At 63.3% G+C, this 57,286-nt stretch carries 51 protein-coding genes (2 of these 51 only partly in view); 31 read left to right on the top strand and 20 right to left on the bottom strand.

Going from position 1 to position 57,286, the window contains the following annotated elements; genetic code table 11:
• A protein-coding gene (locus V1286_RS18165; RefSeq protein WP_334481451.1) for an energy transducer TonB crosses the window boundary here: on the top strand, positions 1–753 show its 3' portion. Its footprint begins 39 nt before the window's first position; only the last 753 of its 792 coding nucleotides appear in the window; its start codon lies off the left edge, out of view; it ends in the stop codon at positions 751–753.
• A gap of 227 nt (positions 754–980) precedes the next feature.
• Here the strand turns inward: V1286_RS18165 and V1286_RS18160 are convergent, their stop codons facing one another.
• From V1286_RS18160 to V1286_RS18150, 3 genes are read right to left on the bottom strand one after another with little or no spacing between them, the layout of a single operon-like run.
• Positions 981–1,412, bottom strand: coding sequence for a hypothetical protein (locus V1286_RS18160; protein ID WP_334481449.1), 432 nt, complete (start codon positions 1,410–1,412; stop codon positions 981–983).
• Positions 1,413–1,456: 44 nt separating this feature from the next.
• Positions 1,457–2,137: a site-2 protease family protein gene (locus V1286_RS18155; RefSeq protein ID WP_334481448.1), complete on the bottom strand. Its 681-nt coding sequence runs from the start codon at positions 2,135–2,137 to the stop codon at positions 1,457–1,459.
• Positions 2,138–2,147: 10 nt separating this feature from the next.
• Positions 2,148–3,059, bottom strand: a complete 912-nt coding sequence (locus V1286_RS18150; RefSeq protein ID WP_108513670.1) for a LysR family transcriptional regulator — start codon at positions 3,057–3,059, stop codon at positions 2,148–2,150.
• Positions 3,060–3,149: 90 nt separating this feature from the next.
• Here V1286_RS18150 and V1286_RS18145 point away from each other — a divergent pair, with 90 nt between their 5' ends.
• Positions 3,150–4,043 carry a DMT family transporter gene (locus V1286_RS18145; RefSeq protein WP_334481445.1) on the top strand — a complete coding sequence of 298 codons (894 nt, stop codon included), beginning with the start codon at positions 3,150–3,152 and terminating at the stop codon, positions 4,041–4,043.
• A gap of 103 nt (positions 4,044–4,146) precedes the next feature.
• On the opposite strand, the gene V1286_RS18140 is transcribed toward V1286_RS18145, so the two are convergent.
• The 4 genes from V1286_RS18140 to gntR form a co-directional block, all read right to left on the bottom strand.
• Positions 4,147–4,893, bottom strand: a complete 747-nt coding sequence (locus tag V1286_RS18140) for an SDR family NAD(P)-dependent oxidoreductase (protein WP_334481443.1) — start codon at positions 4,891–4,893, stop codon at positions 4,147–4,149.
• A 16-nt stretch (positions 4,894–4,909) separates the two neighbouring features.
• The gene (locus tag V1286_RS18135) at positions 4,910–5,644 is read right to left on the bottom strand and encodes an SDR family oxidoreductase (RefSeq protein ID WP_334481441.1); all 735 of its coding nucleotides are present in this window, start codon (positions 5,642–5,644) and stop codon (positions 4,910–4,912) included.
• A 146-nt stretch (positions 5,645–5,790) separates the two neighbouring features.
• On the bottom strand, positions 5,791–7,611 hold the full coding sequence (locus V1286_RS18130; protein WP_334481439.1) for an IlvD/Edd family dehydratase: 1,821 nt from the start codon (positions 7,609–7,611) through the stop codon (positions 5,791–5,793).
• 181 nt (positions 7,612–7,792) lie between these two features.
• Positions 7,793–8,824 (bottom strand): HTH-type transcriptional regulator GntR, encoded by a 1,032-nt coding sequence (gene gntR / locus V1286_RS18125; protein ID WP_334481437.1) that lies wholly within the window; start codon positions 8,822–8,824, stop codon positions 7,793–7,795.
• A gap of 192 nt (positions 8,825–9,016) precedes the next feature.
• Between gntR and V1286_RS18120 the strand changes: the two genes are divergently transcribed.
• The 14 genes from V1286_RS18120 (at position 9,017) to V1286_RS18055 (ending at position 22,723) form a co-directional block, all read left to right on the top strand.
• Complete coding sequence (locus V1286_RS18120) at positions 9,017–10,084, top strand: ABC transporter ATP-binding protein (protein ID WP_334481436.1); 1,068 nt, start codon at positions 9,017–9,019, stop codon at positions 10,082–10,084.
• Between the two features lie 40 nt (positions 10,085–10,124).
• Complete coding sequence (locus tag V1286_RS18115; RefSeq protein WP_334481435.1) at positions 10,125–11,444, top strand: ABC transporter substrate-binding protein; 1,320 nt, start codon at positions 10,125–10,127, stop codon at positions 11,442–11,444.
• A 66-nt stretch (positions 11,445–11,510) separates the two neighbouring features.
• Complete coding sequence (locus V1286_RS18110; RefSeq protein ID WP_334481433.1) at positions 11,511–12,470, top strand: carbohydrate ABC transporter permease; 960 nt, start codon at positions 11,511–11,513, stop codon at positions 12,468–12,470.
• Complete coding sequence (locus tag V1286_RS18105; protein ID WP_108513661.1) at positions 12,463–13,398, top strand: carbohydrate ABC transporter permease; 936 nt, start codon at positions 12,463–12,465, stop codon at positions 13,396–13,398. The genes V1286_RS18110 and V1286_RS18105 overlap by 8 nt, the downstream gene beginning before the upstream one ends.
• Positions 13,399–13,446: 48 nt before the next feature.
• Positions 13,447–14,433 (top strand): D-erythronate dehydrogenase, encoded by a 987-nt coding sequence (gene denD, locus V1286_RS18100; protein ID WP_334481428.1) that lies wholly within the window; start codon positions 13,447–13,449, stop codon positions 14,431–14,433.
• Between the two features lie 33 nt (positions 14,434–14,466).
• Positions 14,467–15,411 (top strand): sugar kinase, encoded by a 945-nt coding sequence (locus tag V1286_RS18095; protein ID WP_334481426.1) that lies wholly within the window; start codon positions 14,467–14,469, stop codon positions 15,409–15,411.
• Positions 15,408–16,058, top strand: coding sequence for a bifunctional 4-hydroxy-2-oxoglutarate aldolase/2-dehydro-3-deoxy-phosphogluconate aldolase (gene eda / locus V1286_RS18090; RefSeq protein WP_334481424.1), 651 nt, complete (start codon positions 15,408–15,410; stop codon positions 16,056–16,058). Before V1286_RS18095 ends, eda begins: the two co-directional genes overlap by 4 nt.
• Before the next feature lie 55 nt (positions 16,059–16,113).
• A complete protein-coding gene (locus V1286_RS18085) occupies positions 16,114–17,283 on the top strand; it encodes an acetyl-CoA acetyltransferase (protein ID WP_334481423.1) in 1,170 nt (389 codons plus the stop codon).
• A gap of 124 nt (positions 17,284–17,407) precedes the next feature.
• A complete protein-coding gene (locus V1286_RS18080) occupies positions 17,408–17,608 on the top strand; it encodes a hypothetical protein (protein WP_334481421.1) in 201 nt (66 codons plus the stop codon).
• A 176-nt stretch (positions 17,609–17,784) separates the two neighbouring features.
• Positions 17,785–18,987, top strand: coding sequence for a CaiB/BaiF CoA transferase family protein (locus V1286_RS18075; RefSeq protein ID WP_334481419.1), 1,203 nt, complete (start codon positions 17,785–17,787; stop codon positions 18,985–18,987).
• 10 nt (positions 18,988–18,997) lie between these two features.
• Positions 18,998–20,164: an acyl-CoA dehydrogenase family protein gene (locus V1286_RS18070; RefSeq protein WP_334481417.1), complete on the top strand. Its 1,167-nt coding sequence runs from the start codon at positions 18,998–19,000 to the stop codon at positions 20,162–20,164.
• A gap of 12 nt (positions 20,165–20,176) precedes the next feature.
• On the top strand, positions 20,177–21,313 hold the full coding sequence (locus tag V1286_RS18065) for a thiolase family protein (protein WP_334481416.1): 1,137 nt from the start codon (positions 20,177–20,179) through the stop codon (positions 21,311–21,313).
• A complete protein-coding gene (locus V1286_RS18060; RefSeq protein WP_334481415.1) occupies positions 21,310–21,669 on the top strand; it encodes a Zn-ribbon domain-containing OB-fold protein in 360 nt (119 codons plus the stop codon). Before V1286_RS18065 ends, V1286_RS18060 begins: the two co-directional genes overlap by 4 nt.
• 526 nt (positions 21,670–22,195) lie before the next feature.
• The gene (locus V1286_RS18055) at positions 22,196–22,723 is read left to right on the top strand and encodes a carboxymuconolactone decarboxylase family protein (protein ID WP_334481413.1); all 528 of its coding nucleotides are present in this window, start codon (positions 22,196–22,198) and stop codon (positions 22,721–22,723) included.
• A 28-nt stretch (positions 22,724–22,751) separates the two neighbouring features.
• On the opposite strand, the gene V1286_RS18050 is transcribed toward V1286_RS18055, so the two are convergent.
• Positions 22,752–24,008 carry an Hsp70 family protein gene (locus tag V1286_RS18050; protein WP_334481411.1) on the bottom strand — a complete coding sequence of 419 codons (1,257 nt, stop codon included), beginning with the start codon at positions 24,006–24,008 and terminating at the stop codon, positions 22,752–22,754.
• Positions 24,009–24,238: 230 nt separating this feature from the next.
• On the opposite strand from V1286_RS18050, the gene V1286_RS18045 reads away from it, so the two are divergent.
• A complete protein-coding gene (locus V1286_RS18045; protein ID WP_334481410.1) occupies positions 24,239–26,572 on the top strand; it encodes a Tex family protein in 2,334 nt (777 codons plus the stop codon).
• A gap of 170 nt (positions 26,573–26,742) precedes the next feature.
• Here the strand turns inward: V1286_RS18045 and glsA are convergent, their stop codons facing one another.
• The 4 genes from glsA to V1286_RS18025 all read right to left on the bottom strand — a co-directional run bounded on the left by glsA (position 26,743) and on the right by V1286_RS18025 (position 32,275).
• Positions 26,743–28,602, bottom strand: coding sequence for a glutaminase A (gene glsA / locus V1286_RS18040; protein WP_334481409.1), 1,860 nt, complete (start codon positions 28,600–28,602; stop codon positions 26,743–26,745).
• 22 nt (positions 28,603–28,624) lie between these two features.
• On the bottom strand, positions 28,625–30,688 hold the full coding sequence (locus V1286_RS18035) for a TRAP transporter permease (RefSeq protein WP_334481407.1): 2,064 nt from the start codon (positions 30,686–30,688) through the stop codon (positions 28,625–28,627).
• Positions 30,689–30,738: 50 nt separating this feature from the next.
• The gene (locus V1286_RS18030; RefSeq protein ID WP_334481406.1) at positions 30,739–31,899 is read right to left on the bottom strand and encodes a TAXI family TRAP transporter solute-binding subunit; all 1,161 of its coding nucleotides are present in this window, start codon (positions 31,897–31,899) and stop codon (positions 30,739–30,741) included.
• Between the two features lie 154 nt (positions 31,900–32,053).
• Positions 32,054–32,275: an acyl-CoA carboxylase biotin carboxyl carrier protein subunit gene (locus V1286_RS18025; protein WP_334481405.1), complete on the bottom strand. Its 222-nt coding sequence runs from the start codon at positions 32,273–32,275 to the stop codon at positions 32,054–32,056.
• A 132-nt stretch (positions 32,276–32,407) separates the two neighbouring features.
• On the opposite strand from V1286_RS18025, the gene V1286_RS18020 reads away from it, so the two are divergent.
• Both V1286_RS18020 and V1286_RS18015 read left to right on the top strand, forming a co-directional pair.
• On the top strand, positions 32,408–33,382 hold the full coding sequence (locus tag V1286_RS18020) for an IclR family transcriptional regulator (RefSeq protein ID WP_334481404.1): 975 nt from the start codon (positions 32,408–32,410) through the stop codon (positions 33,380–33,382).
• Positions 33,312–34,871, top strand: a complete 1,560-nt coding sequence (locus tag V1286_RS18015) for an acyl-CoA carboxylase subunit beta (RefSeq protein ID WP_334481403.1) — start codon at positions 33,312–33,314, stop codon at positions 34,869–34,871. The genes V1286_RS18020 and V1286_RS18015 overlap by 71 nt, the downstream gene beginning before the upstream one ends.
• A gap of 98 nt (positions 34,872–34,969) precedes the next feature.
• On the opposite strand, the gene V1286_RS18010 is transcribed toward V1286_RS18015, so the two are convergent.
• Both V1286_RS18010 and V1286_RS18005 read right to left on the bottom strand, forming a co-directional pair.
• Positions 34,970–36,250 carry an MFS transporter gene (locus V1286_RS18010; protein WP_334481402.1) on the bottom strand — a complete coding sequence of 427 codons (1,281 nt, stop codon included), beginning with the start codon at positions 36,248–36,250 and terminating at the stop codon, positions 34,970–34,972.
• A gap of 303 nt (positions 36,251–36,553) precedes the next feature.
• Positions 36,554–37,324: an enoyl-CoA hydratase gene (locus V1286_RS18005; RefSeq protein WP_334481400.1), complete on the bottom strand. Its 771-nt coding sequence runs from the start codon at positions 37,322–37,324 to the stop codon at positions 36,554–36,556.
• Between the two features lie 139 nt (positions 37,325–37,463).
• Here V1286_RS18005 and V1286_RS18000 point away from each other — a divergent pair, with 139 nt between their 5' ends.
• Positions 37,464–38,000 carry a PaaI family thioesterase gene (locus V1286_RS18000; RefSeq protein ID WP_334481399.1) on the top strand — a complete coding sequence of 179 codons (537 nt, stop codon included), beginning with the start codon at positions 37,464–37,466 and terminating at the stop codon, positions 37,998–38,000.
• A 62-nt stretch (positions 38,001–38,062) separates the two neighbouring features.
• Positions 38,063–38,683, top strand: coding sequence for a TetR/AcrR family transcriptional regulator (locus V1286_RS17995; protein ID WP_334481397.1), 621 nt, complete (start codon positions 38,063–38,065; stop codon positions 38,681–38,683).
• 38 nt (positions 38,684–38,721) lie between these two features.
• Here the strand turns inward: V1286_RS17995 and V1286_RS17990 are convergent, their stop codons facing one another.
• On the bottom strand, positions 38,722–39,636 hold the full coding sequence (locus V1286_RS17990; protein WP_334481395.1) for a LysR family transcriptional regulator: 915 nt from the start codon (positions 39,634–39,636) through the stop codon (positions 38,722–38,724).
• Between the two features lie 101 nt (positions 39,637–39,737).
• On the opposite strand from V1286_RS17990, the gene V1286_RS17985 reads away from it, so the two are divergent.
• The 8 genes from V1286_RS17985 to V1286_RS17950 all read left to right on the top strand — a co-directional run bounded on the left by V1286_RS17985 (position 39,738) and on the right by V1286_RS17950 (position 49,158).
• Complete coding sequence (locus V1286_RS17985) at positions 39,738–41,234, top strand: CoA-acylating methylmalonate-semialdehyde dehydrogenase (protein ID WP_334481394.1); 1,497 nt, start codon at positions 39,738–39,740, stop codon at positions 41,232–41,234.
• Between the two features lie 155 nt (positions 41,235–41,389).
• Positions 41,390–42,535, top strand: coding sequence for an isobutyryl-CoA dehydrogenase (locus tag V1286_RS17980; protein WP_334481392.1), 1,146 nt, complete (start codon positions 41,390–41,392; stop codon positions 42,533–42,535).
• Positions 42,532–43,605 (top strand): enoyl-CoA hydratase/isomerase family protein, encoded by a 1,074-nt coding sequence (locus tag V1286_RS17975; protein ID WP_334481390.1) that lies wholly within the window; start codon positions 42,532–42,534, stop codon positions 43,603–43,605. Before V1286_RS17980 ends, V1286_RS17975 begins: the two co-directional genes overlap by 4 nt.
• A gap of 33 nt (positions 43,606–43,638) precedes the next feature.
• Positions 43,639–44,526, top strand: coding sequence for a 3-hydroxyisobutyrate dehydrogenase (mmsB, locus tag V1286_RS17970; RefSeq protein ID WP_334481389.1), 888 nt, complete (start codon positions 43,639–43,641; stop codon positions 44,524–44,526).
• A gap of 10 nt (positions 44,527–44,536) precedes the next feature.
• Positions 44,537–46,267, top strand: coding sequence for an AMP-binding protein (locus V1286_RS17965; RefSeq protein WP_334481387.1), 1,731 nt, complete (start codon positions 44,537–44,539; stop codon positions 46,265–46,267).
• 3 nt (positions 46,268–46,270) lie between these two features.
• On the top strand, positions 46,271–46,750 hold the full coding sequence (locus V1286_RS17960; protein ID WP_334481385.1) for a MaoC family dehydratase: 480 nt from the start codon (positions 46,271–46,273) through the stop codon (positions 46,748–46,750).
• A 122-nt stretch (positions 46,751–46,872) separates the two neighbouring features.
• Positions 46,873–47,790 carry an SDR family NAD(P)-dependent oxidoreductase gene (locus V1286_RS17955; RefSeq protein WP_334481384.1) on the top strand — a complete coding sequence of 306 codons (918 nt, stop codon included), beginning with the start codon at positions 46,873–46,875 and terminating at the stop codon, positions 47,788–47,790.
• Positions 47,791–47,928: 138 nt separating this feature from the next.
• Positions 47,929–49,158 (top strand): BaiN/RdsA family NAD(P)/FAD-dependent oxidoreductase, encoded by a 1,230-nt coding sequence (locus V1286_RS17950; protein WP_334481382.1) that lies wholly within the window; start codon positions 47,929–47,931, stop codon positions 49,156–49,158.
• 88 nt (positions 49,159–49,246) lie between these two features.
• Here the strand turns inward: V1286_RS17950 and V1286_RS17945 are convergent, their stop codons facing one another.
• The 3 genes from V1286_RS17945 to V1286_RS17935 form a co-directional block, all read right to left on the bottom strand.
• Complete coding sequence (locus tag V1286_RS17945) at positions 49,247–50,329, bottom strand: D-TA family PLP-dependent enzyme (protein ID WP_334481381.1); 1,083 nt, start codon at positions 50,327–50,329, stop codon at positions 49,247–49,249.
• Between the two features lie 120 nt (positions 50,330–50,449).
• Positions 50,450–52,261: an ABC-F family ATP-binding cassette domain-containing protein gene (locus tag V1286_RS17940; protein WP_334481380.1), complete on the bottom strand. Its 1,812-nt coding sequence runs from the start codon at positions 52,259–52,261 to the stop codon at positions 50,450–50,452.
• Positions 52,262–52,269: 8 nt separating this feature from the next.
• Positions 52,270–52,764, bottom strand: coding sequence for a YaiI/YqxD family protein (locus tag V1286_RS17935; RefSeq protein ID WP_334481379.1), 495 nt, complete (start codon positions 52,762–52,764; stop codon positions 52,270–52,272).
• A gap of 139 nt (positions 52,765–52,903) precedes the next feature.
• Between V1286_RS17935 and V1286_RS17930 the strand changes: the two genes are divergently transcribed.
• Positions 52,904–53,704 (top strand): hypothetical protein, encoded by an 801-nt coding sequence (locus V1286_RS17930; protein ID WP_334481377.1) that lies wholly within the window; start codon positions 52,904–52,906, stop codon positions 53,702–53,704.
• A 9-nt stretch (positions 53,705–53,713) separates the two neighbouring features.
• Here V1286_RS17930 and V1286_RS17925 read toward each other — a convergent pair whose 3' ends face one another.
• The gene (locus tag V1286_RS17925) at positions 53,714–54,775 is read right to left on the bottom strand and encodes an AraC family transcriptional regulator (protein ID WP_334481376.1); all 1,062 of its coding nucleotides are present in this window, start codon (positions 54,773–54,775) and stop codon (positions 53,714–53,716) included.
• Between the two features lie 192 nt (positions 54,776–54,967).
• On the opposite strand from V1286_RS17925, the gene V1286_RS17920 reads away from it, so the two are divergent.
• Positions 54,968–55,348 (top strand): rhodanese-like domain-containing protein, encoded by a 381-nt coding sequence (locus tag V1286_RS17920; RefSeq protein ID WP_334481375.1) that lies wholly within the window; start codon positions 54,968–54,970, stop codon positions 55,346–55,348.
• Positions 55,349–55,468: 120 nt separating this feature from the next.
• Here the strand turns inward: V1286_RS17920 and V1286_RS17915 are convergent, their stop codons facing one another.
• Positions 55,469–57,286: the 3' portion of a xanthine dehydrogenase family protein molybdopterin-binding subunit gene (locus V1286_RS17915; RefSeq protein ID WP_334481374.1), read on the bottom strand. Its footprint extends 555 nt past the window's final position; only the last 1,818 of its 2,373 coding nucleotides appear in the window; its start codon lies off the right edge, out of view; it ends in the stop codon at positions 55,469–55,471.

Below are 57,286 nucleotides of genomic sequence, written 5' to 3'. Positions count from 1 at the left end.
TGGATTACAGCCGCGGTGATCGCGCTCGCGCTCCACGTCGGCGGCGCGGCGCTGGCAATCGCCCATTTGCAGACCGAAGAAGCCGATGACGCCCTGGGCGCGACGGCGATCGAGATCGGGCTGGAAATGGCCGCCGTACGCCGCGAAGTGACTGACTTGCCGCCAGGGCCGGATACCGATGCTTCCGCGGCATCGCCCCAGCTCGCCGAGCAGAAGGCGGAAGTGAAAGAGACCGATCTGCCGCAGGACAAGCCGACCGAGCCCGAAGAGGCCGACCGGGTCGTGACCGAGAACGAGTCCAAGAAGCCGAAAGAGGACGACCCGAAGATCGCGGCGGTGCAGACCCAAGCTTCCACCGAGTCGATCGCTTCCGAAGCCACCGCAACTCCGAGTTCAGAGGAAATGCCGGAAGGACAGCGTTCTGCCGCGCCGGTGATCGGCACCGGCGAGAGCGCGCGGCGTGCACGCGCGACCTGGCAGAAGGAGCTGGTCGCGCATCTCGACAAGCACAAGCGGTATCCGAAGGAACGGCAGCAAAAATCCGCCGAGATCCAGATTCGCTTCACGCTCGACCGCATGGGCCACGTGCTCTCGACCGATATCGAAAAGGGCTCGGGCGATACGGCCTTCGACGAGGCCGCGCTGGCGATGGTGCGGCGCTCCGATCCGGTGCCGATGCCTCCGCCTGTCATCGCCGACGAAGGCCTGACTTTCACCCTGCCGGTGATCTTCCGCGTCAAGACCAAGAGCTGACACTACGCTTCTGACTCAATCAGAGACGAAGTTCTAGACCGGATAATGCTGTGGTCCGGTCTGGGTTTCCGCGATCCGGCCTATTTCAATCGCTTCTTCCGTAAGTACCGCGGCGCGTCACCGGGAAGTTATCGCCGACAGATCCGATTGGAGCATGCGCGTAGCGGCCCTTCCTACGCGGCATGGCCATAAAGCGACGATATCGCGCCGCCGGAAGACGCCCGGCGTCAGCGCCAGTAATAGCGGATACTGACATAGACCACGGCGAGGCACGCAAAGATCAGCGCCACTGGAAGCCTTGGTTTTGTCGCCGGGCCGGATGCCGCAGTCTTGGGCCGTGGGGGCGGCCGTCGGAACGCGGTGACATTGCCGGTATCGGTGGCCGGCTCGCTCGCGCGCGAGGGAATTTCAGGTGGCGTTCCGGAGCCGCCCATCTCGGCATAATAGCTCTTGTATATGAGCTGGACGGTGGCCTCGGATGCGTCCGCCTCGGTCATCCTCGCCAGTAGCTGCCTGTAGCCTTCCAGAAAGCTCTGCGCCTCAGCGGGCAGGGCGGAGAATCCGTTGAGCTTGGCCATCATTAGCCAGGTTGCAAAATCTGCCCTGGCGCGCGTATCGGCGCGGCGTGCAATCAACATATCGGCAGCTTTTGTCGCCATGGCCCGAGCGGTTCTTCCCTGTCCTTTGCCTTTCTATCGGAAGTTTAGGCGTTGCCGGTGATGAAGAGAAGCGCGCTGATCACATAACCGGTCAGTGTCCGCAGTATCGCCGAAATAACATCAAGATTTAGGCCGAGCTGCGCGCCGATGATGGGAAGCAGGATCAAAAGGCCGATCAGGATCAGCATCCCGTACGGTTCCAGTCGCGACAGCGGGTATGCCAGCACCCGCGGCAGCAGCCCGACGGCGACTCGGCCGCCGTCCAGCGGCGGGATCGGCAGCATGTTGAAGATCGCCAGCACGATATTGATCAGGAAAGCATTTTTGAGGTTGTCCGCCGTCCATTTGGCGGCGTCTGCCGGCACCAAAGGCAGGGCATGGAAGGCAAACGCCACGATCGTCGCCAGGATGATGTTAGTGGCCGGGCCGGCCAGGGCCACCCAGACCATGTCGAGTCGGGGATGGTTAAGGTTCCGGAAATTCACCGGGACCGGCTTGGCGTAGCCGAACAGGAACGGAGAGTGCGCCAGCAGCAGCACGCCCGGCAGAATCACGGTCCCGAAGGGATCGATATGCTTGAAAGGATTGAAGCTGACCCGGCCGAGCTGCCAGGCGGTATTGTCGCCGAGCTTGTACGCCACAAAGGCGTGCGCGGCCTCGTGGAAGGTGATGGCGATGAGGAGCGGGAGCACCCAGACCGAGATGGCGTACAATGAAATATTCACGTGGTCTCACTCAGTTGAAGGCAATCGGGATGGCGTCGCGGGTTGCGCGCCTCACCGAGATTTCATCAAGATGGTTTGAGATGGTTGAGCGCAGGTGATCCGCGAGTAGCGCGCCCGCTCGTGACAGATTCGCGGTGCGATGCAGGCAAATGTCCGCAGCCGGTAATCGCGGCATGCCGTCGCGCTCCGACAAAGGGCGCAGCTTCGGCGGAAATGTACCTGCCTTCACGACGGTCACCGCAAGTCCCTGCGCCGCAACCGACTCAACGGCTGCCAGGCTTTGGCTGACGAAAGCCAAGCGCCACGGTCGCTTGACCGCATCGAGCGCCTCGATTGCCCATTTTCGGAACAGGCAACCTTGCGGATAAAGCGCAAGCGGCAGCGGGTTCTGCTGCTCGACAGGGTGAAATGCGCCGGTTGCCCAGGCAGCCTGTTCGCGCCGCAGGAATTCACCCTCGCCACTTCCCTCCGGGTGCATCGCAATCACGAGGTCATAGGCATTGCCGAGGCGCGAGGGCATGGAAGAGGTGAGTCCTGTCTCCATCTCGACATGGACCAGCGGATAACAGGCGACGAAGCTCGCCAGCAAGGGCGGGACGATCAAGGTGCCGTAGTCGTCCATCACACCCAGGCGCACGACGCCTTCAATCTTGCGCTCCCGCAGCTTGCCGACGGCCTCGTCGTTCAGCGTCAGGATGCGCCGCGCGTATCCGAGCAGCCCTTCGCCAGCGGAACTCAAGTCGACATTGGCCTTGGTGCGGTTGAACAGCTCCACGCCAAGGCGCTCCTCCAGGCGCTTGATCTGCATGCTTACGGCTGACTGGGTCCGGTTAAGCTGGCTCGCGGCGCGGGTGAAGGAGCGGCTGTCGGCCACCGCCACAAAAGCCTTCAACAGATCCGGATCGAGGAGGGGCGCACTCATAAGTAAACGTTATTTCCTCTATCATGGAAATGCCATTCCTTGATTACTAGTCCTTCCCTACCTTGCCTGCAAGCTGCAAGGGGGAAATACATGAACGAGGCGTGGGGTGTGCTGGCGGCGGTCCTGTCGAGCGGTCTGGGCGGAACTTCGGTTGCGGCAACCCGCTATCTGGTGAATGCGATCGATCCGCTGGCGATCGGTTCGTTCCGGTTCGGAATCGGGTTTCTGCTGTTGTTGCCGGCGGCGCTTCTGCAGGGCGGCCGGTGGCCACCGCGCCGCGACTGGTCGGGCGTCGCCGGATTGGGTGTACTGTACTTCGCGCTGTTCCCGATCCTGTTCAATGCGTCTCTGATTTTCACGACGGCGGCGCGGGGGGCGCTCGCCTTGTCGACGCTTCCGCTGCTGACGATGGTCGTGGGGGCGCTGCTCGGCAGCGAGGCCCTTACGGCGCGCAAATCGATCGGTGTCGTGATCGCAACGCTTGGAGTTGCCCTGGCTCTTCTGTCGGGTCTTGCTTCCGCGCCGCCGGCAGCCTGGCGCGGCGATCTCCTGATGATCGCGGCAGCCCTCTGCATGGCGCTCTACAGCATCTGGTCCAAGCCGTTCATCGCCCGCTCCGGGCCTATTCCCTTCACGACGGTGTCCATGGGAGTCGGGGCTTTGTGCCTTGTCCTGATCTCGCACTCGCGCGGCAGCTTTACGCCCGTTGCGGCTTTCGAGATCCCGCATTGGCTCACGGCCCTCTATCTCGGCGCCTTCGGCAGCGCGCTGACGTTTTATCTATGGGCATTCGCGCTGGCGCGCACCACGCCGACCCGCGTCGCGATCTCGGTCACCGTCAATCCGATCACCGCGTCGCTCGTGGGCGCGGCATTGCTGGACGAACCGCTTCGCTGGAATTTGGTTGGCGGCATCGTGACCGTCTTCGCCGGCATCTGGATCGCGACCACCGCAGGCCGGCGCCCTGCGCCGGCCGGTCCATGATCGCGAGCGCCGAATGTCCGGAGCCCGTTCTACTTTGCATGGGGTTGTTTTGCGATTTTTTGTCTGGCCATGCGGGGTGCCGCTCCACCGCATCCCGCTCCAGCTAGTAGGTCGCCCGGCCGCCGGAAATGTCGAATACGGCCCCGGTGGAGAAGGCGCAGTCTTCCGACGCGAGCCACGCGACCATCGCCGCGAGCTCTTCGACGAGGACGAAACGCCCCTTCGGAATTTTCGACAGCATGAAATCGATGTGCTGCTGCGTGAGCTGGTCGAAGATCGCGGTTTTCGCCGCAGCGGGTGTCACCGCGTTGACCAGGATGTCGTGCTGCGCGAGTTCCTTGCCGAGCGACTTGGTCAGCGCGATCAGGCCGGCCTTCGAGGCCGAATAATGCGCGGCGTTGGGGTTGCCCTCCTTGCCGGCGATGGAGGCGATGTTGACGATGCGGCCGTATTTTTGCGCGAGCATCGCCGGCACCACCGCCTTGCAGCAGATGAAGGGGCCGTCGAGATTGATACGTAGCACCTTGCGCCATTCGTCGAGGTCGGTCTCCCACACCGTCTTGTTGATGCCGGCGATGCCGGCATTGTTGACGAGGACGTCGATCTTGCCGAGCGCCTTCAACGTTTCGTCGCGGGCCTTCTCGACCGCGGCGACGTCGGAGACGTCGACCTTGAAGGCCGAGACGGCCGCGCCGATTTCCCTGGCGGTCTTTTCCGCAAACGGCAGGTCGTGATCCCAGATCGCGACCTTCGCGCCGGATGCGACGAAGCGCTCGGTGATCGCGCGGCCAAAACCCTGCGCCCCGCCGGTAACGACGGCGCAACGGCCGTTGAGGTCGATCTTGTTCATGGGGATTTCTCCTGCGTTACAGCGTCCAGCCGCCGTCGATGACGTGCGCGACGCCAGTCGTGAACGCGCTTTCGTCGCTGGCGAGATAGACGGCAAGCGAAGCGATTTCCTCGGCCGTGCCGAGCCGTCCCATCGGCTGCCGCGAGATGAACATCTCGCGGCCGTTGGGGCCTGCGGCGGCGGCGCGGTCCAGCATCGAGGGCGTCTCGATGGTGCCGGGGCAGATGCAATTACATCGTACGCCCTTGCCGACGAAGTCGACGGCAACCGAACGCGTCAACGCGGCGACGGCGGCCTTGGTCGCGCCGTAGACGTAGCGGTTCGGCGCGGCCTTGAACACGCCGGCGGCGGAGGAGATGTTCACGATCGCGCCGCAGCCTTGTTCCAGCATCCCCGGCAGGAATGCGCGGATCGTGCGGTGCATCGACTTGACGTTGAGGTCGAACGAAAAATCCCAGTCTTCGTCGGAGCAATCCAGCACAGTACCGTGATGCACGAAGCCGGCGGCGTTGAGCAGGATGTCGGTGTTGCCGGCGCGCCTGGCCATGGCGGCGACCGCTGCGCTGTCGCGGGCATCGAGCCTGGCCACTTCCGCGATTCCTTCGCCCTTGAGCGCTTCGAGCTTGGCCTCGTCGATGTCGGTGGCGAACACCGTCGCCCCTTCACGCGCAAAAGCCAGCGCACAGGCGCGGCCGATCCCGACGGCGGCGGCGGTGACGAAGGCGCGCTTGCCCTTCAGGCGGTCTGACATTTTTTCTTCTCCTTATCCTTTGGTCATTGCGAGGAGCGAAGCGACGAAGCAATCCATCTATCCCCGCGTGGAGAGGTGGATTGCTTCCGCCTTCGTTCGTTGAGCTACGGCGGACAAGTCGCTGCGCTCGCAATGACGGCGATCAGCTAATGATTATCCCGCGCCACGCCGACCGTGCCCGCAATATTTTGATAGCGCGTGGCGAGCTCCATGCAGGCGCCGGTGGCCTGCTGGCCGACGGTCGAGCGATACACCTCCTGCCACGGCGTCTGGTTGGCTGGGTAGGGGAAGCCGCCCTTGTCCTTCAGCTCGGCGCGACGTTTCTTCAATTCATCGCTCGTGATCAGGATGTTGGCGTCGCCCTTATTGAGGTCGATGCGAACCTTGTCGCCGGTCCGCAAGATCGCGAGCCCGCCATCGGCGGCAGCCTCCGGCGAAGCGTTGAGGATCGACGGTGAACCCGAAGTGCCGGACTGCCTTCCGTCGCCGATGCACGGCAGCGAGAGGATACCGCGTTTGATCAGCGCCGCCGGCGGCTGCATGTTCACCACCTCGGCGCCGCCGGGATAGCCGATCGGCCCGGCGCCGCGGATGAACAGCACGCAGTGCTCGTCGATGTTGAGCGAGGGATCGTCGATCCGGTCGTGATAATCCTCAGGCCCCTCGAACACGATGGCGCGGCCTTCGAATGCATTCGGGTCTTTGGGATTGATCAAATAGCGGTCGCGGAATTCCTTCGAGATCACGCTGGTCTTCATGATCGCGGAATCGAACAGATTGCCGCGCAACACCAGGAAGCCGGCGTCCTTCACCAGCGGCTTGTCATAGCTCCAGATCACGTCGCCATCGGGCTTGGCCGCCTCGCGGCAGTTCTCGCCCATGGTGCGGCCGTTGACCGTCACCGCGTCTTCATGGATGCGCTTGTGCGCCATCAATTCGCGCACCACCGCCGGCACGCCGCCGGCGCGATGATATTCCTCGCCGAGATAGAAGCCGGCCGGCTGCATGTTCACCAAGAGCGGGATGTCGTGGCCGTGCTTCTGCCAGTCGTCGATCGAGAGCTCGACGCCGATGTGCCGCGCCAGCGCGTTGATGTGGATCGGAGCATTGGTCGAACCGCCGATCGCCGAATTCACCACGATGCAGTTCTCGAACGCCTTGCGCGTCAGGATGTCGGAGGGTTTGAGATCCTCCCAGACCATTTCGACGATCCGTTTTCCCGTCTCATAGGCGATCTGGCCGCGCTCGCGATAGGGCGCGGGGATCGCCGCGCAGCCCGGCAGCGACATGCCGAGCGCTTCGGCGAGCGAGTTCATGGTCGAGGCGGTGCCCATCGTGTTGCAGTGGCCGACCGAGGGGGCCGAGGACGCCACGATTTCGATGAACTCGTTGTAGTCGATCTCGCCGGCGGCGAGCCGTTCGCGTTGCTTCCAGACGATGGTGCCGGATCCGGTGCGCTCACCGTTGAACCAGCCGTTCAGCATCGGTCCACCGGAAAGCACGATCGCGGGCAGATTGACAGTCGCCGCTGCCATCAGGCAGGCCGGCGTCGTCTTGTCGCAACCGGTGGTCAGTACAACGCCATCGAGCGGATAGCCGAACAGGATTTCAACCAGGCCGAGATAGGCGAGGTTGCGGTCGAGCGCCGCGGTCGGGCGCTTTCCGGTTTCCTGGATCGGATGCATCGGGAATTCCATCGCGATGCCGCCGGCGGCGCGAATGCCTTCGCGTACCCGGTGCGCTAGTTCGAGATGATGCCGATTGCATGGCGACAGGTCGTTGCCGGTCTGAGCGATGCCGATGATCGGCTTGCCGGATTGCAATTCCTCTCGGGTCAGGCCGTAGTTCAGGTACCGCTCGAGATAGAGCGCGGTCATGCCCGGATTATGCGGATTGTCGAACCATTCGAGGGAACGTAGCCTCCGGCCTTTGCCATTGGTGGCAGTTTTGTCGTCTTTGCTTTTCACTGGTTCCTCCCGCACTGCAAACTCGTGGACGGCTTAAGTCACGGCAGCGATGCACCATGCCAAGAATTTCATCCGCTGCAACGCGCATGCCTTCTCCCGCCTGAGCCACCCGATCCTAGTTCGGTCCAAAAGATAGCGCTACCATTTTCTGTTTGCGCTCGACCCACGCCGGAGACGGCGATCAAGCACTTTGCGGTGTCGAACTCTCGCGGACCATCAATTGAAAACCAAGGTCGATAACCGGCTCCCGCGGGCGACGGCCCTCGATCGCGTCGATTACCATCGTGACGGCGTGCCGGCCCATTTCGTAGCGGTTGGTGCGCACGCTGGTAAGCGAGGGGACCGCAGACGCCGTGAATTCCAGATCGTTGAAGCCGACAATGGCCAAATCGCCGGGAACCGACATTTGCCGGCGCCGGCATTCGAACAGGACGCCGAGCGCGAGGTCGTCGTTGACGCAGAAGACCGCGTCGATGTCGGACGTCCGGGCAAGGAGATCGGCGAACAAAGTTCCGCCGAGCGTGACGGTGGTTGGTACCGACGTGGTGACGATGAGGTTCGGATCGAACAGCGAGGCCCCCTTCATGGCATCACGATACCCTTCGAACCGCCGCTGCACGCGAGGGTCCATTCGCGCGCCGAGAAATCCGATACGGCGGTATCCTTGCTCGAGCATGTGCGAAATTGCCGCAAAAGCCGCGTCGTAATGCGAGAAGCCGACCATCATGTCCACAGGACTGTCGCCGATCTCCATGATCTGCGTGACCGGGCAATTCATGGACTCCAGGATCGTGCGCGATTCCGCAGTCTGGTTGATGCCGGTGACGATCAATCCCGCGGGCTTCTGCGCCCGGAACAGGCGCAGCAGCTTTTCCTCCTGCAGAATGCTGTAGCGGGTATTGGCGAGCTGGATGGTGTAGCGGCTGCCTTCGGAAGAATCGTAGATGCCGCGCAATACGTCGGCGAACACGTTGTTGGTGAGGGAAGGGATGACGACGCCGATGACTTCGGTGCGGTGCGAGGCCAGCGCACGCGCGGCGAGATTGGGCACGTAACCCAGTTCCTTCACGGCGCTATCGACGCGTTCCCGCTTGCTTAATGACAGCGCTTCTGGATTCCTGAAAAAACGCGATGCCGTGATTGGGCTGACGCCAGCGAGCTTGGCGACCTCGGTGAGGCGGATTTTACCAGACTTTGTCTGTTTTCGTCCCATCTTGCGCTCATATCACATCAGATTGGACGTTTGAACAATTATTGACAGCGCTACCATCGGATTGCTAAAAACCGCCAAACTGCGGATGATGATGCCCGTTTAATTCGGCTTCCGGCATTAGAGTCGAAAAGACAGCATGGCGCCGCCGCCAACCTGTGGCGCCAGAAAACAGAACATGAGGGAGAGAGTTCGATGTCGTCGGTACAGATTCGCGACGTGCGGAAGTCGTTCGGTAACTTTGAGGTTTTGCACGGCGTATCGATTCCGATCGATGATGGCGAGTTCGTCGTGCTCGTCGGTCCCTCCGGCTGTGGCAAGTCGACCTTGTTGCGGATGCTCGCCGGCCTCGAAAACATCACCTCGGGAACCATTTCGATCGGCGATCGCGTCGTCAACAATGTCCAGCCGAAAGAGCGCGACATTGCGATGGTGTTCCAGAACTACGCGCTCTATCCGCACATGACCGTCGCCGACAACATGGGCTTCTCGCTCAAGCTGCGCGGCGCGAGTGCCGATGAGATCTCGAACGGCGTCAAGCGCGCCGCGGAAATCCTGGCGCTGACGCCGCTGCTCGAGCGCTATCCCCGGCAATTGTCGGGCGGTCAGCGCCAGCGCGTCGCCATGGGCCGCGCCATCGTGCGCGATCCGCAGGTGTTTTTGTTCGATGAGCCGCTTTCCAACCTCGACGCCAAGCTCCGCGTCGCGATGCGCACCGAAATCAAGGAACTGCACCAACGGCTGAAGACCACGACCGTCTATGTCACCCATGACCAGATCGAGGCCATGACCATGGCCGACAAGATCGTGGTGATGCATGACGGCGTCGTCGAACAGATGGGCACCCCGCTTGAGCTCTACGACACCCCGGCCAACCAGTTCGTGGCGGGCTTCATCGGCTCGCCGGCGATGAACTTCCTCAAGGGCCAGGTGAAGTCGAACGGCAGCGCCGGCTTTGAGGGGCCGAACGGCGTCAAGCTGCCGCTGGCGTCGGCACCGGCCAATTCGGAAGGGCGGCCCGCCGTTTATGGCGTCCGTCCCGAACATTTCACCATCGCCGATGACGGCGCCGAAGCCGAGATCGTCGTGGTCGAGCCGACTGGCTCGGAAACGCAAGTGTTCGCCAAGCTCGGCGGCGAGCAGGTCGTCGCCGTATTCCGCGAACGTCACCAATTCAACCCGGGCGACAAGGTCCGGCTGAAGCCAGACCCGGCACTCGTGCATCTGTTCGACGAGCAGACCGGGAAACGACTGAACGCCTAAAAATAAAAGTCAAAATTATAAATCAACGGGAGGATGGACCATGCAGGATTTTACCCGCCGCTCTCTGCTTCAGGGCGGCACCGCGCTGGCGGCGGCCGGCGCGCTGACCGGACCGGCATTGCTCGATTTTGCGAAGGCGTGGGCGCAAGCCTCGCCCTGGAAGGCAGAGCCCGGCGCCAAGCTCACTGTGATGCGCTGGAAGCGCTTCGTGCCGGCGGAGGACGACGCGTTCAACGCCATGGTCGCCGCGTTCAAGACCGCGACCGGCACCGAAATGAACGTGTTCTCGGAGTCGTTCGAGGACGTGCAGCCGAAGGCCTCCGTTGCCGCCAACACCGGCTCGGGTCTCGACCTTGCCTGGGGCCTGCACACGCTGCCGCAACTGTTCCCGGCGCAGGTGCTGCAGCTGAACGATGTCGCCGACTATCTCGGCAAGAAATACGGCGGCTGGACCGAAGCTGCGGCGGTCACCTGCAAGCAGGGCAACAACTGGCTCGGTATCCCGGTGGCGACCATCGGCGGCTACATGACCTACCGCAAATCGTCGGTGGAAAAAGCCGGTTTCAAGGATTTCCCGAAGGACTTCCCGGGCTTCCTCGAAATGTGCAAGGCGCTGAAGAAGAACAACACGCCGGCCGGTTTCCCGCTGGGCCACGCCTCGGGCGACGCCAACGCCTGGCTGCACTGGATCCTGTGGGGCCATGGAGCCTACACCGTCGACAAGGACAACAAGGTCATCATCAACTCGCCCGAGACGGTAAAGGCGCTCGAATACTGCAAAGCACTGTCCGAGACCTTCATTCCCGGCGTCGCGTCGTGGAACGATTCGTCGAACAACAAGGCGTTTCTGTCGGGCGAACTGCATTGCACCGCCAACGGCATCTCGATCTATGTCGCGGCCAAGGACGATCCGACCAAGAAGGAACTCACCGAAGACACGTATCATGCGCTGTGGCCGGTCGGCCCGATCGGGAAGCCGACCGAACTGCAGCTCTGCGTTCCGATCCTGGCGTTCAAGTTCACCAAATATCCGAACGCCGCGAAGGCCTTCATCGCCTTCATGCTCGAGAAGGAAAATTACGACAAGTGGCTGATGGGCGCGCGCGGGTATCTTACCCACACGCTCAATGCCTACGATAACTCGCCGGTCTGGACCGCGGATCCGAAGAACCAGGTGTTCAGCCAAGCCAGCAAGCGCGCGTTGCCTGCGTCCGGCATCGGTACGCCAGGCGAGAAGGCGGCAACCGCGATCGCCGACTTCCTGGTGGTCGACATGTTCGCCAACTACGCCACCGGCGCCAAGGATGCCAAGACGGCGATCGCGGAAACCGAGCGTCAGTTGAAGCGCATCTATCGCTAATAAGAACTGGAGCGGATGGCGGGTGACCGCCGTCCGCTCCATTCATTTTCAATCGGGACATCGCCCATGGCTGACATCGCAATCGCGCCACGACGCGCCAAGACGGAGATCCGCGAGGCCAACGCGTGGGACCAGCTCAAGCACAACCGCAACTGGCTGGGCTTCTGGTTCATGGTGCCGGCGCTGGCGTTCCTGATCTTCTTCCTGGCCTATCCGCTGGGCCTCGGCATCTGGCTTTCGTTCACCGACACCCGCATCGGTCGCGTCGGGGCATATGTCGGGACCGAAAACTACGAGTGGCTGTGGGATGACGCCATCTTCTGGCTGTCGGTGTTCAACACGCTTTTGTACACGTTCGTCGCAAGCGCCATCAAATTCGGCATCGGACTCTATCTGGCGCTGCTGCTAAACGAGAACATGCCATTCAAGGCGATGCTGCGCGCGCTGGTGCTGATCCCCTTCATCGTACCGACCGTGCTGTCGGCGCTGGCGTTCTGGTGGATATTCGATTCGCAATTCTCGATCATCTCGTGGTCCTTGAAGCAGATGGGCCTGATCACGCAGAACATCAATTTTCTCGGCGATACCACCTGGGCCCGGATCTGCGTGATCTTCGCCAATATCTGGCGCGGCGTTCCCTTTGTCGCGATCACGCTGCTGGCGGGCCTGCAGACGGTGTCGCCATCGCTTTACGAGGCGGCGATCCTCGATGGCGCGACCAGCTGGCAACGATTCCGGTTCATCACCTATCCGCTGCTGACTCCGATCATCGCTGTCGTGATGACCTTCTCGGTGCTGTTCACCTTCACCGACTTCCAGCTGATCTGGGCGATGACGCGGGGCGGCCCGGTCAATGCCACCCATCTGATGGCGACCTTGTCGTACCAGCGCGCGATCATCGCCGGTCAGTTGGGCGAGGGAGCGGCGATCTCGAGCGCAATGATCCCGTTCCTGCTCGCCGCGATCATGGTCTCCTGGTTCGGGCTGCAACGCCGCAAGTGGCAGCAAGGAGAAAGCAATGACTGATCTCCCCACCTCGCGGATCGATCTCAAGGCCGTGCTGCATAGCTCGGCGCCGACAGTTGCGATGGACGACCACAGCGAGGGCATGAGCTATTTGCAGTCGGTGCCGCGCCGGCTGGTGACGCTCTATCTGCCGCTGTCGATTATCGTGATCGTCCTGCTGTTCCCGTTCTACTGGATGGGGCTGACGGCGATCAAACCGGACGAGCAACTGCTCGACCTCGACAAGTTCAACCCGTTCTGGACCTGGAATCCGACCCTCAAGCACTTTTACAAGCTCCTGTTCGAAAGCCACTATCCGATGTGGCTCTGGAACACGATGTATGTCGCGGTTTGCGCCACCATCCTCTCGATTATCGCCAGCGTGCTTGCGGCCTATGCCATCGTGCGCCTGCGCTACAAGGGCGCCAATCTGGTCGGCGGTCTGATCTTCCTGGCCTATCTGGTGCCGCCGTCGATCCTGTTTATTCCGCTCGCCACCGTCGTGTTCCAGTATGGGCTGTTCGACTCGCCGATGGCGCTGATCCTGACTTATCCGACCATCCTGATCCCGTTCTCGACCTGGCTGTTGATGGGTTACTTCAAGACCATCCCGTTCGAGCTGGAAGAATGCGCGCTGATCGACGGCGCCAGCCGCTGGCAGATCCTGATCAAGATCGTGCTGCCGCTGGCGATCCCCGGCCTGATTTCGGCGTTCATCTTCTGCTTCACGCTGTGCTGGAACGAGTTCATCTATGCGCTCACCTTCCTGCAATCGACCTCCAACAAGACGGTGCCGGTCGCGATCGTCAACGAATTCGTCGACGGTGATATCTATCGATGGGGCTCGCTGATGGCGGGCGCGCTGGCCGGCTCGCTGCCGCTGGTCATCCTTTACGCGTTCTTCGTCGAGCATTATGTGTCGGCCATGACGGGAGCCGTGAAAGAGTGAGCGCTTGAGGCCCGTATCTGATAACAGGGTTCAAAAAGGAGACGGGTCTTGCACATTCTAATTCTTGGTGCCGCCGGCATGGTGGGCCGCAAGCTGACCGAGCGGCTGCTGCGTGACGGCCGCCTCGGCACGCACGACATCACCCGCATGACGTTGCAGGACGTGGTGGCGCCCGCCAAGCCCGCCAACGCCTCGATCCCGATTCAAGTCGTCGCTTCCGATTTTGCCGATCCCGGCGCGGCGGAACCGCTGATCGCCGATCGGCCCGATGTGATCTTTCATCTCGCCGCGATCGTCTCCGGCGAAGCCGAAGCGGAATTCGACAAGGGCTACCGGATCAATCTTGACGGCACGCGCTATCTGATCGACGCCATCCGCCACGCCGGCGGCGGCTACAAGCCGCGGCTGGTGTTCACGTCCTCGATCGCGGTGTTCGGCGCGCCGTTCCCGGAAAAGATCGGTGACGAATTCTTCCATACGCCGCTGACGAGCTACGGCACGCAAAAGTCGATCTGCGAACTCCTGATCAACGACTACACCCGCAAGGGCCTGCTCGACGGCATCTCGATCCGACTGCCCACGATCTGCGTGCGGCCGGGCAAGCCGAACAAGGCCGCTTCCGGCTTCTTCTCCAACATCATCCGCGAGCCGCTGGCGGGCGAGGAGGCCGTGCTGCCGGTCTCCGAGGACGTGCGGCACTGGCACGCCTCGCCGAAATCGGCGGTCGGCTTTCTGGTCCACGCCGGCACCATGGACCTCGATGCGATGGGGCCGCGGCGTAACCTGAGCATGCCCGGCATGTCGGTGACCGTCGGCGAACAGATCGCAGCACTGGATCGCGTCGCCGGTAAGAACGTCACCGCGCGCATCAAGCGGGTACCCGATCCGACCATCATCGGCATCGTCTCTGGCTGGCCGCGCGACTTCGTCGCCGACCGCGCGCTCAAGCTCGGCTTCACCACCGCCGAGAAGACGTTTGACGACATCATCCGGATCCACATCGAGGATGAACTCGGCGGCAAATTCGCGGTGTGAGGTGATCTCGCGCTCATTCGCATGGATGCGGTCATGAGCAAGGTAGCCTGCATCGGCGAGTGCATGGTCGAGTTGAAGCAGGCGGACGGCGGCCTGTTCTCGCGCGGCTATGGCGGCGACACGCTCAATACCGCCGTCTATCTCGCCCGGCTCGGCGTCGGCGCCGATTACATCACCGCACTTGGCGACGACAGCCTTAGCGAGGAAATGGTCGCCGGCTGGGCGGCGGAGGGGATCGGGACCAGGCGGGTAGTGCGGCTGCCGGGCAAGCTTCCGGGTCTCTACATGATCCAGACCGACGCCAAGGGTGAGCGGCGGTTCTTCCACTGGCGCGACAGCGCGGCGGCGCGCAGCCTGATGGATTTGCCGGAGACGCCGGAGATCCTCGATGCGCTCGCTGGCTATGACGTGGTCTATCTCTCGGCGATCACACTCTCACTGTATGGCGCGGAGGGAAGGGCGCGTCTGTTCGAGGCGCTGAGACGGGCGCGCGAAAATGGCGCACGTTTCGCTTTCGATACCAACTTCCGTGCCCGTGGCTGGCCCGATCTCGACGTTGCGCGCGCCGTTTTTCGGGAGGCCTTCGCCACGGCCGATATCGTGCTGGCTTCCACCGACGATCTGCTGCCGCTCTATCCGGACGTAACCAACGAAGCCTTGCTGGCGCGGGTTCCAGGCGCCGAGGTGGTGTTGAAGCTTTCTGAGCCGGCGAGCATCCTGCGTCTGGGAGGCGTTTCTTATCCGATCAAGGCCAGGCCGGTGGAGGCGCCGGTCGTCGATACCACGGCAGCCGGCGACAGCTTCGCTGCCGCCTACGTGGCCGCGCGCCTCGTGGGCGCGGATCCGCTAGAAGCCGCGCGGGCGGGGCATCGTCTGGCCGGCGTTGTGGTATGTCACCCCGGGGCGATCATCCCGCGCGCGGCGATGCCGTCCGGCCTCGTCTCGAACCACGTCAATTCTCGCAAGGCACCGCCATGACCGCAGCCACCAGGCAGGAACAACTCGCCGCCATCTTCAAGTCCGCCACGGTGATCCCCGTCCTCACCATCGAACGGCTGGAAGATGCCGTGCCGCTGGCCCGCGCGCTGGTTGCAGGTGGTGTGCGCGTGCTGGAAGTCACCCTGCGGACGACGGTGGCTGTCGAGGCCGCCAAGGCCATGATCGCGGAGGTGCCGGAAGCCATTGTCGGCATCGGCACGATCCTGAACGCCGACGATCTGGCGAGGGCGAGGGCGCTCGGCGCCAAATTCGGCATCAGCCCCGGCGCGACGCCTGAGCTCTTGAAGGCCGCCGCCGCAAGCGACCTGCCGTTCGCGCCGGGGATCGCGACCGCCTCCGAGCTGATGCAGGCGCTGGCGTCCGGCTTCGATCTCGTGAAATTCTTTCCCGCCGAGCAGGCCGGCGGTATCAAGGCACTTCGGGCGCTGGCCGGGCCGTTTCCGAATATCAGGGTCTGCCCGACCGGCGGCATCGGGGAAGCCAATGCAGCGTCCTGGCTGGCCGAGCCGAATGTGGTGGCGGTGGGTGGTTCCTGGCTCTGCCCGGCCGCCGATATCCGGTCCGGCAACTGGGCCGGCATAACCGCCATGTGCACGCGGGCCCTGAAATCCCTGAAACCGGCGTGAAGTCTTTTTCCCAATAGGGTACAAAGGCTTCAGAACCGAAACAGGGAGAACGACCATGACTGCCAGCATCGTCGGATGGGCGCACACGCCATTCGGCAAGTTCGACGCGGAAACCGTCGAGAGCCTCGTGGTGAAGGTTGCGACCGATGCGCTGGCGGATGCCGGCATTTCAGCCGAAGACGTCGACGAGATCGTGCTCGGGCATTTCAATGCCGGCTTCTCGCCGCAGGATTTTACGGCCTCGCTGGTGCTGCAGGCCGACCCCAAATTGCGCTTCAAGCCGACCACGCGGGTCGAAAACGCCTGCGCCACCGGTTCGGCGGCGGTACATCAGGGCATCCGGGCGATCGCTGCGGGCGCGGCCAGGATCGTGCTGGTGGTCGGCGTCGAGCAGATGACGCGGACCCCCTCGGCCGATATCGGGCGCTACCTCCTGAAGGCGTCCTATTTGCCTGAGGATGGCGACACCGTCGGCGGCTTTGCCGGCGTGTTCGGCAAGATCGCGCAAAGCTATTTCCAGAAATATGGCGACCAGTCGGACGCGCTGGCGATGATCGCGGCCAAGAACCACAAGAACGGCGTCGCCAACCCCTATGCGCAGCTGCGCAAGGATTTTGGCTTTGAATTCTGCCGCGCCGAGAGCGAGAAGAACCCGTACGTCGCAGGTCCCCTGAAGCGCACCGACTGTTCGCTGGTGTCCGACGGCGCGGCGGCGCTGGTACTGACGGATTTGGAAACCGCAAAGACCATGGGCAAGGCGGTGAACTTCCGCGCCACCGCGCACGCGCAGGATTTCCTGCCGATGTCCAAGCGCGACATCCTGCAGTTCGAAGGCTGCACCGTTGCCTGGCAGCGCGCGCTGGCGCAGGCCGGGGTGCAGCTCTCCGACCTCTCCTTTGTCGAAACCCATGACTGCTTCACCGTCGCCGAGCTGATCGAATATGAAGCGATGGGCCTGACGCCGCGCGGGCAGGGCGCCCGCGCCATCAAGGAAGGCTGGACCCAGAAGGACGGCAAGCTGCCGGTCAATCCGTCCGGCGGGTTGAAGGCCAAGGGCCATCCGATCGGCGCCACCGGCGTCTCCATGCACGTGATGAGCGCGATGCAGCTCGTCGGCCAAGCGCCCGAGGGTATGCAGCTCAAGAACCCCAGGCTCGCCGGCATCTTCAATATGGGCGGCGCGGCGGTGGCCAACTACGTCTCCGTGCTGGAGCCTGCGAAGTAGCCGAGAAACGTGCTATCGTAGGGTGGGCAAAGGCGCGCTAGCGCAGTGCCCACCATTAGTGCCGCGCGATGAGGGAGGTGGGCACGTTTCGCTTCGCCACCCTACAACTTCCGGAGCGTGCATCATGAGCAACGAAAGTTCGTTGTCATCGGCAGAACTGAATAACCGGATCAGGATTCTGGAAGACAACATCCGGCAGTTGATCGAACAGGCTGCCGCCGCCTCCGGCGAACGGAACGAAGCGCGTATCGCCGACCGCCTCAGCCAGCAGAATGAAGAGCTGGAGCGCCTGACCCGGGAGCGCGACGCCAGATCGAAGAAATAGCCGCCAACACCGCTCTATCGTTGTCCCTGCGTCCGTGCGCAATTGCGCACCAGGCAGGGACGACACCAGCTAGACTATTGTTTTCCAGCGCATACGCCCATACGCCGGGCGCGCTTGATCTTCCCAATCCGCTGCCGTTACTTGACCGGAACGACAATCCGGGAGCGAATTGAGCCATGGGACCATTGGAAGGCATCAAGGTCATCGACATGACGACCGTGCTGATGGGGCCCTATGCGACCCAGATGCTCGGCGATTACGGCGCCGACGTCGTCAAGGTGGAATCGCTCGATGGCGACGTGACGCGGCAAATCGGTCCGACCCGCCATCCCGGCATGGGGCCGGTGTTCCTCAACACCAATCGCAACAAGCGCTCAATTTGTCTCGATTTGAAGAAGCCCGCCGGGCGCGACGCCGTGCTGCGGCTGATCAAATCCGCCGACGTGCTGGTCTATAATGTGCGCCCGCAGGCGATGGCGCGGCTGAATCTCGGTTACGACGTGGTGTCTGAAATCAATCCGCGCCTGGTCTATGCCGGCGTGTTCGGCTTCGGCCAGGATGGGCCCTATGCGGCAAAGCCGGCCTATGACGATCTGATCCAGGGCGCGACGGCGTTGCCGGCGCTGATGGCGCAGACCGCCGACGGCGTGCCGCGCTATGTCCCGAATGCGCTGGTCGATCGCATTGTCGGGCTAACGGCGGTAGGCGCGATCTGCGCCAGCCTCGTCGACCGCGAGCGTACCGGCCGCGGCCAGCGTGTCGATATCCCGATGTTCGAAACCATGGCCGGTTTCGTGATGGGCGATCACATGGGCGGTCTCACCTATGAGCCGCCGCTCGACAAGGGCGGCTATGCCCGTCACCTGTCGCCGGACCGGCGGCCTTACAAGACCTCGGACGGCTATATCTGCGTGATCGTCTACAACGACAAGCAGTGGCAGAATTTCTTCGACGCAACGGGGCGTGACGATCTTCGCGTCCACCCGAAATTTGCAACCTTCGCCGGCCGCGCCGTCAATATCGACGCGGTTTATGCCGAACTGGCGCGCATCCTCGAGACCAAGACCACCGCCGAGTGGACCGCTATCCTCGAGAAGGCCGACGTGCCGGTCATGCCGATGCACGACCTCGAAAGCCTGCTCGGCGATCCCCACATCGTTGCGACCGATTTCTTCCCGGTCGTCGATCATCCGACCGAGGGCCGCATTCGCAACATGCGACCTTCGGCGCGATTTTCCGAAACGCCGGTTGAGACCAGGCGGCTGGCGCCCCGCCTGAGCGAGCACAGCGCGGAAGTCCTCCGCGACGCCGGTTTTTCGCCGGATGAGATCGCAGCCCTGGTGCGCGATGGCGTCACCAGGACCGCGTCAAACACGTAAGGACAGATAGATGGATTTCGCGCTGTCGGCCAATCAGGAATCGATCCGCGACGCGGTCGCAAAAGTCTGTTCGCGATTTGACGATGCCTATTGGCTGAAGAAGGACAAGGAGGGCGGTTACCCAGCCGACTTCCACCGCGCGCTGGCGGATGCCGGCTGGCTCGGCATCTGTATCCCCGAGGAATATGGCGGGTCAGGGCTCGGCATCACCGACGCCGCGATCATGATGCGGACGATTTCGGAATCCGGCGCGGGCATGTCCGGCGCTTCTGCCGTGCATATGAACGTGTTCGGGCTTAATCCCGTTGTCGTCTTTGGCACCAAGGAACAGTGCGCCCGCATGCTGCCGCCGATCATCGACGGCCGCGACAAGTCCTGCTTTGCGGTGACGGAGCCCAATACCGGGCTGAACACCACGCAGTTGAAAACCCGCGCGGTGCGCAAGGGCGACAAATATATCGTCAACGGCCAGAAGGTCTGGATTTCCACCGCCCAGGTCGCCAACAAGATCCTGCTGCTGGCGCGCACCACGCCGCTGGAAGAGGTGAAGACGCCGACGCAGGGCTTGAGCCTGTTCTACACCGACTTCGACAAGAAGCGCGTTACGGTGCACGAGATCGAGAAGATGGGCCGCAAGCCCGTCGACTCGAATGAACTGTTTTTCGAGAATTTCGAGATACCGGCAGAAGATCGCCTGGGCGAAGAGGGCCGTGGCTTCGAATATATCCTGCACGGCATGAATCCCGAGCGCATCCTGATTGCGGCGGAAGCGGTGGGCTTGGGCCAGATCGCGCTGTCGCGCGCCGCGGCCTACGCCAAGAACCGCATCGTGTTCAATCGCCCGATCGGTATGAATCAAGGTATCCAGCACCCGCTGGCGAAGAACTGGATGGAGCTGGAAGCCGCGTGGATGATGGTGCTGCGTGCAGGCTGGCAATACGACCAGGGCATGCCATGCGGCCCGGCCGCCAATGCCGCGAAATATCTTGCCGCCGAAGCCGGCTTCCACGCCTGCGAGCAGGCGGTCATGACGCACGGCGGCTTCGGTTACGCCAAGGAATATCACGTCGAGCGTTACCTGCGGGAATCCCTGATCCCGCGGATTGCGCCGATCAGTCCGCAGCTCATTCTTAGCTTCATTGCCGAGAAGGTGCTGGGTTTGCCGAAGTCGTATTAAGGCGGCACTGCCATGAGCTTCATCACCGGCGTCGGGCTGACGTCCTACGGCAAGCACGAAGGCTCGTCCTCGCTCGATCTGATGAGCAAGGCGGCCGTGTTTGCCATTGCGGATGCCGGGCTGAAGCGATCCGAGATCGACGGCATTCTCTGCGGCTATTCGACGGTGTCGCCACACATTATGCTGGCCACCGTGTTCGCCGAGCACTTTGGCATTCAACCATCCTATGCGCATGCGGTGCAGGTCGGCGGCGCCACAGGTCTCGCCATGACCATGCTGGCGCACCATCTGGTCGACGCCGGCGTGGCAAAACACGTGCTGGTGGTCGGCGGCGAAAATCGTCTCACCGGGCAGAGCCGCGATGCCTCGATCCAGGCGCTGGCACAGGTCGGCCATGCCGATTACGAGGTGACCCTGGGGCCGACGATCCCCGCCTATTACGGCCTCGTGGCGTCGCGCTACATGCACGAGTATGGCGTCACCCAGGAAGACCTCGCCGAATTCGCGGTGCTGATGCGCGCCCACGCTGTGACCCATCCTGGCGCGCAGTTCCACGAGCCGATCACCGTCGCCGACGTGATGGCCTCAAAGCCGGTGGCGATGCCGCTCAAGCTCTTGGATTGCTGCCCGGTGTCCGACGGCGGCGCGGCGTTCGTGGTCAGCCGCGAGCCGACCTCCGCGACCGGCATTCGCGTGCGCGGCTGTGCGCAGGCGCATACCCATCAGCATGTCACGGCAGCGCCGCGTTTGAGCGAACTCGGCGCCGAGATCGCGGTCGCCAAGGCAGAGGCCGCTTCCGGCGTCGCGATATCGGATGTGCGTTATGCCGCGGTCTATGACAGCTTCACCATCACGCTCGCTATGCTGCTGGAAGACCTCGGCCTTGCCGGGCGCGGCGAAGCGGCGGCGCGGGTGCGGGCAGGGCATTTCGGCCGCGACGGCGCGCTACCGCTCAACACCCATGGCGGGCTGTTGAGCTACGGGCATTGCGGCGTCGGTGGCGCGATGGCGCATCTGGTCGAGACGCATCTGCAGATGACGGAACGTGCCGGTTCCCGGCAGGTCCGCGATGCCTCGATCGCGCTCTTGCACGGCGATGGCGGCGTGCTGTCGTCGCATGTCAGCATGTTCCTGGAGCGGGTGCGATGAGCGACAAACTGGCGGACTGGACCAAGGGCGCCGAGGCCATCGTCTATCAATCCTGCGGTGCGTGCGGGAACGTGCAATATTTCCACCGCCGTTTCTGCGCCGCCTGCGGTGCGCCGGATCCGGTGGAGAAGCGTGCCGGTGGAACCGCGACGGTCTATGCGACGTCGCTGGTGTGCCGCGCCGCGACGCCGGAGACGCGCGCGCATGTTCCCTACAATATCGTGCTGGTCGATGCGGCGGAGGGCTTTCGCATGATGGCCCACGGCGACAACGATCTGGCGATCGGTGACAACGTCACCGCAAGCTATCGGCCGTTTGCTGGAAGGCTGGTCCCGTATTTCGAGAAGACGAGGTGAATGTCAGGCATCAATGCTCACGCTACGAAGCAACCCAGAACTACGCGGAACAGGTGAAAATCTGAGTGCTTCGACGCGTCAACATTCAATGCCAGTAGAACACGACGCTGGCGATAACGAGCATTGCTGTTACCGCCATCATCTGCGCAAGCGCTTCCGAGGCCGCCTTTTTGGTGGCTTCCTTCATGCCTAACTCCCTAGACTTGGGCATGAGTCATCAATGCCCGCGAAGGCTTGATGGCTCAGTTTGGTTTTACTCGGAACACCCCGCGACGAGTATTCGCTCTTTTGAGTCCCCACTCAGCGAATATCGACAGTCCTGAGAATCGACTAGCATTGAGGCGGCAATTTGGCTCGCTCGTAGCCGGTTTGTGCACGAGAGAGGGAGTTTTTTGGCGCGGCTCGAATGGCTTGGACGCAGGCCCGAACCTGCGTCGGCAGCATTTCGGCGGTTGATCGGCCTCCTGCTGCGGTGCATGATCCCTCTGTCAACAAATCAGAAAATCCCCAAACCCCAAGGTGATCAATGGCCCGCGTCGAATACAGCGATCCCGCCAAGCACAACGAGCGCACCCGCGAATTGCTGGGCAAAAACCGCAATGCCAACATCTTTCGTATGATGGCACATTCGCCGAGCTACCTCGAACAATACTGCCGGCTGGGTGGGGCCATCAGGCACAAGGGAGAGCTGGACCCGATCGTGCGCGAGCTCGCCATCACCCGCACCGGCATCCTGTGCGAGGCACCTTATGAAATCGTCGCCCACAAGCGGATCGGCAAGAACGTCGGCGTCACCGACGAGCAGAACGAGGCGCTGGAGAACTGGGAAGCGGCGACCTGCTTCAACGACGTACAACGCGCGGCGCTCGCCTTTACCGATGAAATCGTCCGGCGTCACAAACCAACGGACGCGACCTTCAACGCGATTGCCTCGAAACTGACGGCGGCCGCGCTCGTCGAACTGCAGCTCTCGGTCGGCTTCTACATCATGACGTCGAAGTTTCTGGAAACGTTTGCCATCGATCTGCAGCCGGTGACGGAAGTGGTCGGCTGATCGGCGGCTGTTCCGCGAACGACGAATCTCAGTTCGCGGGCCCGTATCGTCGCAGCGCCTCCAGCGTCAATCCCTTGCCGACGGCGCCGAAGATGTCGCCCTCGACGATGCGGGCCGATGGCACGGCTTTGACGATCGTATTGCGAACGTGGGCGAGTTTTACCGAGCCGCCGGTCAGGAACACCGAGTCGATATCGCCGGCGGCCAGGCCTGCCTGGATAAGGCAGTTGTTGATCCGCGCCGCGATGCGATCGGCCAGCTGTTTTGTATGGCTGACGAGATCGGGGCGGCTGATATCAGCGCCAAGGCCGGGGGTAACCCACTCCAGCGGGATGTCCGCCCGGCGCTGCTCGGACAGGGCGATCTTGGCCTCTTCGACTTCCATCGCCAGCGTATGGCCGCGCTGTTCGTGCACCACGCGTATCAGCCGGTCGAGAAGTTCCGGCTCGCTGGCCTCCTGCCGCACCTGGCGGATATCGGCCATCACGCGCGGATCGTACATGCGGTTGATGCTCGACCAGGTCGCGAGGTCGTGGAAATAGCTCGACGGCACGTCAAGCCCGGGACGCTTCATGGCGCTGCGGAATCCGAACAGCGGCATGATCACGCCGAGGCTGAGCTGACGGTCGAAATCGGTGCCGCCGATGCGCACGCCGTCATTGGCGAGGATATCGGCCGCGCGATCGACCTTGCCGTGGCGCTCGGGCCCCAGACGCACGATCGAGAAGTCGGAGGTGCCGCCGCCGATATCGGCGATGAGTGCGACTTCCTCGGATGTGATCTGTCGCTCATAGTCCAGCGCCGCGGCGATCGGTTCGAACTGAAACGTGACCTCGTCAAAGCCGATCCCCTGCGCAATCGTCCGCAGGGTGTCCTCCGCCTTGCGATCGGCGTCCGGCGCGTTGTCGACGAAGTGCACCGGCCGGCCGTGAACTACCTCGCGCAGTTCGCGCGCCGTGGCTTGTTCCGCGCGGCGTTTGACCGCACCGAGGTAATAGGCGATCACGTCGCGAAAGCTGACCCGTGCGCGTCCGAGCCGGGTGGTTTCGTCGATCAGCGAGGTGCCGAGCACCGACTTGAGGCTTCGCATCAGCCGGCCAGGCGCGCCTTCGACATAGGTTTCCACGGCCTTGCGGCCGATCAGAACGCCCCCGTCCACCTCATAGAACATCGCACTGGGTATAGTGGTTTGTGTGGCCTCCAGGGCCACCAGAACCGGCGCATGGCCCTCGATGGTGCCAAGCGTCGTGTTCGACGTTCCGAAATCAAGGCCACAGATTGACATGGGTGCTCCTGGAGGGAGCGTCCGTTTACACATTACAACGCCATCGATCCACCTTTATCTTGTGTCATCGCAACCGGTTGTTCGCACATATTGAATTGTTCGATTAAGGCCATCCACAGATCAATTTGTTTCCCGCAACGCCTTGATGAAATAATCTGCGATGGTCCATAAGCGGCCTCCGGCGGCGGGGGTGATTCACCTGCCGCCCTGGTTTCGGGAAAGATTTGGCCGTGGCAAATATCAATCGACAGATCGCGGAAGAACTCGGCGTTCGCGAGCAGCAGATCTCCGCGACAGTCGAATTGCTCGACGGCGGCGCCACCGTGCCGTTCGTGGCGCGCTATCGCAAGGAAATCACCGGCGGGCTTGACGACGCGCAATTGCGCACGCTGGAAGAGCGGCTGACCTATCTGCGCGAGCTTGAAGAGCGCCGGACGGCCATCCTCAATTCAGTGCGCGAGCAGGGTAAGCTCGACGCCGCGCTGGAAGCGGCGATCATGGCGGCCGACAGCAAGGGACGTCTGGAAGACATCTACCTGCCGTTCAAGCCGAAGCGCCGCACCAAGGCCGAGATCGCCAAGGAAGCCGGGCTCGAACCATTGTCCGAACTGTTGCTGACGCAGCCGCAGAACGATCCGCAGGTCGTGGCTGCCGGCTACATCGACGCCGAGAAGCAGGTGGCTGATGTCGCCGCGGCGCTCGAAGGCGCGCGGGCGATCCTGGTGGAGCGCTTTGCCGAGGATGCCGATCTGATCGGGCGCTTGCGCGAAGAAATGTGGTCGAACGGCGTGATGACATCCACCGTGCGCAAGGGCAAGAAGACCGAGGGCGAGAAGTTCAAGGACTATTTCGACTACAACGGCGCCCTCCACAAGCTGCCGTCGCACCGCATTCTCGCGCTGTTTCGGGGTGAGAAAGAAGAAATCCTCGAGCTGCAGATGATGCCCGAGGCGAATGTTCCGGTGGCCGGCGTCCCCAGCACGTATGAACTGAAGATCATGCAGCGCTTTGCGATTACCGATCAAGGCCGCCCGGGCGACCGCTGGCTGATCGAGACCGCGCGCTGGGCCTGGCGCACCAAGATCCAGGTGCATCTCAACATCGACCTGCGGATGCGGCTGTGGACGGCGGCGGAGACCGAGGGCGTGCGGGTGTTCGCCGCGAATTTGCGCGACCTGCTGCTGGCGGCGCCGGCCGGCGCGCGCGTCACCATGGGGCTCGATCCTGGTTACCGCTCCGGCGTCAAGGTCGCCGTCGTCGACGCGACGGGGAAGGTGGTGGCGACCACCGCGGTCTATCCGCACGAGCCGCAAAGGCAATGGGATGCGGCACTGGCGACGCTGGGCAAGCTCGCGGTCGCGCACCGCGTCGACCTGATTGCGATCGGCAACGGCACCGCCTCGCGCGAGACTGACAAGCTGGCGACCGAGCTGGTCAAGCTGCTGCCGGACCTGAAAATGTCGAAGATCGTGGTGTCCGAAGCGGGCGCGTCGGTCTACTCCGCCTCGGCCTTCGCGTCCGAGGAATTGCCGGAGCTCGACGTCACCTTGCGCGGCGCGGTGTCGATCGCGCGGCGCCTGCAGGATCCGCTGGCCGAACTCGTCAAGATCGACCCGAAGGCGATCGGCGTCGGACAGTACCAGCATGACCTCGGCGAATCCAAATTGGCGCGCTCGCTCGATGCCGTGGTCGAAGACTGCGTCAACGCCGTCGGCGTCGATGCCAACACGGCTTCCGCGCCGCTGCTGGCGCGGGTGTCGGGCATCGGCGCAGGGCTCGCGCAAAGCATCGTGCAGCATCGCGACGCCAATGGCCCGTTCAAATCGCGAAAGGCGCTGAAGGAAGTGCCGCGGCTGGGACCGAAAGCGTTCGAGCAATGCGCGGGATTCCTGCGCATCAACGGCGGTGAAGACCCGCTCGATTCGTCCGGTGTGCATCCGGAAGCTTATCCTGTGGTGCGGCGGATACTCACCGCAGCCAAGAGCGACATCAAGGCGCTGATAGGCAATGCCGAGATCGTGCGGCAGTTGAAGCCGCAGGCCTTTGTCGATGACACGTTTGGTCTGCCCACGGTGACCGACATCCTGCGCGAACTGGAAAAGCCCGGCCGCGACCCGCGTCCGGCATTCAAGGCCGCGGTGTTCAAGGAGGGTGTCGAGGAGATCAAGGACCTCAAGCGCGGCATGATCCTGGAAGGCACGGTGACGAACGTCGCGGCGTTCGGCGCCTTCGTCGATATCGGCGTGCACCAGGACGGGCTGGTGCACATCTCGGCGATGTCGAAAACCTTCATCAAGGACCCGCGCGAGGTGGTGAAGCCGGGCGACATCGTCAAGGTCAAGGTGCTGGAGGTCGAGGTCGCCCGCAAGCGCATCGCACTGACGCTGCGGCTCGACGACGAAGTGGGCGAGAAGGGCCCCAAGCTGTCGGAAAACAAGATGCGCGAGTATTCCAAGGCGTCGATGACGTCATCCGCGCCGCGCAAGGCGCAGGAGCAGGGCGGTGCACTGGCTGATGCCTTGCGGCGTGCCGCCGAAAAGAACGGGCGGGGCAAAGCGGGATAGGCAGGGAGCGTCTCGCCACCAGTGGCTTCATCCTTCGAGACGCGGCCAAGAGGCCGCTCCTTCAGGATGAGGTCTGGCAGTGTCGAAACCGGGATGCAGCTCTTTGACCCTCATGGTGAGGAGTACGGCAACGCCGTGCGTCTCGAACCATGTGGCCCCTGGCAGCAAGTCTAACTCGGTGTCAGCAGATTCACCTTGGCGTTGGCGAGGATCAGGCGGTCGGCCAGTAATTGCGCAAGATTGCGCATGATGCGCTCGCCGGCGCGCGGATGCTGCTTTCGGAAACGTTCGAAATCGCGCAGCGGGACTTCATAAGCCGTCGCGGCCATGTCGGCGAAGACGTCAGCCGAGCGGCGCGGCTCCAATAGCGCCATTTCGCCGAACGGCATTCCCGCCGTCAGCGTCGCCAAGCGGATGCCGTCGGGCAGGGTGACATGCACCACGCCGCTCCGCAGAAAGAACACCGAGGTCGCAGGATCGCCGGCTGCGATGATCTTTTCGCTCGCCTGATAGGTCCGGATCGAAGCGAGCGAGGCGAGATCGGTCAGTTCCTCGTCCGTCAGTCCGGCCAGCAGCGCCTGTTCGGAAAGTTCGGTCGCCTCGAAGAAATCGATCGCGCCGCCGTAACGATAGACCACCTGGTCTTCCGCCCATTCGATCGCGGCATCGAGCAAATAGTAGTTGCGGATGTTGCTGAGGCCTTCCGTCCATTCCCCGATCATCTTCCATTCCGGCGACGACCGTCTGATGCCGGACAGGATCACGGTGACGTGGTGGGCAGCGAGTTCGCGGAATTCCTCGGCGAGCAGGCGGGTGCCGGCGCGGGTCATGGCCGTGACGCGGCGCAGGTCGAAGATGACGAGCTGCGGCCGCGGCTTGGCCGCGAGCTGGCGCGAGACATAATCGACATTGGAGAACGACAGCGTCCCGACCAGCTCGATCACGCGAACGTCCTGGTGATGCGCGGCGAGGATGTTCTGTTCCTGCGCACGCCGCACCCGTCGCGACGGGCTGTTGCCGATGTCGTAGTCGGCGATAATGCTGTTTCGGGCGTCGTCGCTGCGGTTGAGCATATGCAGGTCGTAATGGGATGACAGCGCCTCGCAGACCTTGATGCCGCGCACGCTGTTGCCGTGCTTGTCGAGTTTCGGCGAATAGCTGCCGAGCCCGAGCCGCGCCGGCAGCGCCGCGAGGATGCCGCCGCCGACGCCGCTCTTGGCGGGAATGCCGATCCGGTAGATCCATTCCCCGGCGTAATCATACATGCCGGAGCTCGTCATGACGGAGAGCGTGCGGGAGATGGCATACGGCGTCAGCACCTGTTCGCCGGTCACGGGATTGATGCCGCGGTTGGCCAGCGTCGCAGCCATCACGGCGATATCGCGCGCCGTCACCAGGATGGCGCATTGCCGGAAATACACCTCCAGCACGGCAGCCACGTTGTCTTTGATCACGGCATTGGTGCGCAGCAAATAGCCGATCGCGCGGTTGCGGTCGCCGGTGGTGCTTTCGGAGGCATAGACCGCGTCGTCGACGTCGAGATCGCGCCCGGCAAACCGGCCCAGCGCCTGCCTGATATAGTCGAATGCGGCGTCGCCCTTGGCCTCGTGGATCAGGCCGGAGCAGGCGATCGCGCCGGCATTGACCATTGGGTTGAAGGGATGGTTTTCAGCGTTGAGGCGTATCGAGTTGAAAGGATCGCCCGACGGTTCGACGCCGATCACGCTCTCGACCCGCGCCGCACCCAGCGTATCCAGCGCCAGCGCGAACACGAACGGTTTCGACATCGACTGGATGGTGAAGGGGATCTGGGTGTCGCCGACCTCATAGACATGGCCGTCGAGGGTGGCGAGGCTGATGCCGAAATGGGAAGGGTCGGCCTTGCCGAGTTCGGGGATGTAATCGGCGACCGCGCCGCTGCTCTCGGGCGTGAAATCCGCGTGGCAGGCGTTCAGGAACCGCAGCAAGGGCGGTTTCGAGCTGGTCCAGGCAGCGGGGCCGGCGTTAAGCGGAGGAGGCGATTGTTTCATCGCCTCCTCTTGTGCAACGCAATCAGGGTGCGCGCAACTGGCTCGGCGCCAAGGTCTGCCGCCGTACCAGCACCAGCGCGGTGAGAACGGTCGGGATCAGGATCGCCAATCCAAGAGAGGTGACCTGCCATTGCGCGAGCGGCATGATACCGCCGCCAGGCGTGGCGATGACGAAGCCACCGATCACGAGCAATACCCGCAGCGGCCATTCCAGCGCGCCGGCACCCCTTAGGTCGCCGACAAACGCCTGATAGCCCTGGATGCCACCGCAGATGAACAGTGTGCCGAAACCCGCCAGCGCCATCAGCCCGAGCCCCTCCAGATACGGGCTTGGTCCCTGCAGCACCAGCGCCGGGTTCAGCACGAAGAAGAACGGGATGAAATAGATGATGCTGCCGACCCACATCGACTCCCATCCCGTCTTCATCGCCGGCGAGCCGGCTATGCCGGCTGCGGCAAAGGAGGCGATGGCGACTGGCGGCGTGATCGAGGACAGCATGCCCCAGTAGAAGATGAACATGTGCACGGCCATGCGGTTGAGGCCGAGTTTTTCCAGCGCGGGCGCCACCAGGATGGCGAGAAAGATGTAGCAGGCCGTCGTCGTCAGTCCAAGCCCGAGAACGAGGCTGGTGAAGGCGCACATCACGAGCAGCAGCAATGCATTGTCGCCGGCGATCCGCAGCAGATCGTTGGCGAGGCTGGAAACCACGCCGGTCATTGAAAACGCGCCGATCAGAAGCCCGCAGCCAGCCAGGATGCCGACCAGCTCGACGAAGGTGCGTCCGTTGACCTCGAGGAACTTGCTGATAGTCGCAGGCGTCCAGCGCGTATCCTTGGAGAATATCTGGTTCAGTACCAGCAGCAGCGCCGTCGCGTAGAACGGCGCGTGGCTCTCGCGCTTGAAATACAGCAGCATCACGATCAGGAGCGCGATGACGAAAATATAGTACCAGCCCTCCTTGATGGTGTCCCAGACCTTCGGCAGCTCGGACCGCGGAATGCCCTTCAGCCCGTGGCGCGCGGCATAGGAATCCACCTGCATGAACAGGCCGATGTAATACAGCGCCGCCGGAATGATCGCGGCGAGCGCGACGTCGGCGTAGCTGACGTTGAGGAACTGCGCGATTACGAACGCGGTCGCCCCCATCACCGGCGGTGCCAGCACCGCGCCGGTCGACGCGCAGGCTTCGATCGCGGCGGCATAGGAGGCGCGAAAGCCGCTCTTCTTCATGACCGGAATCGTCATGGTGCCCGCGGTCAGCACGTTGGAGATAATCGATCCGGACATCATGCCGAGCAGGCCGGAGGCGAAGATGCAGACCTTCGCGGCGCCGCCGCGGAAGGTGCCGCACAGCGCAAAGGCGATGTTGATGAAGAATTTGCCGGCGCCCGTCATCATCAGCGCGGTGCCGAACACCAGAAAGCCGATCACGGTGTCGGCAAAGGCCTGGATCGGGATGCCGAGCAGGCTTTCGCCCGACAGCACGTGATAGGAGGTCGCCTGTTCGAGCGTCGATTGCGTGCCGCGGAACGGTCCCAGCCACGTGGCGTCGGCGAACAGCGGATAAACCGTAAACGGCAGCACGCTCAGCAACAGGCTCCAGCCGCCTGTGCGCCGCAATGCCTCCATCAGCACCGCCCACATGATGACGCCGGCGACAATGACGGGCGTCGGCGCACCGCCGAATTCCCAGCCGGCTTCTGCCGCCTTGCGGACGCTGCGCATCAGGAGGATGGCGCAGGCGAAGGTGACGACGAACAGCAGGATGTCGTACCAGGGAATTCGATCCAGCGGCGAACTCTCGGCTCCCGGAAAGATCAGGAACGTGAACGGCAGCATCAGCGCGATCAGCAGATAGAAATACTCGGTGTTGAGCTGCGTATAGCCGAGGAAGAAGCGTAACGAGAATTGCTGGTTGATGCACAAAAGGATGGTGACCGCGGTCGCGACCACCAACGCCCAGCGCCACGCCCCTCGCAGCGTGCGCACGCGTGTGACTTCGGCTTCCTGCATGTTGGCATGCGGGTCGTCGAATTCAATTCGTTGTGTCGGCGCGATTACGCTATCGCTCGCAGAAGGTGACATTATTTCCCTCGAGACGGTATTCGCTGTCGACCTGATCGCGCGAAGCAGTGTTATTCAAAGCCGTTCGGCATGCTGGCTTTGGTCAGCGCCGCAGCGCGCGCCTTCATCCAGCCATCGAGAAACGCCTTGTCGTCCGATGGCGGACTGGACTTGTTGAAGTCGGTCCATGCCGCCGCCAATACCTGCTGGCGCTTGAGCAACCCCTTGTTATGGGCTTCCTGTTCGTCGCTCCACTGTCCGGCTTCCTTCAGAGCCTTGGCTGCGCCCGGATGAACCGGGACCACCCAGTTCTTGGTCTGGCGGTCGGCGGCAAGGCCGCCCGCGCCCGGCGCGGAATCCTTGTAAGCGTCGTAGCCCGTGATCATCGCCTTGGTGATGGCATAGACCTCGTCGGCGCCCAGCGATCCGTATGACACGAAGATCGGATAGGGGTAGTTGCCGAGCTCGACCGGCTTGTCCTTGGTGATGCCGGCACCGCAGGTCGCGACGTGCGGGAAGAAGAACGAGCCAACCTTTTTCACGCGCTCCCAGCCGGCCTTGTCGCTGGCGGGCAGCGGCGGCCAGATGATGCCGCGCGGCGATGTCTCGAGCTCCTTGGCAGGGCCGGTGATGGTGGTGGCGAAGGCGGCATCGATGTCGTTGTTGACCATGCCCTTCCACATCGCGCCATAGCTCGAGAACTCGACGACCTTGACGTCGCTTTGCTTGAGGTCACCGAACGCCAGGACCGCGAGTGCGTTCTGGTTCAGCGCCGGCGAACCGACCACGAAGCCGACGCGCTTGCCCTTGAGCTGCTTGATCTCGGTCACGCCGCTATCCTTGGCGACCCCGAGCGAAGCGCCGTTGCAATCGACGGTCGACAGCACCAGTTGCAGGGCTTGCGGACCCCATTCCTTGGTGCCGAATTCGAACACGCCTTCCTGGGCGAAATAGCTGCCGGAGCCCATCGCGGACATGGCCGCACGCTTGGCGCGCAACGGTGCCAGTCGCGCCACGTCGTTGCCGGCGGGCAGCACGCGGACATCGGTGCCGTATTTGTCCTTCATCATCTTGCCGACGCCTACGGCGATGTTGAAGCCGGCCGTTCCGGTGTCATAGGCGGTGACGACCATGGTCGGCGGCAGCTTGACGTCTTGGGAATGGGCCGGCGAGGCGAGCAGCGAGACGCCCGCAAGGGCAATTGGCGCGAACGCCTTCAACCGATGAATCATAATTTTTCCCCTCATAGTTTTCGCGAAAGTCACTCGTTAGCGTTGATCATGTCATCCGCTGCTGGCGATGGCAACGTTAGGTGCGCAAACGTCAACAGCAGAGCTGGACAGATTGTCGCGGAATCGTCGCAAGCACGTCTATGCCGTGATCAAGTTAAGCTTCGATGACGGCGACGACCTGTCCTTCAGCGATGACGTCGTCGAGTTTGACCAGGATAGCCTTGATTCTTCCTGCCGTCGTCGACGTGACCGGAATTTCCATCTTCATGGCTTCGACGAAAGCAATCTCGTCGCCGTCGCTGACATTTCCGCCGGTTGTGACGGGAAGCGCGCACACGCGGCCGGCGACTTCGGTGACGATCTTGATGTCTGGCATTTCCGTTCTCCGGGGACCGTCTGACGGACTCGTGTCCTCGCGAACGGCTTTTTGTTGTGGCCGCAGATTGCCTGAGGTAGTTTGTTCTGCAAGTGGAATTTTATTCCGCAGGGCGGAATGGAGCCATACCAAATGGGAAGACGCTCGGAACGGCTTAGCAAGCAGGGAATGCTCGCCAGCGATCTCGCAGGCGAGGGTGATGTGATCCAGGTGGTGTCGCGGGCGTTCGACGTCCTGCGCTGCTTCGAGGGTCATGAAGCGCGACTGGGCAATCTGGAAATTTCCAGCCGCTGCGGTCTGCCGCGCTCGACCGTATCGCGGCTCACGCACACGCTGACGCGGATGGGCCAGCTGGTTTATCTGCCGCGCGACCAGAAATACCGTATCGGTCCAAGCGCGGTGGCGATGAGCACCTCGATGATGAAGGGGTTGCAGCTTCGCAATCTTATCCGGCTGCGGTTGCAGGACGTCGCCGATCAATTGCCGGGTACCGTCGGCTTCGTGATTCCGGATCGCTATCATCTGGTCTATCTCGAATTCGCGCGTGCAGCGAATGCGCTCGGTCTGCATGAAGGCACCGGCAGCCGCATCTCGATGACGAGCACCGCGGCCGGCTTTGCCTACACCGCCGCGCTCGATACTGACGTCGGCGACGCCTTGATCGCCGAAATGGAGCGCGAGATTCCGGGAAATGCGGGGCTCTTGAAGTCGCGCATGGAAACCAACCGCCGCCATTTGCGCGAACATGGCTATGTCGTCGGCTGCGGCACCTGGAGCCCGCATATCAACGGTTGCGCGGTGCCGGTGTGGTCGCCGCAATATCAAACCTTCGTCGTCGTGACGATCGGGCTGCTGTCCGCGATGTTTGATGAGAAGCGGCTGCACGGGGAAGTGGCGCCGCTGATGCTCGAACTCGGCGTTGCGATCGGCAGCCTGCTCGAAGGCACCGAGGGCGATATCTTCGCAAACCGCATGGAAAGAAAGCCGCTTCCGGTACCGGCTCATAATAACAAGATCATCAAGACGGAGGATACGAATGAATTGGAAGCCGGAGCTCGACGAGCTCGCTCGGCGCGAAGCGTTCGCGCGCGAGATGGGAGGCGTTGACAAGGTCAAGCGCCAGCATGACCAGGGCCGGCTCACGGTTCGTGAGCGCATCGACGGACTGATCGACAAGAATTCCTTCCACGAGATCGGCGCGATTTCCGGCATCGCCGAATACGACGACAACAGCGAACTCAAGCACCTGACGCCGGCCAACTGCGTGTTCGGCCGCGGCAAGATCGACGGCCGCACCGTAGTCGTGGTCGGCGACGATTTCACTGTGCGCGGCGGTTCGGCCGACGCCTCGATCTCGGCCAAGCCGCTGATGGCCGAGGAAATGGCGCATGATTTTCGCCTGCCGATCATTCGCGTGATCGAAGGCTCGGGCGGCGGCGGCTCGGTGAAGACGATTGAAACGCGCGGGGCTGCCAATCTGCCCGGCGGGGTCGGCGGCACACGCTGGTACTGGTTCACGATTGCCAACATGGCGCGCGTGCCGGTGGTGGCCCTCGGCCTCGGTTCGGTCGCAGGCCTTGGCGCGGCGCGGCTTGCCGCCAGCCATTATTCGGTCATGACCAGGAATTCCGCGATGTTTGTCGCAGGTCCGCCGGTCGTGAAGCGGCTCGGCCAGGATCTGACCAAGCAGGAGCTCGGCGGCGCCGAGATCCAGACCCGCGCCGGCGGCGTCGACGATGCCGTGGACACCGAGGAGGAGGCGTTCGAACGCGCCAGGCGCTTTCTGTCCTATCTGCCGTCCTCGGTGTACGACCTGCCGCCGACCACGCCTTGTGCCGACGATCCGGAGCGCGCGGAAGAATCGCTGTTGAAGGCGGTGCCGCGCAATCGCCGCCAGGTCTACAAGATGCGCCCGATCATCGACGCCGTGGTCGACAAGGGCTCGTTCTTCGAGGTCAACGCCAATTTCGGCCGCCCGGTCATTACCGGGCTCGCCCGGCTCGAAGGCCGCGCCGTGCTGCTGCTGGCGAGCGATCCCTACCACTACGGCGGATCGTGGACGGCGGAGGCGTGCCAGAAGGTGGTGCGCTGGGTCGACTTCGCAGAGACCTTCCATCTGCCGGTGGTTTATCTGATGGATTGCCCCGGCTTCATGATCGGGCTCGAGGCCGAGAAGTCGGCGACCATCCGTCACGGCGTGCGCGCGATGGCGGCGGTCAACCAGTCGACCGTGCCCTGGTGCACTATCATCGTGCGCAACGCATTCGGCGTGGCGGGTGTCGTGCACCAGCCGGCCAACCGCTATTCGATGCGCTACGCCTGGCCGTCGGCCTATTGGGGCTCGCTGCCGCTGGAAGGCGGCATCGAGGCGGCCTACCGCGCCGACATCGATGGTTCAGATGATCCGGCCGCGAAGCTGAAGGAGATCGAGGATCGCCTCAACAAGCTGCGCTCGCCGTTTCGTTCGGCCGAGAAATTCTGGGTCGAGGAGGTGATCGATCCCCGCAAGACGCGTTCGCTGTTGTGCGAATTCGCGCGATTGGCGGAGCCAATCCGAACCGTGGGTCCGCCAACCAATATGTCGACGCGGCCGTAGGTCTCTCTCGGGTGGGCAAAGCGCAGCGTGCCCACCATCTCTCCACGCATTGACAGCGAATGGTGGGCTCGCTTCGCTCAGCCCACCCGACAACTCCATCACGCCGCCACCGGCTTCGGCCGCGAGATCGCCAGCACAATCAGCGCCGCCACCACACAGAGCGCACCGGCGACGAAGAAGGCCGGCAGGTAGGTCTGGAGCGCCGTCCGCGACAGGCCGGCGCCGAAGGCCGCAACGCCCGCGCCGAGCTGATGGCCGGCAAAAATCCAGCCGAACACGAGATTGGCGCGTTCGGGACCGAAGCGTTGCGCGGTGAGCCGCACCGTGGGCGGCACGGTCGCGATCCAGTCGAGCCCATAGAATACCGCAAACAGCGACAGGCCATAGAACGAGAAGTCGGTGAAGGGCAGGAACAACAGCGACAGGCCGCGCAGCCCGTAATACCAGAACAGGAGCCAGCGATTGTCGTAGCGGTCCGACAGCCAGCCCGAGACGATGGTGCCGACGAAATCGAAAATGCCCATCGCCGCGAGCAGGCTCGCCGCCTGCACCTGCGGAATACCGAAATCAAGGCACATCGGAATCAGGTGAACCTGGACCAGACCGTTGGTCGAGGCGCCGCAGATGAAGAAGGTGGCGAACAGGATCCAGAACACGCCCGACTTCGAGGCGTCGCGCAGGGTGCCGAGCGCTGCCGCCATGATCGGCGTGGTGTTCGGCGGGAGCGCCGGCAGCGGCTCGGTGCCTTCGTCGCCGAACGGCCGCAAGCCGACGTCGCTCGGACGGTCGCGCATGACCATCAGCACGGCGAAGGCGGCCACGCCCAGCATCACGCAGACCAGCGCCAGCGCGATCCGCCAGCCATAGGTTTCGGTCAGGCTCGCCAAGAGTGGCAGGAAGGCAAGCTGCCCGGTCGCAACGCTCGCGGTGAGGATGCCGACCACAAGCCCGCGCCGCGCCGCAAACCAGCGCGCGGCAATCGTAGCCCCCAGCACCAGCGCCGTCATGCCGGTGCCGAGCCCGATCACCACGCCCCACAGCAGCATCAACTGCCAGACCTGCGTCATCGCCAGCGATGCGACGAGGCCGGATACGACGATCAGCAGCGCCAACAGCGTGACGTTGCGCAGGCCGTAGCGGTTCATCAGCGCGGCGGCGAAGGGCGCCATCAGCCCGAACAGGATGAAGCGGATCGACAGCGCCGAGGAAATCTCCGCCGTGGTCCAGCCGAATTCCTTCTGCAGGGGCACGATGAAGACGCCGGGAGCGCCGACCGTGCCGGCGGAGATCAGGGCGGTGAGAAAGGTCACGGCGACCATCACCCAGCCGTAGTGGATGTTGCGGCGGGCGAGAGCGGCTGACAGCCAGTTCGAGATCATTGGGCCTCAGAGGATTCCAGAGGGAAGATTGGCCTGGTTCGGCTTACGCATTCTGACGTGATGACCGTTTGACTTGAATGTCACACTTCCCTCATTTCAGGACATCACGACACCGCTGCGCCAAGGATCGATCCGGGTGCGGTCAACCCCCGTATTGAATTATTGTTGTAATATTATGCGCTGCAACAAATCGCAACGGATCATCCCATGAAAAATCTCGCCGTTCGCATGAGAGAAATTGATCGACCGGCGCCTGAGGCTGGGATTGTCCCCCTTGCCGGCAGGTCTCATGCGCCCCTCCGTCTATTTCTTGCGGTCGAGAAATCCCTGCATCAGCCGCTGCGGCTCGCCGGTCAGGAAAGACTTTCCGAACACGCCGACGCTTAAGTTGACGGATTCGGTCAGCGGCAGTTCCTCCCACTGGCGCAGCAGCGCCTTCTGTGCGCGCAGCGCTTCCGGGCCGCATTCGAGCAGCGCGTTCACCGTGTGCTCGACGGCGGCATCGATGCCATTTTCCTTCGCGACCACGTCGACCAGGCCCCAGGCGAGCGCGGTGGGCGCGTCGATGTTTTCCGCTGTCATGACCAGCCAGCGGGCGCGGCCCCAGCCGATCAGCCGCGGCAGTAGGGCGGCATGGATTACCGAGGGGATGCCGACACGCACCTCCGGCATGCCGAATTTAGCGTCGTGGGCGGCAATGCGGAAATCGCAGGCGGCGGCGACTTCGAGTCCGCCGCCGAGACACCATCCAGGCAACCGCGCGATCACGGGCGCCGGAAAGTTGCGCACGGCCTCGCAGAGGTCGCGCAGCCGCGTGATAAAGGCTTCCGCGGATTTCTGGTCGAGACGCGCCATCTCCTTGATGTCGGCGCCGCCGATCATGCTCTTTTCGCTCTGGCCGGCGAGGATGACCGCGCGAATGCTCTTGTCGCCGGCGAGTTTCTCAAACCCTTCACGAACCCCGTTGGTGACGGCGGAGGAGAGGATGTTGAGAGAGCCTGCGTTGCAGATCGAGAGGCGAACGACACCTCGAGCGTCGCGATCGATGCCGCAGTGGGGATTGAGCATTTCCATTTTGTTTTCCGCAACTGGTCGGGACGGTTGACGTCACTTCCAAGGACATTACGGCGGCTTGTCAAGGGGAAGCGGGGAGGGTGTTGCGCGGCGGCACGCGCCGACATAGAATGACGAATATCATTCAATGGAGCTGTTCATGACCGCGACCGAGACCGTCGATCTGTTTTCGTTCGACACGCGCAGGCATCGGGTGGTGGAGTGGCAGGCGCCGGGGCCGGTAGCGAAGGCGGCCTCCGGGATGTCCGGGCTGGAGACGATGTGCGCGATCCGCGACGGCATCCTGCCACCGCCGCCGATAGCCCGATTGATCGGCTTTGAGATGCGTGTCGCCGAGTCCGGACGGATCGTGATGGAACTCGACCCCGATGAAAGCCTGGAAAATACCATCGGACTGCTCCATGGCGCGGTGGCTGCGGCACTCCTGGATACCGCCATGGGTTGCGCCATCGCCACCATGCAGCCGGCCGGGCAGAGCTCGGTGACGCTCGACCTCAAGCTGACGTATTTGCGGCCACTGTCGGTACGATCAGGCACGGTCTCGGCGGAAGGCAAAGTGGTAAAACTCGGCCGCCAGGCCAGCTATGCCGAAGGCTTCGTCCGCGACGGCGCGGGCAATCTTGCGGTGCACGCGACTGCCACATTCACGATGATCGGCGTTGAAAAAGCGAAATAGATGCAGCTTTTCGCCCGCACAACTGCTATTATATGACTGCAGACATTTAATGGGACGGGTTGATGCGTTATTCAAAAGAGCACAAGCAGGAAACCCACGCGCGGATCGTGAAGAAGGCCTCGGTGCGGCTTCGCGAAAAGGGCGCGCATGGCATCGGCGTCGCCGACCTGATGAAGGAGGCCGGCCTGACTCATGGCGGCTTCTACGCGCATTTCGATTCCCGCGAGGCGCTGGTGATCGAGGCCTTTGCCTATGCGATGGACCGCTCGGTCGCGCATTGGCGCGAGATCGCCGCTGAAACGCCGCCGGAGAAGCGGCTGTCGACGATCATCGATTCCTACGTCTCGACGGTGCATCGCGACGATCCCGGCCGCGGCTGCGCGGTCCCCACGCTCGGCGCCGAGATTGCCCGCGAAAGCGCCAAAACCCGCAAGGCCTTTAGCGCCAAACTCGAACAGTTGATCGATGTGATGGCCGAACAGATTCTGGATGTGCCACGAAAGACGGCGCGCAAGCAGGCCATGGGCACGCTGGCGACGATGATGGGCACGCTCGTGATGTCCCGCGTGGCGGGCAGCGGTGAACTGTCGGACGAAATTCTCGCCTCTGGCCGCGAGGCGGCGCTGGCCCGTGCCGAGGCGAGGAAACCGGCCGCGAAAAGGGCGCGGGCGAAGGTGAATTGAAATCCAAATCTACGTTCTCGCAATGACGTGGTGAGAGTTCACCGCCCGGCAAACAGCGCGCGTTCGCTCTCCACCGTCTCGTGGATGTAATCGGCAACCGCCCTGATCCGCGCCAGATCCTTGCTGTCGGCGTGCATCAGCATCCAGAAGGTGCGCGAAATCCTGATCTCGTCCGGCAATACCGGGCACAATTCCGGATGCGCCGTTGCCATGAAGTGGGGCAGCACGGCGATGCCGAAGCCTGCGATGGTGGCATTGAGTTGCGCGATCAGATTGGCGCTGCGGAATTTCGCGGAGATCTTTGGCGAGACCTGCGGCAGGTAGTCCAGTTCGGGCGTGAACAGCAATTCCTCGATGTAGCCGACGAAGCGATGTGCGGCCAGGTCGGCACGGCCAGTGATTTTCGGCGCGCAGTCGAGATAGGCGGGGGCGGCGTAGAGCCCGAGGCTATAGTCGAGCAGCTTGCGGCCGACGATCCGGCCTTCCTTGGGCATCGTCAGGCTGATCGCAATGTCGGCCTCGCGTTTCGACAGGCTGAACAGGCGCGCGGTGGCGACGAGCTGCAGGTCGAGATCGGGATACCGCTCGGTGAACTTCAGAAGCCGCGAGGCCAGGAAATGGCTGCCGAACCCGTCGGGGGCGCCGATCCGGACCGTGCCGGTGAGCTGGGCGCGCGAGCCGCCGACCGCCTCCTGGTTGGCGACGATGGTGGATTCCATCGCTTCCGCGCTGTCGGCGACGCGCTGGCCGGCCTCGGTCAGGAGGTAGCCGGTCTTGCGGCGATCGAACAGTTTTGCCGAGAGATGCCGTTCCAGGCGGTCGACACGCCGGATCACTGTGGCATGATCGACCGATAGCTGCTTGGCGGCAGCGGAAACCGATCCGCCGCGGACGATCGCCAGCACGAAACGGAAGTCATCCCAATCGATCGTCTTGGTGCCTTGATCCAGCATTTCCGCACATCTAAGGTGCAATATATCAGACTTGTATCCTAAGAAATGCAGGTCAAAAAGGGCTCCAAAGCTGATCCAGCGGGACTTCAGGGAGAAAATTCATGCGCTCAATCGGACATTTCATCGGTGGTAAAGAGGTCAAGGGCACGTCCGGCCGGACGGCCGACGTTTTCGAGCCGATGACAGGCGACGTCCAGGCCAAGGTGGCGCTGGCCTCCAAAGCCGAGGTTCGCGCCGCCGTCGAGAACGCCAGGGACGCCCAGGTCGAGTGGGCCAACACCAATCCGCAGCGCCGCGCGCGCGTGATGATGAAGTTCCTCGAACTGGCGCAGCGCGATTACGACAAGCTCGCCGACATGCTGGCGCGCGAGCACGGCAAGACCGTTCCCGACGCCAAGGGCGACATCCAGCGCGGCCTCGAAGTCGTCGAATTCGCCTGCGGCGTTCCGCACCTGATGAAGGGCGAGTACACCGAAGGCGCGGGCCCCGGCATCGACATCTATTCGATGCGGCAGCCGCTCGGCGTCGTCGCCGGCATCACGCCGTTCAATTTCCCGGCGATGATCCCGATGTGGAAATTCGCGCCGGCGATCGCCTGCGGCAACGCCTTCATCCTGAAGCCGTCCGAGCGCGATCCCGGCGTGCCGATGATGCTGGCCGCATTGATGATCGAAGCGGGTCTGCCGCCCGGCGTGCTGAACGTCGTCAATGGCGACAAGGAAGCGGTCGACGCCATCCTCGACGATCCCGAGATCAAGGCGGTCGGCTTCGTCGGCTCTTCGCCGATCGCGCAATATATCTATGAGCGTGCCGCCGCCACCGGCAAGCGCGCGCAGTGTTTCGGCGGCGCCAAGAACCATGCCATCGTCATGCCCGATGCCGACATGGACCAGACCGTCGATGCGCTGATCGGCGCGGGCTATGGCTCGGCCGGTGAGCGCTGCATGGCGATCTCGGTCGCCGTGCCCGTCGGCAAGCCCACCGCCGACCGGCTGATGGAAAAGCTGATCCCGCGGGTCGAGAGCCTGAAGATCGGCACCTCGATCGATCCCTCCGCCGACTACGGTCCGCTGGTGACGAAAGAGGCGCTCAACCGCGTCAAGAACTATGTCGAAATCGGCATCAAGGAAGGCGCGACGCTCGCCGTCGACGGCCGCGGCTTCAAGATGCAGGGCTATGAAAACGGCTTCTACATGGGCGGCTGCCTGTTCGACAACGTCACCAAGGACATGCGGATCTACAAGGAAGAGATCTTCGGCCCGGTGCTCTCGGTGGTGCGCGCCCACGACTACAAGGAAGCGCTGGCGCTACCGTCAGACCATGACTACGGCAACGGTGTCGCGATCTTCACCCGCGACGGCGACGCCGCCCGCGATTTTGCCGCCAAGGTGAATGTCGGCATGGTCGGCATCAACGTGCCGATCCCGGTGCCGATCGCCTACTACACTTTTGGCGGCTGGAAGAAGTCCGGCTTTGGCGATCTCAACCAGCACGGTCCGGATTCGATCCGCTTCTACACCAAGACCAAGACGATCACCTCGCGCTGGCCGTCCGGCGTCAAGGAAGGTGCGGAATTCTCGATCCCGACGATGAACTGATGGTGTAGCCCAGGCCGTCATTGCGAGCCAACGGGTTGGGCGAATGCCCGCCCGATGACAGGCTCCACGAAGCAATCCATAGTGCCGCGAAAAGGAAGAATGGATTGCTTCGTCGCTTCGCTCCTCGCAATGACGATAAGAATGAGCAGCCCAGAATGCATTTCGCTCTCAATGAGGACCAGATTGCGGTTCGCGATATGGCGCGGGAATTTGCCGCGGAAAAAATCGCGCCGCATGCGCTCCGCTGGGACGAGGAAAAGCATTTCCCCGTCGACGTGATGCGGGAAGCTGCCAAGCTCGGCATGGGCGGCGTCTACATCAGGGACGACGTCGGCGGCTCGGCGTTGACGCGGTTCGACGCCGCGCTGATCTTCGAGGCCTTAGCGCAGGGCTGTCCGACGGTGTCGGCCTTCATCTCGATCCACAACATGGCCTCGTGGATGATCGATGCCTATGGCAACGACACCCAGCGCCAGAAGTGGTTGCCAAGGCTCTGCACCATGGAGCTTCTGGCGAGCTATTGCCTGACCGAGCCGGGCTCCGGCTCGGATGCCGCGGCGCTCCGCACCCGCGCGGTGCGCGACGGCGACCATTATGTGCTCAACGGCCAGAAGCAGTTCATCTCCGGCGCCGGTGGCGGCGACCTCTATGTCGTGATGGTGCGGACCGGCGCCGACGGCCCCGGCGGCATCTCGACGCTGGTCATTCCGGCCGACACGCCGGGCGTCTCGTTCGGCGCCAACGAGCGCAAGATGGGCTGGAACGCACAGCCGACCCGCGCCGTGATTTTTGAGAATGCCCGCGTGCCGGTCGAGAACCGGCTGGGCGAGGAGGGCATCGGCTTCAAGATCGCGATGGCCGGGCTCGACGGTGGCCGCATCAATATCGCGGCGTGTTCGCTCGGCGGCGCGCAAAGCGCGCTGGAGAAGTCGCTGGCCTACATGAAGGAGCGAAAAGCGTTTGGAAAACGCCTCGATGAATTCCAGGCGCTGCAGTTTCGGCTTGCCGACATGGCGACCGAACTGGAGGCGGCGCGGACTTTTGTCTGGCGTGCGGCGGCTGCCCTCGACCGCAAGGACGCGGACGCCACCATGCTGTGCGCGATGGCCAAGCGTTTTGGCACCGACGTCGGTTTCGAAGTCGCCAACCAGGCGCTGCAACTGCATGGCGGCTACGGCTATCTCAGCGAATACGGCATCGAGAAGATCGTGCGCGATTTGCGCGTGCACCAGATCCTGGAAGGGACCAACGAAATCATGCGGCTGATCGTGTCGCGCAAGCTGATCGAGGGCGCACGATGACGGATGCTGCTGTTGCAGAGGGCGACCTGATCGCGCGCAAGGAAGGCCCGGCTGGCATCCTCCGGCTGAACCGGCCGAAGGCCATCAATGCGGTGACGCTGGAGATGTTCCACGACATCGACAAGGCGCTCGATGCCTTCGAGGCCGATCCTTCCGTGGCCGTGATCCTGCTGGAAGGCGCGGGCGAGCGCGGCCTTTGCGCCGGCGGCGACATCCGCGCGCTCTGGGAGAGCTCCAAGGTCAAGGGCGATCTCGGCAAGATCCTGTGGCGCGACGAATACATCCTCAACGCCCGCATCAAGAAATTCCCGAAGCCTTATGTGTCCTTCATGGACGGCATCGTGATGGGCGGCGGCGTCGGGTTATCGGCGCACTCGAGCCACCGTGTCGTGACCGACAAGACGAAATTGGCAATGCCGGAAGTCGGCCTCGGCTTCTTCCCGGATGTGGGCGGCACATGGCTGCTGTCGCATTCGCCGGGAGAGATCGGCACGTATTTCGGCTTGACCGGTCAGACCATGAACGGTCCAGACGCGATCCATGCGGGTTTTGCCGACGCGGTCGTACCGTCAGGCAAACTCGCCGCGTTGCGCGAGGCGCTGACCAAGGTTCGGCCCGGTGTGACCTCTGCAGAAGTCAAAGCGCTGATTGCTGGCTTCGCAACCGGTGAGACGGCTGGGCCTGTCGCCGCGATGCAGCCGAAGATCGACGCATGGTTCGCCTACGACCGCATGGAAGACATCGTCGCGGCTTTGCAGCGCGACGGCTCGGAGCTGGCGCTCTCGACGCTGAAGACGCTGAAGGAAAAATCGCCACGCGGCATGGTGGTGACGCTGAAACTGCTGCGGCTGGCGCGGGCATCACGTTCGCTGGAGGAATGCCTGGTGCGGGAGTATCGCGCCGCGCTGGAAGTCTTTGCCAGCGATGATTTTCGCGAGGGCGTGCGCGCCGCGGTGATCGACAAGGACCGCAATCCCAAATGGTCGCCGCCGCGGGTTGAGGACGTGACGCCGGCAATGGTCGCGCCGTATTTCGCCGAGATCGGTGCCGATGAGTTGAAATTTCCCTGATCAAAACAGAAAAGTCTTAGCGGAGGATTCGAGATGGCAAATATCGCATTCATTGGCCTCGGCAATATGGGTGGGCCGATGGCGGCCAATCTGGTCAAGGCTGGCCACAAGGTGACCGCGTTCGATCTCGTGGCAGCCTCGCGCGATCAGGCAAAGGCCGACGGTGCCGCCATCGCCGAGAGTTCGGTGGCCTCGGTCAAGGGCGCTGAAATCATCATCACCATGCTGCCGGCGGGCAAGCATGTGCTGTCGGTCTGGAACGAAGTGATTCCGGCGATGACCAGGGGCACGCTGATCATCGATTGCTCGACCATCGACGTCGAAAGCGCCAAGCAGGCGCATGCGCTGGCCGCCAAGCACGGCGCGCTCTCGGTCGATGCGCCGGTGTCGGGTGGAACCGGCGGCGCCAAGGGCGCGACGCTCACCTTCATGTGCGGCGGCGAGGACAAGGCCTTCGCGGCGGCAAAGCCCGTGCTGGAGAACATGGGCAAGAAGATCGTGCATTGTGGCGGCGCGGGCGCGGGGCAGGCGGCCAAGATCTGCAACAACATGATCCTGGGCATTTCCATGATCGGGGTCGGCGAGGCCTTTGCGCTCGCGGAAAAGCTCGGGCTGTCGCATCAGGCGCTGTTCGACGTCGCCTCGACCTCCTCGGGGCAATGCTGGGCGCTGACGTCCTATTGCCCGGTGCCGGGCCCGGTGCCGGCGTCGCCCGCGAATAACGGCTATAAGCCCGGCTTCGCCTCGGCGCTGATGGTCAAGGATCTGACGCTGGCGCAGGACGCGGCCAATGCCTCGGGGGCTGTGACGCCGCTGGGCAAACACGCGCAGGATATCTACAAGGCCTTCGACGCCGCCGGCCATGGCGGGGTGGATTTTTCCGGTATTATCCAGCACGTTAGGAGCCTCGCCGGGAAATAACGGAGACCTGATGACGACCTTCCAGGAAGCGCGCACCTTTCTGCTCAAGCACCGCGCGGATTACGATACGGCCGTGAAGGGATTTCGCTGGCCCGATCCGGTTCCGTTCAACTGGGCGCTGGACTGGTTCGACGCGGAACTCGGCTGCAATGCCGACAGCCGCGACCGCACCGCGCTCTGGATCGTCGATGCCGGTCACAAAGAGACAAAACTTTCCTTTGCGGCGCTCTCGGCCCGTTCCAATCAGGTGGCAAACTTCCTGCGTGCGCAGGGCTTGAGGCGCGGCGACCATCTGTTGCTGTTGCTCGGCAATGTCGTGCCGTTGTGGGAGACCATGCTGGCGGCAATGAAGCTCGGCGTGGTCGTGATCCCCGCCACCACGCTTCTCACGCCCGACGAATTGCGCGACCGGCTCGATCGCGGCCGGGCGAGGGTGGCGGTGGCTTCGCAGGATCAGGTGGCGAAATTCGCAGGCCTCGGCGGCGACAATCTGGTGCGTATCGTGGTCGGCGCATCGACGACGCATGACGGCTGGCTGCCGTTCGAGCAGGCGGCCGGCGCGCCCGAGACTTTTGCGCCTGATGGTCCGACCAACGCCGACGACCCGATGTTGCTCTATTTCACCTCGGGCACGACGGCAAAACCAAAACTGGTGCGGCACAGCCAGCGCAGCTATCCGGTCGGTGCGCTGTCTACGATGTTCTGGCTCGGGCTGCAGCCGGGCGACGTGCATCTGAATATTTCCTCGCCGGGCTGGGCCAAGCATGCCTGGAGCTGCTTCTTCGCGCCATGGAATGCCGGAGCTACCGTGTTCGTGGTCAACCAGCCGCGCTTCGATGCCAAAGCCTTGCTCGCCACGGTCGGCCGTTGCGGCGTCACCACGCTGTGCGCGCCGCCGACGGTGTGGCGGCTGTTCATTCAGGAGAGGCTTGCGGATTTCAAGGTGAGCCTGCGCGAGGTCTGCGGCGCCGGCGAGCCGCTCAACCCCGAGGTGATCGATCAGGTGAAGGCGGCGTGGGGCTTGACCATCCGCGACGGCTACGGCCAGACCGAAACCACCGCGCTTGCGGGCAACTCGCCGGGCCAGAAGGTCAAGGTCGGCTCGATGGGCCGCCCGCTGCCGGGCTACCGCGTGCAGATCACCGACAGTGACGGCCACGTCACCAAGGAGGGGGAGGTGACGCTGGTGCTCGGCGCCGATCGGCCCGCCGGCCTGATGCAGGGCTATCAGGGTGAAGACGGCAAACTGAGCGGCGCCGACGGCGATCTCTATCGCAGCGGCGACGTGGTGTTTGCCGATGACGAGGGTTATCTGACTTTCGTCGGCCGTTCCGACGACGTTTTCAAATCATCCGACTACCGTATCAGCCCGTTCGAGCTGGAAAGCGTGCTGCTGGAGCATGAATCGGTCGCTGAAGCCGCAGTCGTTCCCAGTCCCGATCCGATCCGTCTCGCGATCCCCAAGGCCTACGTGCTGCTGGTGTCGGGCGTGGAGCGAACACCGGAGACAGCGCTGTCGATCTTCCGGCATTTGCACACAAGGCTCGCCCCATTCAAGCGTATCCGCAAGATCGAACTGGTGACGGAGCTGCCGAAGACGATTTCCGGAAAGATCCGCCGCGTGCAGTTGCGGCGGCTCGAACATGATAATAACCGCAGTGATGTGTTGCGCGGCGCCGAGTTCCGCGAGGAAGAGTTCCCGGAGTTGCAAAAGGTGCGGACCGCCGGGCTGGAGAGTTAATCAATGAATGAAGTCTGGAAGAAGCCACCGGTCTCGTTTGAGGCCTATCAGGCCATGGTCGGCAAGGAGATCGGCGTGTCGTCATGGCACCTGATCGACCAGAACCGGATCAATGTCTACGCCGACGTGATCGAGGACCATCAGTTCATCCATGTCGATCCCGCGCGCGCCAGGAAGGAAACCGAGTTCGGCAATACCATCGCCCACGGCTTCCTCACGATGTCGTTGATGAGCATCATGTCCTATGAGGTGATGCCGGTCATCGAAGGCACCGCGATGGGCGTGAATTATGGCTTCGACAAGCTGCGCTTCCTCTCGCCGGTGCGCGCAGGCTCGCGCGTGCGTGGCCGCTTCACGCTGATGGAGGCCAAGCTGCGCAAGCCGAAGGAGTTGCAGTCGCGCACCAATGTCACCGTTGAGATCGAGGGCGAGGAGAAGCCCGCTTTGGTCGCCGACTGGATCGGGCTGATCTATTTCAACTAGGTTTTGCTCGTCATTGCCGGGCTTGACCCGGCAATCCATCACTGCTCAAAAGCTCTTCAATTTGATGGATGCCCGGGTCAAGCCCGGGCATGACGACAAAGAACGCAGCGGGAATTCCAATCATGGCAATCAGGTTTGACGGACGCGTCGCTATCGTCACCGGCGCGGGCAATGGTCTGGGACGGGCGCATGCGCTGGGGCTGGCGAGCCGCGGCGCCAAGGTGGTGGTCAACGATTTCGGCGGCGCGCGCGACGGCACCGGCGGGTCGCTGACCCCTGCCGAAACCGTGGTCGAGGAGATCCGCAAAGCCGGCGGCACGGCGATGGCCGATGGCGCGGACGTCTCGAAGTTCGGACAGGTCACCGCGATGGTCGAGCGCGCCACGAAGGAGTGGGGCAGCGTCGATCTCCTATGCGCCAATGCCGGCATTCTCCGCGACAAGTCTTTCGCAAAAATGGACGTCGCCGACTTTGCCAAGGTACTCGACGTCCATCTCGTTGGTACGTTTTACTGCTGCAAGGCGGTGTGGGAAGGCATGCGCGAACGCAATTATGGGCGCATCGTGCTGACCACCTCGTCGTCGGGCCTGTTCGGCAATTTCGGCCAGGCCAATTACGGCGCCGCCAAAGCCGGCATGGTCGGCCTGATGAACGTGCTGGCCGAGGAAGGCCGCAAGAACAACATCCGCGTCAACACGATCTCGCCGACCGCGGCAACCCGGATGACGGAAGAACTGCTGCCGCCGCAGGCGCTGGCCCTGATGCGCCCCGAGGCGATCACGCCGGCGGTGGAATTTCTGCTGAGCGAGGACGCCCCGACCCGCACCATCATGGGCGCGGGCGCGGGCTCGTTCGCGGTGATCAAGATCATCGAGACCGAGGGCGTCAATCTGGCCCAGTCCGACTGGACGCCGGATGCGATTGCGGCGCATTTTGCCGAGATCGACGACGTCTCGAAGGCCAAGGCGCTGCAAGGCGCGTTCGAGCAGACGCAGAAATATGTGGCGCAGGCCGCAGCGCGGGCGGGGATCAAGCTGTAGAGCACGGGCCAATTCGTAGGGTGGGCAAAGGCGCACTTCGCGCCGTGCCCACCACGCATCTCCGATGCCGGTGATGTATGGTGGGCACGCTTCGCTTTGCCCGCCCTACAGACTGTCAATCCGGCTTACACTCCCGCCATGTCATCACCTCCCAAAAACGTCGCTGTCATCGGCGCCGGCCCCGCCGGCCTGATGGCGGCCGAAGTGCTCGCGCTGGGCGGCGCCGAGGTCACCGTCTATGACGCGATGCCGTCGGCTGGCCGCAAATTCCTGATGGCCGGGCGGGGCGGGCTGAACCTCACCCATAGCGAACCGTTGCCGGCATTCCTCGCGCGCTATCGCGAGGCGATGCCGCATCTGAAAGCCGCCATCGAAGCATTCCCGCCGCAGGCGTTGCGTGACTGGAGCAAGGCGCTGGGGCAGGAAACTTTCGTCGGCTCCAGCGGACGAGTGTTTCCGAAAGCCTTCAAGGCGTCGCCCTTGCTGCGGGCCTGGCTGCGACGGCTGGATTCGATAGGCGTGCGATTGGAGCTGCGTCATCGCTGGAGCGGCTGGGACGAGCAGGGCCGTCTTCGTTTTCAAACGCCGGATGGACCGCAATTCGTCGAGACGAGCGCGACCGTACTGGTGCTTGGCGGCGCAAGCTGGCCGCGGCTGGGCTCCGACGGCGCATGGGTCGAAACGCTCGTCGCGAAAGGTGTGCGGATATCGTCGCTGCGACCGGCCAATAGCGGCTTCGCCGTCGCATGGTCGGACATCTTTCGCGACCGGTTCGAGGGACAGCCGCTCAAGGGCGTGGCGCTGACATTCGGTGCTCATAGCGTCCGCGGCGAGGCCGTTGTTACCCGAACCGGTATCGAAGGCGGCGCAGTCTATGCGCTGTCGGCCGAGTTGCGCGAAGCCATTATCCGTTCAGGTCAGGTGACGCTGCATGTGGCGTTGCGGCCCGATCTCGACATGAAAGAGTTGATCGCGAAGGTATCGGCGCCGAAAGGCAAACAGTCCTTGTCGAATTTCCTGCGGAAGGCCGTCAGCCTCTCACCTGTTGCAATCGGATTGCTGCAGGAGGCAGCCAAGGCATCCGGCACTTCGCTCGCGTCGCTGTCGCAGCCCAACCTTGCCAGCCTGATCAACGCCGTCCCGATCGAACTCACCGGCACAGCGCCGATCGCGCGCGCGATTTCGACCGCGGGCGGGATACCGTTCAGCGAGATCGACGGCGATTTCATGCTGCGCCGCCTGCCCGGCGTGTTTGCCGCCGGCGAAATGCTGGACTGGGAAGCACCGACCGGCGGCTATCTGCTGCAAGCCTCGTTCGCGACCGGAGCGGCAGCCGGACGGGGCGCGCTGAAGTGGCTTAGTTCGTAGGATGGGTAGAGCGCAGCGAAACCCATCAACTAGCAAACGCGGCAAGTCCCGATGGGTTTCGCTGCGCTCTACCCATCCTACGGGGTACCTACCGCAACTTCCCCCTTGCCGCCACCGGCAGCATGCCGACAATCTCCTCGCCGCGCACCATCACCACCTCGTCCATCATGTTGACGACGACGCAGACGTGATTTGGCACGATCCGCACGACGTCGCCGACGACAGGCCGCGTGTTGCTGCGGGCCAGATCGAGAAAGCCATGCTCCTCGGCAAAGCGCGCAATCTTCGCCTCGGGGTGCTCCAGGATCAGCCCGTGGCCTTCAAGCCCGCCGCCGGTATCTGATGTCAGCGTCTTGGAGCCCGCATCCAGAATGCCGCGGTCCGGGCCGGCGCGGCTGACGACGGTGGAATAGATGTTGAGCGCGCAATCGTCCCAACTGGCGACGCCGGCAGCGACCTGCATGCGGTCGTTGTAGATATAGGTGCCGGGACGATGCTCGGTCGCGCCCTTGAGTTTTCCAAGATTCTTCAGGTTCGGCGAGCCGCCGGTTGAAACCATCGCAGCATCGAGCCCGTGCGCACGGACTCCGGCCAGCGCCTCATCGAAAAATTTCTGCGCTTCCGTCCAGCCGGTCTCGGTCGGGTACAGCATGAAGCCCGCAAACTTGAGTCCCTTGCAGCCAGCGATCTCGCGCGCCAGCGCTATCGCTTCGCCCGGCGTCTCGACACCGGCGCGCTTGCGCCCGGTGTCGCATTCCACCACGACCGACAGCGGACGGCCGGAAGCGCTGGCTGCCTGCAGCAGGCCCGCGATCACGGTCGAATTGTCGGCGGCGACCGTCATGTTGGCTTTGGCCTGCAGCGCGGCGAGCCGGGCCATTTTTTCGTCGCCGATCAGATTGTAGCTGATCAGGATGTCGTCGATCCCGGCTTCCGCCATCACCTCGGCCTCGCCGAGTTTTTGGCAGGTGATGCCGCGGGCGCCAGCCGCAACTTGCATGGTCGCTAACAGCGGGCTCTTGTGGGTCTTGATATGCGGCCGGTTGGCGACGCCAGCCGCATCGCAGGCCGCCTGGATCCGAGCGATGTTGCGTTCGACACGGTCCATGTCGATCACGGCGCAGGGCGTGCCGTATTCACGAGCGATTTTGGCGGCGAGGGGGGTGCTCATCAAGTTGGCTCCAGTTGTGCTTTTTCGTCATTGCGAGCGAAGCGAAGCAATCCATCGAGCGGCATAACGGATGGATGGATTGCTTCGTCGCTTCGCTCCTCGCAATGACGGTAGAAATACCTACGCCTGTTCGATCTCTTCTCGCAAAACTTCCAGCTCCAGCCACCGGTCTTCGGCGGCAGCGAGTTCTTCCTGCGCCTTCGCGATCGCCGCGGAGGCCGCGTCGAATTTCTTGCGATCCTTGGTGTAGAGGTCGGGATCGTCAAGCAGCTTTTGCTGTCTTGCGATCTCGGCCTGCAGCTTCGCCATCGTCTTCGGCAGCGTTTCCAGCGCGTGCTTCTCGTTGAAGTTCAGCCGGCGCTTGGGCGCCGCAGAGGGCGCGGCAGCCTTGGTTTCCTTCTTTTCCTCGACGGTAGTCATATTGGGAGCTTCGCGTGCGAGATCCTCGCCACGCTGCGCCAGCATGTCGGTGTAGCCGCCGGCATATTCGATCCAGCGGCCGTCGCCCTCGGGCACGATCACGGAAGTGACGACGCGGTCGAGGAAGTCGCGGTCATGGCTGATCAGGATCACGGTGCCCTCGTAGTCGCCGAGCATCTCCTCCAGCACGTCGAGGGTTTCGAGATCGAGGTCGTTGGTCGGCTCGTCCAGCACCAGCAGGTTGGAGGGCTTCGCCAGCGCGCGCGCCAGCATCAGCCGTCCGCGCTCGCCGCCGGAGAGCACTTCGAGCGGCGTGCGCATCTGTTCCTGGGCGAACAGAAAGTCCTTCATGTAGCTGACGACGTGCTTCGGCCGGCCGCCGACCATGACATGGTCGCCACGTCCGCCGGTCAGCGCCTCGGCAAGTGTCGATTTGGGATCGAGGCTTTCGCGGTGCTGGTCGAGCGTCGCCATTTCGATATTGGCGCCGAGCCGGATCGTGCCGCTGTCGGGCGGATCGTTGCCGATCAGGAGATGAACCAGCGTCGTCTTGCCGGCGCCGTTCGGTCCGACGATGCCGATGCGGTCGCCGCGCTGGACGCGGGTCGAAAAGCCCTCGACGATCGTGCGCTCGCCATAGGCCTTGGCGACGTTCTTGGCCTCGATGACGAGCTTGCCGGATTTGTCGGCTTCGGCGGCGGCGAGGCTGGCATTGCCGGTCGCGCCGCGATAATCGCGCCGCTGGTCGCGCAGCGCATGCAGATTACCGAGCCGCTTGACGTTGCGCTTGCGGCGGCCGGAGACGCCGTAGCGCAGCCAGTGTTCCTCGTTAACGATCTTGCGGTCGAGCTTGTGCTGGTCGCGCACTTCCTCCGCCAGCACCTCGTCGCGCCAGGATTCGAACGCCGAGAAACCGCGGTCGATCTGCCTGATCTGGCCGCGATCGAGCCAGGCGGTCGCGCGCGACAGATTGGAGAGGAAGCGGCGGTCATGGCTGATGATGACCAGCGCGCAACGTCGGCTTTCCAGCTCGCCCTCCAGCCATTCGATGGTGGGAAGGTCGAGATGGTTGGTCGGCTCGTCCAGCAGCAATATGTCGGGCGAGGGCGCCAGCACCCGCGCCAGCGCCGCGCGGCGGGCCTCGCCGCCGGAGACATGTGCGGGGTCTTCGTCGCCGGAGAGCCCGAGCTGCTCCACCAGATAGCGCGCCTGGTAATGATCGTCGCCGGGGCCGAGGCCAGCCTCGACGTAGGCCAGCGTCGTCTTATGATCGCCGAAATCAGGCTCCTGTGGCAGATAGCGGATGGTGGCGCCCGGCTGCACGAAGCGGCTGCCGCCGTCGGGCTCGACGGTGCCGGCGGCTATCTTCAGAAGCGTCGATTTGCCGGAGCCGTTGCGGCCGATCAGGCAGACGCGCTCGCCCGCGGACACGGATAGCTCCACGCCCGACAGCAGCGGCGTGCCGCCAAAGGTCAGCCTTATATCTTTCAACTGGATCAGCGGCGGCGCCATCGTTCACTTCAACCTTGGTCTTGCGCGGGCTGTTGCGCCCGCTGGCGCTGGATGCGGCGGATGGTCTGGTCGAGCGCCGACAAAAATGCCGAGCGGTCGCGCGGGGAGTAGGATTTCGGCCCGCCGGTGACTTCGCCCGATGAGCGCAGGTCGGTCATCAAATTGCGCACGGCCAGCGTCATGCCGATCGATTGTTCGGTGAACGGCTTGCCGTTCGGCGCAATCACCTCGGCGCCCGATTTCACGCAGCGGCTGGCGAGCGGGATATCCGAGGTGATGACGATGTCGCCTTGTCCCGCACGCTCCGCGATCCAGTCGTCGGCGGCATCCATCCCGGAACCGGCGGCGATACGCTCGATCAGCGGATCCTGCGGCACGCGGATGAAATTCCCCGCGACCACGCTGACCGGCAGGCTGTGCCGGGTCGCGACGCGATAGATCTCGTCCTTCACCGGGCAGGCGTCGGCATCGACATAGATGCGGGTGGGGTTCAATTCAGGCATATCTCGGCGGCATGTTCTTGCCCGCGCGTGGTAGCCTATTCGATGGCTGAATGCGAGGAAAACAGGGGGCGGAACACGCTTGCTACGGTACATTCTTTGCGTACGATAAATGGCTGAAAACAACCAAGAATAAGAGGAAATGGGCATGACTATCGAGCCGTATCGCGTCCAGGCCTACAACACCGCCAAACAATCCGAAAACAAGATGCATGACGACACCGTGGCAAAGCGGTTCGGATTCTCGGGTGGGCTGGTTCCGGGCGTCGACGTGATGGCCTATATGATGCACCAGCCGGTCGCCAAATGGGGCCGCGCCTTTCTCGAACGCGGCTTTATCGATGTGCGCTTCCTCAAGCCGGTCTATGACGGCGAGATGGCCGAGCTCACGGCAGAGGAAAGCAATGATGTGCTTTCGATAGAAGTGCAGAGCCGCGACGAGCTTTGCGCCACCGGCACCGCGTCATTGCCGGCATCCGCACCGGCTGTTTCGATTGCAGACTACAAGGAAGTCGCTGCCGTAGCGGAGCGCAGGCCGGTCAGCGGCGCTTCCTACGAACTCGGCAAATGGCTCGGCACCACGCCGCGCGACTGGGCGGGCGAAGCGGCCGCGGGATATCTGGCTGACATCAGGGCAGCCGATCCGATCTATACGAAGGAAGGCCTCGGTCATCCTGGCCTGCTGCAACGGGTGATGAACCGGGCGCTGGTCGACAACGCCATTTTGGGGCCTTGGATTCACGTCGGCAGCCGCATGCAGCTCCTGTCGGCTGCGAAAGTCGGCGACGTCATTACGGCCCGCGCGAAGGTGATCGGCAATTACGACAAGAAGGGCCACCGCTTCGTCGAACTCGATGCGCTGGTCGTCGCCAACGGCAAAACACCGCTGGCGCATTGCCACCACATCGCGATCTACCAGCCCCGCGAGCAGGCGGCGGCGTAACACGATGCGTCATTGCCGGGCTTGACCCGGCAACCCATCCTCTACGAGAGGCTGTTCCTCCCTGGCTTGCCGCCATGTCGCGGGCGGCGAGCCGACCACCCGCCGGAACGCCCGGTTGAAAGCCGCGTCGGAGTCATATCCGACGCGTCCGGCGATCTCGGCCACGCCAAGCGTGCTGTCTTGCAGCAGGTGCTGGGCCAAATGCATCCGCCAGCCCGCGAGATACTGGATCGGCGACTCGCCGACCAGTTCGACGAATCGTTTGGCGAGCGCCGCACGCGAGACCCCGACTTCCTTTGCAAGCGCTTCGACGGTCCACGGTCGTTCCGGCTGCGCATGAAGCAGTGTGAGCGCGGGACCCACCTGGGGATCATGCAGGCCCGCCAGCCATCCGCCGCCATGGCCCTGTGTCGCAAACTGCAACTGCCACCGCAGCAGCTCGAGGAAAAGCGACTCGGCCAATCGTGCCAGCACGGCGCGGTTGCCGGGACCCGGCGTCGCGGTTTCGCTCATCAGGTAGCGCACCGATGCCCGCCACCACTCCTTCTCCTGCGGATGCGTGATCGCCTGCACACGCCTTCCGGTGCCGTCCAGCGTCTCGAGCGTAAGGGCGTCTTCGCGCGAGCGGACGCAAAGAATCGCCGGTAGCGATTTCAGCAGCGGATCGAACCGCTGATCGGCGTGCAGAAAGCCGCAGATGAAGCGCGCCGGCGGCCCGCCGCCGCCGTGATTCACGACCGTGATCCGCTCCGCGGACGGTTGCGAATAGATGTCCTGTATCGGGACAGGCGCCAGTTCAGGGTCGCTGGCCATCACATGCTGATCGCCGCGCGGGAACACGATCACGTCGCCGCTTTCGATGTGGATTGGCGGCAATGCCCCTGATGTCACCAGGCAATTGCCCTCGGTGACCACATGAAACGGTGTCACCGATCCTTCGGAGGATTGCAGGCGCGCCGCAAGCAGCGCCGGCGGGGACGAAAGAATGGCCCACGGATGCGTAAATTCCGCGCGAAAATGAATCGTTCCGGACAAACGGACGACGCGCAGGACTTCCGACAATACGTCCACAATCTGATCCTGAATTCCTGCTGTCGGCGCGCCTGCGGTCAGCGTGAAGCCTTTCAGAATGCACGCTCCAGTCAAGCGGCATAGCGTCGCGGCAAAGTTTCCTGGAGCCGTGGTCATTGCACTATTGACCAAGCTTCGCCACAAACTGGGCCATTATCCGTACCTAACGATAACTGCATACGGGAGAATACGATGCCTAATTCAGTGAAGGATTTACTTGCAGCGGCTAACAGCTCCGTTCCAGCCATCAGCCCGCAAGACGCGAAAGCCCTGATCGAGCGCGGCCAGGTCCTGGTGGTCGATGTGCGCGACGGGCTTGAGCTACAGAGCACCGGCAAGGTCCAGGGCGCGAAACACGTCGCGCGCGGCATGCTCGAATTCAAGGCGGATCCTGACAGCCCCTATTATGACAATGCATTCGATCGGGAAAAAACCGTGATCGTCTATTGCGCCTCCGGCGGCCGGTCCGCGCTTGCCGGCAAGACGCTGCAAGACATGGGCTACAAGGACGTGCGTAATCTCGGTGGCTTCAAGGGCTGGGCCGAAAGCGGCGGCGCGGTCGAGAAGGTGTGATGTGCAGAACAGGAAATACTCGTCATGCGCGGGCTTGACCCGCGCATCCATCACTTCAGAAGAGTCATTGAACGTGATGGATTGCCGGGTCAAGCCCGGCAATGACGGGTTGGCCTAGCCTCACGCCGCCTTCGCCTTCGCATCCTGGATCGCCCGCCACACCCGCTCCGGCGTCAGCGGCATGTCGATATGGGTGATGCCGTATTCCGACAGCGCGTCGACCACCGCGTTGACGACGCAGACGAGGCTGCCGGCACAGCCGGCTTCGCCGCAGCCTTTTGTGCCCAGTGGATTGGACTTTGCGGGCGAGGGGTGGTCGCCGACTTCCATCGGCGGAATGTCCTCCGCGCGCGGCAAGGCATAGTCCATGAACGAGCCGGTGATCGGCTGGCCGCTTGAATCGTAGCTGACTTCCTCCATCAGCGCCTGGCCGATGCCCTGCGCCACGCCGCCATGCAACTGGCCGGCGACGATCATCGGGTTGACCACGGTGCCGAAATCGTTGACCGCGAAGTAGCGCACGATCCGCGTCACGCCGGTCTCGGGATCGATTTCCACTTCCGCGACATGGCAGCCATTGGGGAAGGTGGACGGCGTGTCCTTGGTGGCGTGGTCGACGTCGAGCGACAGCGGCACGCCCTCCGGCATCCTGCCTTCGCGCACGCGCTGCGCCAGCTCCATGATGCCGATCGAGCGGTCGGTGCCGGCGATGGTGAAGCGGCCTTGGGCGAATTCGATATCGCCCTCGGACGCTTCCATCAGATGCGCAGCGGCCTGCTTGCCCTTTGCGATCACGAGCGCGGAGGCTTCCACGATGGCCTGACCGGTCGCGGTGATCGAACGCGAGCCGCCGGTGCCATTGCCGAAACGGACGAGATCGCTGTCGTTCTGCTCCAGCGTGATCTTGTCGAAGGGAACGCCTAGCTGCGCCGAAAGCACTTGCGCGAACGGCGTGACGTGGCCCTGGCCGTAATCGAGCGTGCCGGTGGTCAGCTTCACCGAACCATCCGGCTCGAAGCTGATCTTGCCGAGTTCGCCGCTCGGCGGCGCGGTCACTTCCAGATAGGAGCCGACGGCGATGCCGCGCAGCTTGCCGCTCTTTTTGCTCTCCTTCTTCCGCTTCGCAAAATTGGCATGATCGGACATCTCCAGCGCCTTGTTGAAGACGCCTGCGAAATCGCCGCTGTCATAGGTGACGCCAGAGGCTGCTGCGAACGGCAGTTGCGACGGCTTGATGAAGTTGCGCTTGCGCAAGGTGAGGCGGTTGATGCCCATCTCGTCGGCGGCGCGGTCGATCAGCCGCTCCATGTAGTAATTGGCCTCGGGCCGGCCTGCGCCGCGATAGGCGCCCATCAGCGTGGTGTTGGTCAACACCGTCTTGATGTCGACGCCGAGCAGCGGCGTGCGGTAGACGCTCGCAAGATTCTTGCCGGTGTTGAGCGACAGCGGCCCCGGCGCGACGCCGGTGATGTAGGCGCCGAGATTGCCGTAACCCTGCAGGCGCACCGCCAAAAACTTGCCTTCGGCATCGAGCGCCAGTTCGGCGTGAATGAGCTGCGCGCGGCCATGGCTGTCCGAAAGGAAGCTGGTCGAGCGCTCGTCGGTCCATTTCACCGGGCGGCCCAGCGCCTTCGCCGCGTGCAGGATGCAGGTATATTCGGGATAGCTGACGTTCTTCATGCCGAAGGAGCCGCCGACATTGGCGGTCAGGATGCGAACCTTGTCGTTCGGCACGTTGAGGATTTTCGCCAGCGTCACCTTGTTGCCGGAGACGCCCTGCGTCGGCACCTGCAGCGTGAAGCGTTCGGCCGCCTTGTCGTAGGCGGCGAGCGCCACGCGCGGCTCCATCGACACCACGGCAACGCGGGTGTTGACGATGTCGAGTTTGGTCACATGGGCAGCAGTGGCAAACGCCGCGTCGATCTTGGCGGTGTCGCC

This window comes from Bradyrhizobium algeriense (genome assembly GCF_036924595.1).
GTDB lineage: Bacteria > Pseudomonadota > Alphaproteobacteria > Rhizobiales > Xanthobacteraceae > Bradyrhizobium > Bradyrhizobium algeriense.
This window is presented reverse-complemented; position numbering and strand designations above follow the sequence as displayed.

Coding starts and splice junctions, on each gene's coding strand:
- eda (WP_334481424.1), top strand. CDS start 15,408: ATGACCGCAGCCACCAGGCAGGAACAACTCGCCGCCATCTTCAAGTCC.
- V1286_RS17960 (WP_334481385.1), top strand. CDS start 46,271: ATGAATGAAGTCTGGAAGAAGCCACCGGTCTCGTTTGAGGCCTATCAG.
- V1286_RS18060 (WP_334481415.1), top strand. CDS start 21,310: ATGAGCGACAAACTGGCGGACTGGACCAAGGGCGCCGAGGCCATCGTC.
- V1286_RS18020 (WP_334481404.1), top strand. CDS start 32,408: ATGGGAAGACGCTCGGAACGGCTTAGCAAGCAGGGAATGCTCGCCAGC.
- V1286_RS18030 (WP_334481406.1), bottom strand. CDS start 31,899: ATGATTCATCGGTTGAAGGCGTTCGCGCCAATTGCCCTTGCGGGCGTC.
- V1286_RS17990 (WP_334481395.1), bottom strand. CDS start 39,636: ATGCTGGATCAAGGCACCAAGACGATCGATTGGGATGACTTCCGTTTC.
- V1286_RS17940 (WP_334481380.1), bottom strand. CDS start 52,261: ATGGCGCCGCCGCTGATCCAGTTGAAAGATATAAGGCTGACCTTTGGC.
- V1286_RS17945 (WP_334481381.1), bottom strand. CDS start 50,329: ATGAGCACCCCCCTCGCCGCCAAAATCGCTCGTGAATACGGCACGCCC.
- V1286_RS18140 (WP_334481443.1), bottom strand. CDS start 4,893: ATGAACAAGATCGACCTCAACGGCCGTTGCGCCGTCGTTACCGGCGGG.
- V1286_RS18010 (WP_334481402.1), bottom strand. CDS start 36,250: ATGATCTCGAACTGGCTGTCAGCCGCTCTCGCCCGCCGCAACATCCAC.
- V1286_RS18110 (WP_334481433.1), top strand. CDS start 11,511: ATGGCTGACATCGCAATCGCGCCACGACGCGCCAAGACGGAGATCCGC.
- glsA (WP_334481409.1), bottom strand. CDS start 28,602: ATGAAACAATCGCCTCCTCCGCTTAACGCCGGCCCCGCTGCCTGGACC.
- V1286_RS17920 (WP_334481375.1), top strand. CDS start 54,968: ATGCCTAATTCAGTGAAGGATTTACTTGCAGCGGCTAACAGCTCCGTT.
- V1286_RS18050 (WP_334481411.1), bottom strand. CDS start 24,008: ATGTCAATCTGTGGCCTTGATTTCGGAACGTCGAACACGACGCTTGGC.
- V1286_RS18000 (WP_334481399.1), top strand. CDS start 37,464: ATGACCGCGACCGAGACCGTCGATCTGTTTTCGTTCGACACGCGCAGG.
- V1286_RS18120 (WP_334481436.1), top strand. CDS start 9,017: ATGTCGTCGGTACAGATTCGCGACGTGCGGAAGTCGTTCGGTAACTTT.
- V1286_RS18105 (WP_108513661.1), top strand. CDS start 12,463: ATGACTGATCTCCCCACCTCGCGGATCGATCTCAAGGCCGTGCTGCAT.
- V1286_RS18055 (WP_334481413.1), top strand. CDS start 22,196: ATGGCCCGCGTCGAATACAGCGATCCCGCCAAGCACAACGAGCGCACC.
- V1286_RS18065 (WP_334481416.1), top strand. CDS start 20,177: ATGAGCTTCATCACCGGCGTCGGGCTGACGTCCTACGGCAAGCACGAA.
- V1286_RS18150 (WP_108513670.1), bottom strand. CDS start 3,059: ATGAGTGCGCCCCTCCTCGATCCGGATCTGTTGAAGGCTTTTGTGGCG.
- V1286_RS17955 (WP_334481384.1), top strand. CDS start 46,873: ATGGCAATCAGGTTTGACGGACGCGTCGCTATCGTCACCGGCGCGGGC.
- V1286_RS18135 (WP_334481441.1), bottom strand. CDS start 5,644: ATGTCAGACCGCCTGAAGGGCAAGCGCGCCTTCGTCACCGCCGCCGCC.
- V1286_RS17965 (WP_334481387.1), top strand. CDS start 44,537: ATGACGACCTTCCAGGAAGCGCGCACCTTTCTGCTCAAGCACCGCGCG.
- V1286_RS18070 (WP_334481417.1), top strand. CDS start 18,998: ATGGATTTCGCGCTGTCGGCCAATCAGGAATCGATCCGCGACGCGGTC.
- V1286_RS18005 (WP_334481400.1), bottom strand. CDS start 37,324: ATGGAAATGCTCAATCCCCACTGCGGCATCGATCGCGACGCTCGAGGT.
- V1286_RS18145 (WP_334481445.1), top strand. CDS start 3,150: ATGAACGAGGCGTGGGGTGTGCTGGCGGCGGTCCTGTCGAGCGGTCTG.
- V1286_RS17950 (WP_334481382.1), top strand. CDS start 47,929: ATGTCATCACCTCCCAAAAACGTCGCTGTCATCGGCGCCGGCCCCGCC.
- V1286_RS17995 (WP_334481397.1), top strand. CDS start 38,063: ATGCGTTATTCAAAAGAGCACAAGCAGGAAACCCACGCGCGGATCGTG.
- V1286_RS17980 (WP_334481392.1), top strand. CDS start 41,390: ATGCATTTCGCTCTCAATGAGGACCAGATTGCGGTTCGCGATATGGCG.
- V1286_RS17935 (WP_334481379.1), bottom strand. CDS start 52,764: ATGCCTGAATTGAACCCCACCCGCATCTATGTCGATGCCGACGCCTGC.
- V1286_RS18085 (WP_334481423.1), top strand. CDS start 16,114: ATGACTGCCAGCATCGTCGGATGGGCGCACACGCCATTCGGCAAGTTC.
- V1286_RS18075 (WP_334481419.1), top strand. CDS start 17,785: ATGGGACCATTGGAAGGCATCAAGGTCATCGACATGACGACCGTGCTG.
- V1286_RS17985 (WP_334481394.1), top strand. CDS start 39,738: ATGCGCTCAATCGGACATTTCATCGGTGGTAAAGAGGTCAAGGGCACG.
- mmsB (WP_334481389.1), top strand. CDS start 43,639: ATGGCAAATATCGCATTCATTGGCCTCGGCAATATGGGTGGGCCGATG.
- V1286_RS18115 (WP_334481435.1), top strand. CDS start 10,125: ATGCAGGATTTTACCCGCCGCTCTCTGCTTCAGGGCGGCACCGCGCTG.
- V1286_RS18080 (WP_334481421.1), top strand. CDS start 17,408: ATGAGCAACGAAAGTTCGTTGTCATCGGCAGAACTGAATAACCGGATC.
- V1286_RS18035 (WP_334481407.1), bottom strand. CDS start 30,688: ATGTCACCTTCTGCGAGCGATAGCGTAATCGCGCCGACACAACGAATT.
- V1286_RS18015 (WP_334481403.1), top strand. CDS start 33,312: ATGAATTGGAAGCCGGAGCTCGACGAGCTCGCTCGGCGCGAAGCGTTC.
- gntR (WP_334481437.1), bottom strand. CDS start 8,824: ATGGGACGAAAACAGACAAAGTCTGGTAAAATCCGCCTCACCGAGGTC.
- V1286_RS18095 (WP_334481426.1), top strand. CDS start 14,467: ATGAGCAAGGTAGCCTGCATCGGCGAGTGCATGGTCGAGTTGAAGCAG.
- V1286_RS18160 (WP_334481449.1), bottom strand. CDS start 1,412: ATGGCGACAAAAGCTGCCGATATGTTGATTGCACGCCGCGCCGATACG.
- V1286_RS18025 (WP_334481405.1), bottom strand. CDS start 32,275: ATGCCAGACATCAAGATCGTCACCGAAGTCGCCGGCCGCGTGTGCGCG.
- V1286_RS17975 (WP_334481390.1), top strand. CDS start 42,532: ATGACGGATGCTGCTGTTGCAGAGGGCGACCTGATCGCGCGCAAGGAA.
- V1286_RS17930 (WP_334481377.1), top strand. CDS start 52,904: ATGGGCATGACTATCGAGCCGTATCGCGTCCAGGCCTACAACACCGCC.